Raw genomic sequence first — 56660 nt, forward strand, 5'->3', positions numbered from 1 at the left:
CCCGTTCATTAGTCGCCTCAAAATAGTTTCTTTCATTCATAGCGGGTGGCAGTGCCGCCTGTGCAGTTGCTTCTAAGTAACTCAATGTTCTTTAGACTGTGAAATAGGAGTGCTACCTTATCTAAATCCTTATCTCCAGGTGAACGTTCCACACCACTAGATAAATCAATGCCGCTAGGACTAACCTGATTTAAAGCTTCTACAATATTATCTGCTGTTAATCCTCCAGCTAAAAACCAAGGGCAATTGGGGTAAAATTGCTCTAGCATTCTCCAATCTAAGGTTTTGCCTGTACCACCAAGTTGTTGCGGATGATAAGCGTCAAGTAGTAAAGCATCCACGTATTTTGTGTAAGCGATCGCTGTGTCAAGATGCTCAAAACTACCAATTCTCAGGGCTTTGATAATTTCGATATTGGGTAAAGCTTGATGTAATTGGTAGCAAAAATCTGGTGATTCATCACCGTGCAACTGGACACCAGTCAACCCCGAATCAACAACTATCTGACTGATTTCCGGAATATTAGCGTTGGCAAAAACACCAATTGTGTCAATATTTGCCGGGAGTTCTGCCACTGCTGCCCGAATTTGGGATGTAGTCATATAGCGAGGTGAGGTTGGTACACAAATAAATCCTAGTGCAGTTGCGCCCAGAGAGGTGATCGCTATAGACTGCTGTGGTTGAGTGATGCCGCAAATCTTAACGCGCATGGAAATCTGACACATTTAAAATAATTATTAGAAAAGTCTAAACTATCTCAAAAACTTTTGGGCTTTCTAATTTTATAATCTTGTAGGTCTAGATTAACTTTTCCATTCAGGAGACAAAAACTTGATTTCATCTATTTTGCTAGCAGTACCTGCATCCGTTCCTGCAACCCCTGCGTGGAATCCCACAGTGGCGCTGATCATCAGCCTCAGCAGCTTAGTAGTCGTTTTGCTAAGTACTAGGATTGAAAAACCCCTAGTTGGTCCCAAGTTCCCTATCCTGCCGATCAGTATTCCAACATTCGTCGCGGCGATGGCTTTCGGTCACATTATCGGCGTTGGCATCGTTTTAGGACTGACTAACATTGGTCGTTTGTAGTTTTGCAATGACAAAGGCGTTAGTTGTAATGTCGTAATCAATACAAAACTCCTAAATCTGATTTTTCCCTCTGACTACTCAAGAAGACGCTGGGAAACAGTGACGCGAAAAAATTATCAAATACTTTCTTTGCGTCACTGCGCCCCCTCGTTTGCTTCCCACTCTGGAGAGTTTTGCTCACAGGCATTAATTGTCTATTCTAGAAATAAGAGCATTTTGTGACTCGGTGGTACCGAATTGATGCCCAATATAAATGTGTATAGGATTATGTGTAGTATCTCAGTATAAAAAGTACTGGCGATATCTAGTTTTAGGACAATGTAATGCAAACAAATTGGAAAATTGGGTCTTTATTTGGAATTCCCCTATTTTTAGACCCGTTGTGGTTTGTGATTTTAGGGTTGGCAACTCTCAACTTTGGGGTAGCTTATCAAGAATGGGGGAATGTTATAGCTTGGAGTGCTGGAATAGTTATGGCACTGCTGCTGTTTGGTTCGGTGTTGTTACATGAATTGGGTCATAGCTTGGTAGCCCGATCGCAAGGCATTAGAGTTAATTCAATTACCCTATTTATGTTTGGCGGGATTGCTGCTATTGAAGAAGAATCTAAAACTCCAGCCAAAGCCTTTCAAGTAGCGATCGCTGGGCCTTTGGTGAGTATCATCCTATTTTTTCTGCTCCAACTGGGATCTACTGTGATCCCGGATACGAGTCCAGTCAGTGTTATGGTTGGAGATTTGGCGAGAATTAACTTGGTGGTGGCTCTATTTAACATGATTCCCGGCTTACCTCTAGATGGAGGGCAAGTGTTAAAAGCAGCACTATGGCAAATAACAGGTAATCGCTTTCAAGCTGTACACTGGGCTGCAAAGGCGGGGCAAATTTTGGGTTATGGTGCGATCGCTTCCGGATTTGTTGTAGATTTCTTGACCAGAGAGTTAGTAGTTGGTTTGTGGATGGCGCTGTTAGGTTGGTTTGCTGTCCGCAACGCCAACAGCTATGACAGCATGACTACATTGCAAGAAAGTCTACTCAAGGTAACGGCGGCTGATACAATGACCCGTGACTTTCGGGTAATTGATGCTGACCAGACATTGCGCTCCTTTGCCGATTTCTACCTGTTGGAAACCGCTCCCTCGCAGGTTTATTTTGCTGCTTCTGATGGACGTTATCGGGGTCTAGTTTCCATTGACGATTTTCGTTTAACTCAAAGGAATCAATGGGAAACCGAAACTTTACACAGCATTGTGCATCCCTTGACAGAAATACCTACCGTTACGGAATCAACATTGATCGCTGAGGTAATAAACAAGCTGGAAAATCAGCAGTTACCTCGAATTACCGTACTTTCTCCGGCTGGCGCTGTAGCTGGGATAATTGATCGGGGAGATATTGTGCGATCGTTGGCACAAAAGTTAAATTTGCGAATAACGGATGCTGAAATTAAGCGGATTAAAGAAGAAGCTAGTTATCCGCCTGGGTTGCAACTGGGAGTAATCGCAAAGTCAATTACGAATTAAGGGATTTCCAGCAAATAAATTATCCCATTTTGTGGGGTGGGTATCTTGTCCGCCTTTGGCTACAGGCGGGCGAGATGTCCGCCCCACAAGTAGTAGTTGAGTATTTTTTTATTTGAAAATCCTTAAGTGTCATACACTCGTCATAGTTTTGCAATAGATTTGTCAAAAGCTTGTGCGATATTTAAATTGGTATTTGGTTACAAAATGCTTTTTTTGGGTAAAAGGTAGGATTTCCTACCTTTTTTATTTTTAAAAGTATAGCGAGCGCCTAATTGTCTTTCCCGGTGATCTAGAAGAAAGTTGGGATCTAAATTCCCAAATAATTCAATTACAAATTATCAATTACAAATTATCTTAAGGGTTCTTTGTTGGAGTTTCACCTGGAATTATAGTGCCATACGGTACCTAAAGCTTTTTTCATGATCTTCTTATCAATTAATTAAAAGAACACATTCATTATTGTCCAGTAACATACCACTCGTAATAAGGGTCGCCTAAAGCAGGACTAACTGTGACGCTTGAACTTTTGTCAAGTCTGTTATATACGTAGTTACGAATAGTAGTAGGTAGGTTGGGTGGAGCGGAGCGCAACCCAACTGATTATCAGGATGTTGGGTTACGCAAAGCCTCCAACGCCACTTGCTACAACGCGGGAAACCCGCGCAGCGCAGTGGCTCCCCAACCTACAATTTTTTTGCAACATTCTAGCCTAAAGACTTGTGGCTACGTTTCAAAACTGGGTGTCACCCAACAGCCTGTCGTAGGCATCTTTGCAGATGATTGTGAAATTATTAAAACTTCAAGTTTAAAGTGAGTAAAATGTAAGGACGTGATATACTACACCTCTCACTCACCCTGGTTTTATGGCACTGCCAATTGTTGCAATTATCGGACGCCCAAATGTGGGCAAATCCACCCTGGTTAATCGACTCGCCGGGGAACAAACGGCGATTGTCCATGATGAACCGGGAGTGACACGCGATCGCACTTATCTACCAGCTTTCTGGAATGGTCGGGAATTTTTAGTAGTAGACACTGGTGGTCTAGTCTTTAATGATGATACCGAATTTTTACCACTGATTCGCCAACAGGCAATGACAGCCCTTGCAGAATCCTGTGGCGCTATTTTTGTCGTCGATGGTCAAACAGGCCCCACATCGGCAGATTTAGAAATCGCCGAATGGATGCGCCAACAACCCGTACCTGTGCTACTAGCTGTAAATAAATGTGAATCCCCAGAACAAGGCTTAATCCAAGCTGCGGAATTTTGGGAATTGGGATTGGGCGAACCTTACGCCATTTCCGCAATTCATGGTAGTGGCACAGGAGAGTTACTCGACGAGTTAATTAATCACATACCTGCTGTTGAAGACATTCCAGAAACTAATGAAATCAAAGTAGCAATTGTGGGACGCCCAAATGTCGGCAAATCGAGTTTACTCAATTCTTTTGTCGGGGAAGAGAGGGCAATTGTCAGCCCCATTTCTGGCACAACCCGCGATGCTATTGATACCGTCATTGAACGAGACGGACAAACCTACCGTTTGATTGACACCGCCGGTATTCGCAAAAAGAAACACATCGAATACGGCACAGAATTCTTTAGTATTAACCGTGCTTTCAAAGCGATTCGCCGCGCTGATGTGGTTTTATTAGTAATAGATGCCGTAGATGGAGTTACTGAGCAAGACCAAAAATTAGCTGGGCGGATTATCGAGGAAGGTCGAGCTTGCATCATCGTTGTTAATAAGTGGGATGCTGTCGAAAAAGACTCTTACACAATCTACGACTACGAAAAAACTCTGCAATCACGGTTACATTTTACGGAATGGGCAGAAACAATTTTTGTGAGTGCCTTGTCAGGACAACGAGTAGAAAAGATTCTCGAATTGGTGAAAACGGCGGCGGAATCACACAAACGCCGTGTCAGCACATCAGTAATTAATGAAGTATTAACAGATGCCGTTAGTTGGCATTCACCGCCAGCATCGCGTGGTGGGCGTCAGGGCAAGATTTATTATGGTACACAAGTAAGTAGCCAACCACCAACGATCGCTTTATTTGTGAATGATTCCAAACGCTTCAACGACAACTACCGCCGTTACATTGAACGCCAATTCCGGCAACAGCTAGGATTTAAAGGCACGCCAATGATTTTACTGTGGCGGAGTAAAAAAGTCCGTGATGCCGAAAGTGGTAATGTCAATAGAGCAACTCGCGTCAAAATAAGTTAGAGACGCGATTAATCGCGTCTGTACAGGAGTTATGAGTTAAAGTCAAAACTGCTAACTCCTAACTTATAACTCTAAAATAATGGATTTATTGCGATCGCTGCCACTTGGACTTTATTTAGAACAACCCCAAACTTGGCTGCATAAAATTGATCCGCGAGTCAAGTTCGCCTGGTTAATGAGCTTTTTAACAAGCTATGTTTTGGCCAATAACTTTTGGCGGGTGCTGCTGGTGGTATTATTAATTATTGCCACCTTGATTGCGAGAATTCCTCGAAGAGTATGGCGGCAGCAAATGGGCTGGCTATTAATGCTATCGTTTTTTGTCTTAGCGATCGCAGCTATCAGTCCTGATGGAATGGGTATAGATTATCAGCCACGCCTGCCAGCTAATGAACAAATATTAACTCAGCCATCAAACGCCAATAATCTTGTTCAAGAGCAAGTAGGCGATCAAAAAAAATACAGCTACGTGCTATTTCACAAAGGCCCAGTCAAAGTGACTCGCTACTCCTTAAGTTTAGCAGTACGCCTGAGTACACTTATATTTACTGTGATTTATAGCACAAACCTATATCTGCTCACAACCGCAGCAGAAGAAATCACATCTGGCATAGAAAGCTTAATGCAACCCCTGCGACGCTTCAACTTGCCTGTCACAGAAATTACTTTAACTTTAACCTTATCCTTGCGCTTTATTCCCCTAGTTTTAGAAGAAGTGCAAAATTTATTTCGCTCTGTGATGACAAGGGCAATTAATTGGAAAAAGCTAGGATTAAAAGGAGGATTCAAGGTTTGGATGACAGTCGCAGAGAGATTGTTAGAAAATCTGCTCTTACGAGCTGATCAAATGGCGAATGCAATGATGGTGCGAGGTTTTACCAGTCCCAATGAGCATCAAGTCCAATGGCACGACTTACGATTAAAAGGACGTGACTGGCTAGCGATCGCAGCTTTAATCTTATTCTGGGGAATACGCCTAGCGATGGGAACTCAGGTGTGAATAATCAAATACTCTCTGTGGTCCCTGTGTAAGCGCGTAAAAAATTTCCCACAAATGAAATTAAATTATCCAATCTTGTGGGGTGGGCATCTTGCCCGCCCGTAGCCAAAGGCGGGCAAGATGCCCACTCCACAATAAGTCCTGTGAGTATTTTTTTATTTCAAAGTCCCTAAGAGTGTCCTGTTCATTCCACTACCTCATTCACAGGGAATCGATCAATCAGCTGCATCGCCCGATAAGCATTGCGTTGGAAAGAGTCTGGCAAATGCGGAACGTGGGGTATTTGCGATAATAAATCCAACGTCCGCCGTAAAATTCTCACCACATCGCCTTCATCTAAAGTGGTGTTTTCGCAGAGTTCTGTCCACTCCATTCCTAGCGCCCATTGTTCCACGATCGCAATTAACTCAAACTCCAACCATATAGGCAACGCTACATTATAGCGCCGTTGTAGTTGGAACATTTGGCGGCGAATTCCCTGCAATTTTTTCAAGGCTTCTGCCACTTCATTACTCAGCTCAAAGTTAACCTTGCTATCTGGACGGGGCGTTTCCATCACCAAAGCTGCTGCTGCTGCTGCTAAATGCTGCGGATCTAAGTTGCTCAATTCACCACTAGCGAATACTAAACCTAGCCACAACTCATTTTCACCTCGAATGGCAGCAGCGATTCGCCCTAATACTGTGGGGACTAAGTTATCCAAACCCCCAAAGTGTTGCAGAATTGAGATTAAATTCAGAAACTCTTCCCAATGACGTTGTGAGTGTTGCTCTACTTGCCCTTGTAACTGTTCAAGTTCGGCTTCTAGTTCCACATAGCGGGCGCGGCGCTTAAAAAGCGTTGCCGCATTGCCTGATTCATGTAGGGGATGAGCTTCTAATTGTTCTTGGACGGCGGTAAGCCGACTGAGTTGTTCTGCTACTTCTGGTGCCAGATTCAAAGATTCTACCGGATCAGGAATACGTGCTGCGATCGCAAATGTTTCTTCATTGCCACGGCGGGATTGTCCTGGTTTCAAAGGCATCTCTGGCGGTGGTAGTACATCAGGTGGCACCTCAACTCGCGGCAGTTCGGCATACAAATCGACTACATCCCCTGTGGTTGCTACATACCAGCGATTATCATGTCCCAAGCATACCAAGTAAGGAGCTTGACCAGAACCAGGCGATTTTTCCACTAATACTGCGGTGACGGGTGAAGACACAGTGATATTTTTGCCTTTGAGACTCAACAGAGTTCCTGACACTGCAAAGCCCAACATCATCACCAATTCTTCTTGTCGATCTGAGAGCGCTTGCTCTTGCAGGGTTTTGAATATCTGGCGTTCCACTTTCAGGCGTTGCCGTAATTTCTCATAAACAGCCAGTTCATTTTCATCAACTGCGGCGATTTGCTCCTGAAGTTGAGCTAATTGTGTTTGTAGTTCGGCAATCTCATCGTATTCTGGTCTTAAATGCAAGGTTGCCATGTACTGCCCAAAGCTGCGCTCTATCAGTTCCCTAGTCTGCTCTAGGGTGTGCGTTTGCAGCAAATTGAGTACCATACCATAACTGGGCGTAAACTGGCTTACTAGGGGGTCTGGCTTGGATGTGCCCAAATACGCCGCTTCTTTGGCTCCTTCAAAGGGAGTTTGGACTGTCACCACATGACCTTGTTTATCCATCCCTCGGCGGCCGGCTCGTCCCGCCATTTGCAAAAATTCGGAAGCGTTTAATAGGCGGTGTCCATTGTCAGTCCGTTTGGAAAGGGTGGAAATTACCGTTGTCCGGGCGGGCATATTAATTCCCGCCGCCAGCGTCTCAGTAGCGAATACTACTTTAATCAGCCCTTGCTGAAATAGTTCTTCAACCAGGGCTTTCCAGGCTGGCAAAATCCCGGCGTGGTGGGCTGCAATTCCCCGGTACAGAGGTGCAATTTGTCCAGCACGCCCGGCATCGGGATTGCGGGCTAAAAAGTCATCAATCTGTTCTCGTAAAATTTGGGACTCTTCACTATTTACCAGCCATAAATCACCGACTTCCGCCACCGCTTTATCACATCCCCGGCGGCTGAAGATAAAGTAAATCGCTGGTAACATATCCCGTTGCTCTAACTGGCTCAAAGTAAAAATGATTCCAGGAGCTTCAGGTCTACCACTTCTCCCCCTCTCTCTTTCTGCCCCTCTCGCCTTTTTCTTCTGAAGGCGGGGGTTAATTTTGGTTTTGCTATCATTCAGTAGGGGAAATAACCCTTTGGGATTGCAAAAGTGAAATTCCAAGGGGACTGGACGAAAATCAGAGTAAATCAGGTCAGTTGGCCCGTGAACTCGATTTAGCCAATCGGTGAGTTGATCGCTGTTGGCAACGGTTGCGGAAAGGGCTGCCAGTTGCACTTCACGCGGACAATAGATGATTGATTCTTCCCAAACTGTCCCCCGTTGGCGATCATTCATGTAGTGGCACTCATCAAGGATCACGGCTTCCACGTCTACTAATGATATGCCGATTTGCCCGATGGGTGTGCCATAGAGCATATTTCGGAAAATTTCGGTAGTCATCACCAAAATCGGTGCATCCCGGTGAATGGAAGCATCTCCAGTTAACAGTCCGACTTGATCAAAACCGAATTTTTCTCGAAAGTCACGTAATTTTTGATTTGACAGTGCCTTCAGGGGAGTAGTGTAAAATACACGTTTTCCTCGTGCTAGGGCGCGATAAATGGCGTATTCCCCGACTAATGTTTTGCCCGAACCTGTGGGGGCACATACGACTACAGAGCGTCCGGCGTTTAGGGACGCGATCGCTTCTTTTTGAAACTGATCCAGTTCAAAGGGAAATATAGATTCTAAGTCAAGTTCTGGAGACGGCGCAGGATAATTCACTCAATTACATTTGCAACCAGATTTTTTACTATATTAACGAGTCTTTTGTCAACTTCGTCATTAGTCATTAGTCTTTTGCAAATGACCAATGACTAATGACTAATGACTCTTTATTTATTTTCCCAGCTCTTGCGATCGCTCTGTGGCAGCTTTTACTGCTTCAATTAAAGCTGAACGAAATCCTGCCTGTTCTAGCTTGGCAATCCCCGCAATCGTTGTACCACCGGGACTGGTAACGCGATCTTTAAGTTCTGCTGGGTGCAGTTTCGTTTCCTGCAACAATTTCGCTGTTCCCAATACGGTTTGCAAGGCTAGTTGATTGGCAATTACTCTAGGTAAACCTGCGGCGACTCCGCCATCAGCAAGTGCTTCTACTAACAGCGCCACGTAAGCCGGTCCGCTACCAGATAGCCCTGTGACTGCATCCATCAGCGCTTCTGATACTTCCACAACTTCGCCCACAGCTGAAAAAACTTGCTGTGCTATTTGGTGATGCTTGGGGCTGGTGTAGGCACCTGAACAAATCGCAGTAATTCCGGCTCCCACGGTTGCTGGGGTGTTGGGCATTGCTCTAATAACTGGTAATCGCACAAATGCAGCTTCTAGCTTACTTAAAGGTACACCCGCCAAAATGGAAATGATTAGGGGTGAGTGTTCTGTATTAATAATATCAATATCTGCTAGTTCTTGAGCGATCGCGCTAAACACCTGGGGTTTCACTGCCAAAAATACAACCTCTTTTGCTTGAGTGAAAACCTGGATATTATCTGTCGTCACCGCAACATCGTATTGCTGTTTGAAAAAATCTAGGCGTGAAGATAGCGGTTCGCTAACTATGACTTCTGATGATTGATAAATTCCACGCGCGATTAACCGGGATAAGAGCGCTTCTCCCATTACCCCACCACCAATTAAACCAAATTTTATAGTCATTAGTCATTCGTCATTCGTCATTTGTCCTTTGTCATTATTCTCAAAACCCAGGACAAATGACAAAGGACTAACAACTAATTTAACTTTATATGTAAATTAAAGGCTTTAAAACCCCTTCTCCCAAAGCGAGCCACTGCGTTGGGTTTCCCCCGTTGTCGCAAGTGGCGTGAGATGACTAACGCCACTTGCTACACGTAGCTTTAGTTTCAGACGGGGATTTAAACCCCGACTGAAACTCTTTTCTCTACCAGACGCTGCACTTCGGCAAGGTGACACAGTGAGCCTGTCGAACTGATCAGTGACCACGCGAACAATTTTGAATGCCTGAATTTTGAATTTTGAATTGTTATTGTGCCATTCGGTTAGTTTCGTTGCCCCAGGTTTGATTTGAAGAACCTGTCGGACGAGAGGGACGTGCTGGCGGTTGTGGTACTTCATAAAGAACGCCACCTTGAGTGCTAACTTGCACACAGCTTGGCGTAAACAAAAAGATGCTCTCACCAATGCGCTCTTGATGTCCATCTAGTGCGTAAGTACCACCGGCGACAAAATCTACTGCTCGTTGAGCTTGATCTGGGTCCATGATTGTCAGATTTAATACTACTGACTTACGTTCTCGCAATGCTTGAATTGCCTGAGGCATTTCTTCAAAAGTGCGTGGTTCGAGTACTAAAACTTCCGAAATTCCGTTACTTGCTCCTGGCATACCAATCACATTCCCCATTGGCTTTGAACCTGCTGTTATATCATCTTCCATTGTAGGCACTGGTTCCCGCCAGCGTCGATTTTGAGCGGCTGTGCTTTCTTGTGCTGCTGGTTGGGGATTTTCTTGTTGATACAGATTTTGGTAATTCTTATCTGTTTCTGGTTCTTCTTCGTAATACTCGTATTCCACTTGCTCATTTAGACCCACAAAGTCTCTGAGTTTGGAAAAGATATTGTTCATTGTGTGTGTACTCTCCTGATGCGAATAGCCTGTATTGACTTGGCTTAAGATTGATTGAGTTAGGAGCGATCGCTACATCGGTGGATACTTCAGCAAATCTATTGCTATTTGTAGCCTCTACTACGGGTTTTGGCGATGAACTGACACTTATTAGAAAGGTCTGTGCATCGCCTAAACATCATAAGGGGTCAAAATTATATCCTAAGGTTTGTCCGAAGGAAAGTTGTTTATACCCCATTTTCCCTTGGCGATTACTCTTGTCAATACTATATCCTTTGTTTCCAATTGCACCAGTCTCTGACAAAATTCTTGTGATCAAATTCTCAGCTTCTATTAATACTCACCTGCAAGGTTGATGAATAACACGCTAAGTGCGATCTTTTCAAAGTATTTTTGGTAACATCTAAGCCCAAGGGCTTGCTAATCCACGTTCGCCGTCTAGTCGCTCGGCAGTCATAAATTAGACTTGACAAATATCCTCTAAGGGACTTCTAACAAATAAATTACCCAATCTTGTGGGGTGGGACAGAAAGCCATTGGTGTCAACTTCAGAAAAAATCTGCTTTGAGAAGGCGTTTTGCCCTCATCCCCTAACCCCGAATCCCAAGTTGGGATTCGGGGAACTAAAGAATTTGCTCCCCTCTCCCAAAATTGGGAGAGGGGCTGGGGGTGAGGGTGAAACCTCGAAAGCATGCCTTACCTAACTTCTACGTTAAGTTGACACCAATGCAAAAGCGCCCACCCCACAACCAGTAGTTGAGTATTTTTTGTCAGTCCCTAAGAGCGATCGCCAAACAATATGGTTCCTAATCGTACCATCGTCGCCCCTGCTTGCACTGCCAGTTCGTAGTCGCCTGACATACCCATAGACAGCTGCTGCATTTTAATCTGCGGCCAGTTTTGCTCCTGAATTTCTTTTGCCAGATCACGATTAAGATTAAACACACTTAAAATTTCGGAATCATTTAATCCTGAAGGCGGAATTGTCATCAAACCTTGAATTTGTAAATTTTTGTATTGATTGAGCGTCGGTAAATCAGCCAACAGTTCTGGTACACTCCAACCAGACTTGTGGGGATCGGGGAGAATTTTCACTTGCAGGCAAACCTGGGGACTCACTCCTAGCTGTTGCGCCAATTCATCTAAGCGCTGTGCCAGCTTCAAATTATCCACGGAGTGAATCCAAGGGAATTGTTCGATGGCTTTTTTGGCTTTATTGCTTTGTAAATGTCCAATAAAGTGCCAGGTAATATCCGGTAAGTCTTGCAACTGGGCTTGTTTGCTGGCGGCTTCTTGGATACGACTCTCCCCAAAATCACGAATTCCTGCGGAGTATGCAGACCGAATGGCCTGGGCAGAAACTTGCTTGCTAACAGCAATCAATCGGACTGAAGTTGGCAGTGAGGAGCGAATGGAAACAATACGTTCGGAAATCGAACTGCTCATTGGAAGGTGCGTTGGAAAACACTCTGAAGCTGATCGTACTCCTGAGATTGTCCACTGCGCCGCAGAGTACGTAAGCGATTTTCTAACATCATTCTAGCCTCAGTACGTCCTAGAGACTGGAATTTAACACCTTTAATGTCATTTGCGACCAAAAAAAATAAGCGCTGGGCATAAAGTGTGGTAAACAAATCCTGGTTCTCATCAACCATAGAGATTTTGTAGAGTAAACCCCAAGTTGGATGGTTTATGTAAGTTTCTGGGTTTTCTGAATTCATTTAATAGTCAAGGTGGGAGTATGTATATCTTTTCGCAGTTAATTCTAAACATTCAGACGATAATAACTTTCTTTCGCCAGAATATTTGCTTAAAATTCAAAACTGCGGCTACGAAGACCTTGATCTAGTTCCTAATGGGCAGATAAAGCTAGTGGTAGTGAAGCGAAATGGTACAATAGAAGCCGCCAAGCATAGATTCCGAGAGTAGAGGCTGGTGGATAAACATCACCATCTGCTTTGGTGACTTCAATTTATCAACCTGTAGGGAGAAGCCACAAAATACTTCTGATCCTCTTGTCCAAAGTTCGGCGTGGCCAGGAAAAACACCCTTTGAAGTTCCCAACGGCAACAGCGAACTTTTCAACTTCTTTCCATATTGCCACAAATGTCGCCCAATGGCCCAAAATCGTAACTAGGGAGTGGGGAGTCAGGACAGGAAAGAAAATTATCCTCTATTGATGATTATTTGTTTGCGTCTTTTTCTGTCTGTGCGTCTTCTTCGTCAAGATTAATTTGAGGGGTTTGGAGTAGTGCTACAAACCGCCCCAACAATGAATTTACATTTGCCAAATAATAGTAGTGGTACGTAGTCAAAAATGCTTTTTTGGTATCGTATATCTTCTATACGTGATTAATCATGTGTATCTAACAGAAGTTCTAGTTGCTATCAGCCTTGTTCAATCTTAGTACACTAAGTTTCCAGTACCGCGCAACTGACGCAAAGAATTTATACACAATGGACAGTCACAATTAAATAACTTAATTGCAGCATCGCTTTCCTCCTCAGTAAAATTCAACATGGCAACATTCTGATTTGATACTGATGTAACAATGGTTGAGGAACGTGTAGAAGTATACGGATGTATTCTCTCTGAATCTCGAATGCACACAAAATCTTTTTGCCCATGTGGGTTAGTGATACAGGTACGACCATCTTTTGTGTGCATTAATCGCTGAGTAATGTTAGTACTAGCATGGGCAGGATGAAATACTGCCAGCGTAGACATCATAGACACAAAAATTGAGGAAGTCGAAAGCAAATTCAGGATAATTTTTCTGTTCATAGATTCCTTGAGAAAACTGTCTACTAGCTTAGGGTATTCGATTCACTTTCAAACTTCAAGTGAATTTTTACTGAGAATAGCTAGTTTGACACTTGCTTACCCAAGAAAGTTCCATATCTACACAGTTTGATTGCAAATCTAGGTGGGTATAAATAAACATAATACCCAGAACCGCGACTTTTCCCCATGTCCTGAGCGTTTTAATGTGATCTACTTACCTGGTTAAAGTCTGCGTAGACGCAGCGCTGCACAGAGAAGTTGGAGTGGTAGCTGTAGATAAACATTCTAACTAGGACTCGAAAACAGCCAGCTTGAAATAGTTTGCAATAACAGCCAAGCATTTAAACTGCCGATAACAATTGCTACTAACCAGGATAAAATCTGCAACCACCAAGGATTGACAAATTCACCCATTAAGGATTTATTACTTGTAAACATCACCAACGGGACTACGGCAAATGATAGCTGTAAACTTAAAATAACTTGGCTGAAAATTAGTAAGCCACCTGTACTTTTTTCTCCTAAAAGCGTAATTGAAATTAATGCGGGGATAATCGCAATTAATCTAGTTGATAACCTACGTAACCAAGGTTTCAGACGCAGATTCAAAAAGCCTTCCATGACAATTTGTCCTGCTAAGGTGGCGGTAAGAGTTGAACTTTGCCCGGAAGCAAGTAACGCTAAACCAAAAATTGCGCTGGCGGCATTCACACCCAATAAGGGAGAAAGCAATTTATAAGCATCTTGAATTTCTGCAACATCCTGATAACCAGAAAAATGAAATGTGGCAGCAGCAATAATCAAAATTGCTGAGTTGATAAACAAGGCGAAACATAAAGCAACTGTGGAATCGATTGTACTAAACTTAATAGCTTCCCATTTTTTTTCAGATGTTGATTCCCAATCGCGTGTTTGCACGATTGATGAGTGCAGATATAAGTTGTGCGGCATAACTGTTGCCCCCAAAATGCCAATAGCAATGTAGAGCATTTCTGGGTTCTGCACAATTTCTATTTTGGGAATATATCCTAATAAAACTCCTCCCAAATCAGGATGCGAAAAGATGATTTCTGCTGCAAAACAAATACCTACAGTTGCTACCAACAAGATTACCAAAGCTTCTGTATAGCGAAAGCTTTTGTTTTGTAGCAGTAACAATACAAATACATCTAGGGCTGTTATACACACGCCCCAACTCAAGGGAATGCCAAAAAGTAGTTGCAGCGCGATCGCACTTCCCAAAACTTCCGCTAAGTCACAAGCAGCGATCGCTATCTCACAAAGTACCCATAACCCAATGTTGACACGCGGGCTAAAGTGATCTCGACAAGCCTGTGCTAAATCTCGTCCTGTTCCTACTCCCAACCGCACACACAACGATTGCATTAAAATCGCCATCAAGTTGGAAAGCATAATCACCGTTAGCAACGCATAACCAAATTTAGCCCCGCCAGCTAAGTCAGTCGCCCAGTTACCAGGGTCCATATACCCTACAGATACAAGATATCCTGGCCCTCCATAAGCCAGCATCTTGCGCCAAATGCTTTTAGTGTTAGGAATCCTAATGGTGCGGTGAACTTCAGGTAGGCTGGGCTTCCTGTCTGGGTTTTCTGGAAAGGGCATTTGTTTACACTCTCAATTTTTCATAATTCTGTCATAATTTCTCAAAAAACTGACCAGAATAGCTACCTTTACAAGGTTACAAATCTTAATATTTACTAAATATTAGTAGAAAGATTCAACAATAAACCTAAATTTTGTATTGATATAGATTCTCGTTCTTAAATTCTCAACTTGTAAAAACTCCTTTTTTTCATTACATTTGAGAACAGGCTCATATATCAAATAACTTACTAGCCTTAACAGATAAAATGAAGCAAAAAGTACATTCAGAATCTTCAGGTTGTTCCCACTGTGAACATGATCATCACGAGAATCATAACCATGATCATGATGAGAATCATAACCATGACCACAATCACGAACACGGTGGAGAATTCAACCTGAAAAATGAGATATTGCCCTTGGTAATGATTTTAAGTTTATATGCGCCCGGTGTAATTTTTGAAAATCAATTACACAATACATTTTACTCGATAGGTGAATATTTGCTTTTTATACCTGCCTATTTATTAAGTGGATGGAGTGTTTTAAAAACTGCTGGGCGCAATATACTCAGAGGCAGAGTATTTGATGAAACATTTTTAATGGCAGTAGCGACACTAGGGGCGATCGCAATTCATAAATTACCCGAAGCTGTCGGAGTCATGTTATTTTATAAAATTGGAGAATTGTTCCAAGATATAGCCGTCAGTCGTTCTCGTAGTTCCATCAAAGCCTTATTGGAAGTCCGTCCCGACTATGCGAATATCCAAATAGACGGAGAACTTAAGAAAGTATCGCCAGAAACGGTAAATATTGGGGATATTATTATTGTAAAACCCGGAGAAAAGATTCCCTTAGATGGCGAAATTATAGATGGTAATTCGCAAGTTGATACATCTGCATTAACTGGAGAATCTGTGCCGCGAACTGTGAGGCTGGGAGAGACAGTTTTAGCTGGGATGATTAATAAAATGGGTGTGATCAGCATTAAAGTAACAAAACTTTTTAATGAATCTTCCATTGCTAAGATTTTAGACTTAGTGCAAAATGCCAAAAGTAAAAAAGCAGAAACAGAAAAGTTTATTACTAAATTTGCCGGGTATTACACACCAATTGTAGTTTTTACATCTCTAGCAGTTGCACTATTACCTCCTTTATTCATTTCCGGTGCAACTTCTTCACAATGGGTTTATCGCGCCCTAATTTTGTTAGTTATTTCCTGTCCGTGTGGACTGGTTATCAGTATTCCATTAGGTTACTTTGGAGGTGTGGGAGGTGCAGCTAGACGTGGTATTTTGGTTAAAGGTTCTACTTTTTTAGATACTTTGAATGCAGTCAATACAGTTGTTTTTGATAAAACGGGAACGTTAACGAAAGGGGTATTTAAAGTAGCAACAATAGTACCATTAAATGGCTGGAACGAACAAGAATTGCTACAATTAGCTGCCAAAGTAGAATCGCACTCAAATCATCCGATCGCTCAATCTATCTGCAAGGCTTATAGGGGAAGAATCGATGAATTTGAAGTGAGAGATTATCAAGAGATCGCAGGCTATGGAATTAAAGCCAAGGTTGAAAATAGAGTAGTGATAGCGGGAAGCGATCGCTTATTACATAGAGAGAAAATTCCTCATGATAATTGCCAGTTAGAGGGAACAGTTATTCATCTAGCAGTGGATAATATTTATGCTGGGTATATTGTCATTGCTGATGAACTCAAAGAAGATGCAAGACTTGCTATTCAAGCACTTAAGCGAATGGGTGTAGAGAGAACAGTAATGTTGACAGGAGATAATCAAGCGATCGCTTCCCAGATTGCTCACCAGCTTGGCATAGATAGCTATGAAGCAGAGTTATTACCTGAAGAAAAAGTTCATGCCATTGAGAAATTACTCAGCACCGCCGGCAAGCATGGTAAAGTTGTCTTTGTTGGCGATGGCATTAATGATGCGCCAGTGATTGCTAGAGCAGATGTTGGTATGGCGATGGGCGGGTTAGGCTCAGATGCAGCGATAGAAACTGCCGATATTGTGATCATGACAGATGCACCATCAAAAGTGGCAGAAGCAATCCAAATCGCCAGAAAAACCCGCCAAATTGTTTGGCAAAATATTGGGTTTGCTTTAGCAATTAAAGGTGTATTTATTGGGTTGGGTATTTTCGGTATAGCGACAATGTGGGAAGCTGTATTTGCTGATGTTGGAGTAGCTTTACTGGCAATTCTAAACGCAACTAGAGCGATGAGATAAATCAGAAGCGGAGCAAGGGAAAAGCTCCGCCGAGGCATCAGAATACAGAATACACAATTGGTGAATACTCTACCATCAATGGATAGTGCTACGATGCAATCATGAGTTAATGAAACTTCTATGAGCTTGGTTATTCCAGACGAACTTCTCAAAATCAGTGGTCTTTCAGAAGAGGAATTATGGCAGGAAATCGTAATTTTGCTTTTTCAGCAAGATAAAATTAGCATCGGTAAAGCCAGCAAATTAGTTGGAATGAATCAACTAAAATTTCAAAAATTACTAGCTAATCGCGGTATTTGCATACACTATGATGTGGCTGAATTTGAAGAAGACCTCCAGCACTTACGTGAAAAAGGCTGGCTATGAGGGAGGGGATGGAGTTTCCCCCCGCTTTCAATGAACTGGATAAAATTGAGTCTGCATTGGAATCATGAGACTTATGTAAATATACAGTTATTTGGCGGATGTAAATCAGGGTTTTCTCACCCAGGCAACTAGTAAAACAGAGATATCCAGTTAATTGGTATTTGTTTATACTATTTCAATTTTTTGTAGTCGTTATACTCATGACTTAGGTTCTACCTGGGAATTAGGAAGTGGCAAAGCCACTTCTTTTTATTGATATGGTAGCCCAGTAAAAAATAAATTAAAAGTTAAAAGTAATTTGGTTGAACTTTTAACTTTTATTAATTGTTATACTATTTCACAAAATACCTGCTAAACATACATTTGTAGGGGCGTACACCTGTACGACCCTACAGGCGATTCATTTCTTGCAAAAATTGTTGACAATGGTATGATTTCGTGTGCGTTTAATTGACCAAGTAATCTGACGGAATTCTGGTCATATAGACATGATACTAATCATTACTCATTGTATCTTGCCATCTCTCACGTTTGGGCTTGCTCTCCACATCGCGCGATCGCGCTTCTTGCCAAGTCCCCCACATTAGGGATTGCTGTTTTTCAACATGGTTAATAAACTGCATGATTGGCTGATCTACTTTGATGGGAGTTTTCAAATCAAACTGAATTGTTTGGAGAACCTTGATGTCACCCATGAAAAAGAACTTACCTGCAATTTTGGTTAGCCATAATACAGTTCGATTGCATAACCAACCAAAAATTCCTTTACGTTTCTTAGTGATCAACAAGATTTGACCTTCAGCTTTTCCCCCTTCGTGGAGGCGAACTGCTAACATCGTGTGGACATGGAAGAAATCGGGGCCAAGTGTGGCAATGCTAATGCTACCGTACCAATAGCAAATACTGTAAGTTATGGCATTTTTGTAGAAAAGACGGATGAGCTTAATGAAAGAGGAATTGTCTTTGATGGGTGTAGTGTTAGTGAAAATAATCGCATTCTCGTTCAATTCCTGTCTTTCAAAAATAATTTCTATTGGCAGTTGGTGAACTGTATTGAGGTGTTGAGCATCGATGGGGTTAATCATCACCACATTGGGGTGACAGTTCATCACGAAGTGAGAATGGATGGCGACATCACACTCTTTTTGTTCCAACTCTGGAACAAAAGGTAGAGGTTGTTGTGGTATTTCTCCAGTCCAAACCCAAATCATCCCGTACTTTTCAGCAGTAGGCCAAGTTTGTAACTTTAGGGAAAGTGGCACATCTAAACATGGGATATCAATACACATCCCTTCAGCATCAAACTTCCAGTGGTGGAAAAAACAACGTAGTGCATTACCCTCAACTTTGCCTTCAGCAAGGTGAGCGCCCATGTGGGGACAGTAGGCATCGAAGGTAACTACTCTTTTATCTTTACCACGGTAAATCACTAATTCTCTACCCAAAATCGTGACAGGTTTTACTTCACCCACCCGCAGATTTTGAGAGGGTATTACCCAATACCATCCCTCAATAAAACGCTCTGGATTATTAAAATTTTTAGGCTTACGGGTTGAGCTAAAAGTCTGCGAGTTGAGATTCATTTTTATGGTTTCACTTGAAGTGAAGCAGTTGATCTACAAGTAACATGGGAACTTCAAAAAAACAGTTACTTTCAGTACCATGAGAAAGAGTTACCCAATAAATGGATAAATTACAAAGGTAAATTGTTGGAAAAATATCTTTAGAAATGTTAAAGTTATGACATTTAAATATCAGCTAAAATAAGCTGATATCCATTTATAATAGATATTTGAAAAATGAAAACTTAGTAAAATCTCTAATTAGATAAAAACTTCAAGTACTTATGCCAATATTTTGCTAAACTCTCAAAGGACTTAATGATTAATAAAATATGTCATAATAATTACAAGAGTTAGGAAAATCTACCGTGTTAACTCCAGATAAAAAATTGCTTTTAATTGGTCAGGTAAGAGATTTAAGCGGAATCCCCATCAGGACAATTCGTTATTACGAAAGTTTAGGCTTAATCAATTCATCAAGACGAACAGAGGGAGGCTTTCGCCAGTTTTCATTGGATGTGCTAACTCGTCTAGCATTCATTAAAAGGGCACAAAATCTTGGTCTTAGCCTAGAAGAGATTGGAAATATTCTTCAGGTTTATGACCAAGGACAAGCTCCCTGTGGTGAAATCAAAGACAAGCTCAAAGATAAGGTTTTGCAAATTGATCAACAAATTGATCAGTTGTTAACTTTACGTTCGGAAATAGAGGGATTACTTTCAGGCTGGAAGAATATCAGCGATCACCATGAGGATACAATTTGTCCGATCATTCAAAATAAGACTTACAGTAAAAGTTAAAAGTAAAATAGGCTGGTGGTGAATTGAGGATTGAAATTTAAACGCATAGGCGCTTCTCTACGAGACGCTACGCGAACGCCTTCCCGCAGGGTAGGGGCGCGGAGGGAAGCGCAGAGGAACGCAGAGAATTTGTTAGGAATTTTCGTTCTTTATTTAGGATTCGGAACTTTTATAGAGAAGAAACCACCACAACTCTAGTCCAATTAAGGTTAAACCACCGATCGCAACACCAACTTTTAAGCCCAAAGGTTGCTCAATATGATTAAATTGGCTGGTTTGCTCTGACGAGTGGGCTGGCATTTCTGCTAATGTTACGTCTGATGTTACAGTGAGAAGCACTAAAGCTGTAAGGCTTCCCCAAAGCATTTTTTTACTGAACATTTCCTAAATTAACCTGCAATTATGAGATAGCTTTTGGTTGAAAGTTACGCAATCTTAGAGCGTTGCTAACAACAGAGAGCGAAGAAAGAGCCATCGCAGCCCCGGCGATAATCGGATTAAGTAACCAACCAAAGATGGGGAACAGAATTCCAGCCGCAATGGGAATACCAATGACGTTGTAAATAAAGGCAAAAAAGAGATTTTGCCTAATATTATTGATGGTGGCGCGACTAAGTTGAATTGCTGTGACAATTCCTTGCAAATCTCCAGAAATTAGGGTGATATCGCTAGCTGCGATCGCTACATCTGTTCCCGTACCAATAGCAATTCCCACATCCGCCTGTGCTAGGGCTGGCGCATCATTTATGCCATCACCTACCATTGCTACAATATTAGATTTTGGACTTTCCTGCGGAACGCTACGCGAACGACTTCTCTCCGAGACGCTACGCGAACGCTCAGTCGAACGATTTGGGATTTGGGATTTGGGAAATTTTTCTATCTCCCCTTGCAATGATTGGATAATCGCCGCTTTCTGATCTGGCCGGACTTCGGCAAATACTCGCTTGATGCCAACTTGTAGAGCGATCGCTTCGGCAGTTTTACGATTATCTCCGGTCAACATTACTACTTCTAAACCTAACTTCTGTAGTGCTTTCACCACTGCTGTTGATGAAGGTTTGAGGGCATCGGCAATACTCATTATTCCTTGGAGTTCGCCATCTACAGCAATCAAAATAACTGTTTTACCAGCAGTTTCCCAGGCATCTTTATACTGCTGAAGACTCATGGTGTTAATTCCAAGTTCTGTTAACCAGCGTTGTGTACCAACTTGCACTAGCTGATTTAAAACAACTGCTTGCACACCACTACCTGCATTAGCCACGAAGTTCTTTGCATCTATTAAACTCACCTGTTGAGACTGGGCGTATTTCACCACAGCTGACGCTAAAGGATGCTCAGAATTTCGTTCTACCGTTGCTGCTAACTGTAAAAGCTTGATTTCATTACCATTAGCTGTGCCGTTGATAGTCACAAAGTCTATAACTGTCGGTTTCCCCTGCGTCAAAGTGCCAGTTTTATCTAAAACGATGGTTTTAATTTTGTGTGCTAGTTCTAAGCTGTCAGCACCCTTAATCAAAATGCCATTTTCTGCACCTTTACCAGTCCCCACCATTACAGAAGTGGGGGTAGCTAAACCTAAAGCACAAGGACAAGCGATAATCAGTACACCTACCATTGTCGTTGTTGCTAGGGTGAGGTTGCCCGTGAAGTTAAACCAAATGACGAAAGTGGCGATCGCGATCGCAATCACAGCTGGTACAAACCATCCTGTAACCTGATCTGCCAAGCGCTGAATTGGTGCTTTAGAACCTTGGGCTTGTTGTACTAATTTGACGATTTGAGCCAAAAACGTATCATTTCCGACTCGTGTCACCCGAAACTGAAATGCACCTGCACCGTTAATCGTCGCCCCAATTACTTCATCTCCGGGCTGCTTTTTGACTGGCAAACTTTCACCTGTCACCATCGCTTCATCTACCGTTGAAGCACCTGTAATCACTTCTCCATCTAGGGGAATCTTCTCACCAGGACGCACCAAAATCACATCGTTAATTCTGACTTCGGCGATCGGAAGATCAATTTCCTTACCATCACGGATTACCCTGGCATCTCTAGCTTGCATTCCAATGAGTTTGCGGATAGCTTCAGAAGTTTGTCCCCTAGCGCGATTTTCTAACAACCGCCCCAGCAAAATTAAGGTAATAACAATCGCGGCAACTTCATAATAAACATGAGGAATCAAGCCCTGAGCAATAAAAAAGTTCGGGAAAACCGTGACAAACAAAGAATATAGATACGCTGCACTTGTGCCCAAAGCAATCAGCGTGTCCATTGTCGCCGTATGGCGCTTGAGGGATTTCCAGCCATTCCGGTAAAAAGATCCACCACACCAAAATACGACGGGAGTTGTCAGCACTAACTGTACCCAAGGATTTTGCAGGAAACTTGGAATCAAGGGTAAATTTAGCCCAGTCATCATGGGCAACGATCCCAAAAATAGGAAAATGCTAATTACACCTCCCACCAATACTTTGAGAGAGAGTTTGCGTTGTAATGCTCGCCTACTCGCAATCTCTGCATCATCTTCTTCGGAGAGTATTTCTTTTTGGAGTGAGTCCGAAGAGTATCCCGCAGATGCGATCGCAGTTTGGATTTTCTCTAAATTGGTTAGAGAGCGATCGTACTTGATGGTAGCTTGTTCTACTCCAAAGTTAACGTTGCAGTCAATTACCCCAGGAACAGAGCGAATTGCCTTTTCGATGTTAGTGGCGCAAGCGGCACAACTCATGCCTCGAAGTTTGAGTGTGAGAGTATCCATAACTAGATGAATCCCTGTAATTGGTGTGGCAGGATCATTAAAGGTTAAGCAACTGGATAGCCAGCAGCAGCTAACGCTTCCTTAATTGCTGTTTCTGATGCTTGAGTTTCTACACTGACAAGCTTGGTTGTGGGATCAGCCTGAATGCTAGCATTGGCATCGACTGCCTGAAGTGCTTTGGTGATGGTGCTTGCACAAACAGAACAAGCCATGTTGGGAACTGTGAGTTGGAGGGTCATAGATTTACGGGATAAAGTGGATAAAGCTAGCCAAACCAAACTGGATGACTCAAGAAATTTCTGGTTGAGAGTCGCCTTAAATTCATCCTAGACTCTCTAGCCGGCTGGAGAGTCTAGAGATTTTTAAAAGTTTTTGGCTAAACTTCAAATTTATTTACAACCTTGGTCTAACTGAGCAAGCGTTGCTAATGTAAATACAACGTACTACAAAACACTTGTCATCCGATGAAAGTGTGTGTTTTGAACCTTACAGTTCTGGGAGTCAGGGTTTCCAGCGAGGTAATGTTTGACAACAATAGCAATCCTGAATCATTCGTGAAAAACGAGATACCCGACTTCTCAAAGAAGTCGGGTATCTGTGGCTTACAAGTCTCACAATTGAACCTTGCATGATTAAAAGTCACGTGATGGAAAGCTTCAACGATCTCCGCCTGAATTGCTCCAGGTCTTATAAGTTCTCCACAGGTATTTTAAGCCTCCGGCGCACCGACGGCGGCTATTTAATTATCGCTAATAAGTTGATATGCATAAATAAACAACACTTTATAGTAAACACTGAAAATCTTTACCCTGACTACTTATGAAGCAGAAAAAATTAAGTGTTTTTAGGTAGTTGCACAGTGAATAGACTACCTTTACCTACTTCCGAAGCAACCTGGATAGTTCCGGCGTGCCCTTCTACAATCCGGTGGGATAGATGTAGTCCTAACCCACTACCTGAGCGTTTATTTCTACCTTGGCGAAATCGCTCGAAAATTGTTGCCTGATCTTCTGGCGCAATCCCATATCCTGTATCTTGGATCTCAATTATTACCGAATCTGGATTTCCTGGATGAGATGATCTTTCCAAAATGCGGACTGTTATGCCACCTGTATCTGTAAATTTGATGGCATTTGCGATCAAGTTGTTTAGCACTCGCCGTAGTTCCAAGCGATCGCCCATAATAATCCCAGCATTTTTACCTAGTGGTTCTAATTCACTGGTATCTATTTCTAGAGTCAACCCTTTTTCATTAGTTAGAGGACTCAGTTCGCTGACTACTTCTTCAGATATCTCACGTAAATCGCATACTTCCCAATTCAACGTTTTTTTACCTGCCTCGAAGCGATAGACTTCTAGGAGGGTGTTTACCATATCCATCAAATTTTGGTTACTGCGAATCATGACTGCGATCGCCTGTTTCATTTCTGGCGAAATTTTGCAGAATGTTTCCATCTCAAACAAATTCAACATGCGATCGGAGGCTACTAAGGGAGTTCGCAAATCATGAGTCAGACGAGAAACAAAGTCTTCGCGTTGGCGAGCCATTTTTTGTTGTTCGTCTAGACTGTGCTTGAGACGCAACAGCGATCGCACTCTTGCCAGTAGTTCATCAGTATCAAATGGTTTACGAATAAAATCGTCAGCCCCAGCATCCAAACCTTCGACAACGCTGGATTCATGAAAGGCAGTAATCAGCAGAATTGGAATATAAGAGATTGCAGGGTTCTTCCGAATCCGCCGGGTGACTTCATAACCATCTATTCCCGGCATCATCACATCTAACAGAATCAGATCCGGTGGAGATTGTTCAATTTTCTGCAAAGCTTTTATTCCATCTGAAGCCAAATCAATTTTATACCCCTCACTTTCTAAAATTGCTTCAACCAAAATGAGATTATCTTGAATATCATCAACTGCCAGGATACGAAAAATTTTATTATCTTCAACTACAGACATGATTTATCAACTTTTATCAGTTTTTTTTTGGAACTAATTTATAGTTTAAATTTAGGATATCCTATTGATGCTTTACTGGCTTGAGAACATGACTGATGCGAATTTTTAGCAGAGCAAAAAACCTCCTCCCCATCTAACTCTAAACCTGGAACCTGGGCTGCTCCAGTCGATGATGTGATTTGACGTGGCAATTCAATTTTAAACATTGAACCGAACCCCAATTTACTCTCCAGAAATATTTTGCCGCCCATCATTCGTACCAGCGAATCTATAATTGCCAAACCCAGACCTGTACCTGGATATTTGCGAGTGATACTTTGATCGACTTGCCGAAATGCTTCAAAAATACATTTAAAATCTCTCGATGCTATGCCAATACCTGTATCCTGAACAATAATTGCCACTCGATTTTCAGGTAGTTCCTTAACCTCAACCCAAATTTTACCAGACTCGGTGAACTTAATGGCGTTGGAGAGCAGGTTAATTAAAATCTGTTTGACACGAGCGGGATCATTAAATATCAAAGTATTTTGCAAATCAGTTTGCATTAACAATGAGATATTTTTGGCATCAGCTAGGGAATGCATTTCATCTATAGCGAGATTTATTACCTTTGATACATCAAATATTTCCGCCTTGAAGTTTAATCGCCCTGCTTCCAGCCTGGAAAAGTCGAGAACTTCATTGAGTAGCATCAGCAAATGCTTCCCATTATTCAAAATGCGCTCAAGCATATCTGCTTGTTGGTGCGTTAGTTGACCTAACTTAGGACGCAACAGGATTTGCGAAAAACCAATAATCGCATTCATCGGCGTTCTGAGTTCATGAGTTATACTTGCCAAAAAATCTGATTTTAGCTGTGATGCCTCCAATAGCTTGAAGTTTTGCATTTGAATCTCTTGCTGTTGTCTCTCCAATTCTTGGTTTTTACGAATTAGTTGTTCATGACTTTCTCTAAGCTGCTGATTTGCCAAAGCTGCCTGCATTTCAGCCCGATAAAGCCGGATCGCACTCCGCAAAACCTGGGATAATGTTTCTGGGGATATCTTAGACTTAGAGAGATAGTCTGTAGCACCAGCTTTGATTAATTGGACAGCAATTTGTTCATCTCCTTGACCAGTTAGAACTACTAAAGGAACTTTAATTTCTGAAAAACGTAGTTGTTGAATCAAGGTTAATCCATCCTCGTCTACTAAGCGATAGTTGAGGAAAACACAATCATAGGCAGTAGCGCTTAAGGCAGAAAACGCATCAATACTATCGCCTACTTCAGACAGTTCCATTTGAACACCTGCTTTAGTCAGGGCACAACGGACTGCCATCCGGTCTACTTTGTCATCTCCTACAACTAAAATTTTCAGCGTCTCTTGCATCGGTTTTTATTTTCGCCACCAAACATAGGTTGATGTATAACATTTCTCTTTTGAGATTATCTAATTAAATAATATAAGATTTTCGGACATCTAAAATCTGTAACTTGATTGACTAAGGCATTTTGCACAATATCCAATACTTGTTGAGCGTCGCCATCATTTCCAGAAAGTTAGGGAAGGTCAAAGGCAAATTCAGTCTGTTGTATCCTCAATCTGGTTAATTTACCAGACTATTGAAATTCAACCTCTAGCAAATGACCAATGACTTTCAAAAAATTAGCAATTAACAAACCGAAAACTATTCATCTGAAGACAGCAAACAAAGCTGATATAAGGTAAAATAAAATACTTTACTAAGCTTAAAATCTAATTCTAAATGAGTTAGCAAGCGACCGTCGTCAGTCATTGGTGAGAGTTACATACCATTATCGTGTACCATATTGAGCAGTTTTACCCATCAGATTGGTTAGACCAAGCAAATAACAAAGTATTGCCTATACCTAATTTGTGAATTTGAAGTAATCTTACCTCCTGAAATGTTGACGATTTTCCTAACGATTGCTAGACCTGTGTTAGTATTTCTCTGATGATCCTTATTGTGAATTTTAGAAATAATACCAACTGCTTCCAACTTTCTGGAATTTGAGCAAGCTTCCTTACAAGGATTGAGCGAAAATTCCCAGCCTCTCCCCTAAAAGGAGAAAAGTTTCCACGTTCAGTGAAGAGTCAGACCAACAACCTTCCCACAAATGACAGCGAATTACTTTGCTGCTGCCGATTTCAGCAAATTCTAACGCCGCCTGATTCCCTTCCATGAAGATTCCTATTGGCTCCATCAATCCGATGAATCCCAAGGTTTGGTTAAAAATCCCTCGAAACCATTCTTCACTTTCTGGTAAAACAACTTTGACTTTTTGTAATTTGTCCATTTTTATCAGCTTTATACAAGAATCAACTAATGGAACATCCCAACTCAAAACTGAATTCTAAGCAAGGGGGAACAATTTGGCATTCGTTTCAATATTTCATAGTTTTTGTGCAAGTATCCATATATCTCCAGCTAGATTTATCCTCTATCAAAATATAAAAAATCGGGTATTTATTATTTCTCTCGGTGGATGCAGACTTTTTTGAAGATCATCTATCTTTAGTATGGGAAAATAATAAATAGCACTTACAGAAGGTAATACATTGAAAGACGCAAACAGCGTAAAAGTGAGTGTAGCGATGAATGAAATTAGCATTATTTTAATTGAAGATCATGACTTAACGCGAATGGGGCTACGAGCAGCATTACAGTCTCACAGCGCATTGAAAGTAATTGGCGAAGCCTCAAATGCTACCCAAGGATTAAAACTTTTAGAAACGGCAAAGCCAGATGTAGCTGTTGTAGATATCGGCTTGCCTGACATGGATGGTATCGAACTGACCCGTAAATTCAAACGCTACCAAGCTGAAAATGGGCAATCGACTACAAAGATTCTGATCCTGACAATGGATCACACAGAGGATGCTGTACTTGCAGCCTTCGCGGCGGGTGCTGATTCTTATTATATGAAAGAAACAAGTATCAGTAAATTAACAGAGGCGATCCAAGCAACTCACGCCGGTAACTCTTGGATTGATCCGGCAATTGCCAACGTGGTATTGCGGAAGATGCGCCAAGGTATTCCTGGAGAAAGTCAAAGTTCTGACAAGCCGAAGACTGTAAAAATTGAGGCGCTGGCGACAGAATACGAGCAAGTTTTGGAAACATACCCCCTGACTCAACGGGAACTAGAAATCCTAGAGCTGATTGTAGCTGGGTGTAGCAATGGGCAAATTGCCGAGAAACTCTACATTACAGTTGGTACTGTGAAGACTCATGTTCGCAATATTCTAAATAAACTCTGTGCCGATGACCGTACTCAAGCTGCTGTGAGGGCGCTACGTTCTGGGTTGGTGGCGTGAGGGAGATGAGGGAGATGAGGGGGACAAGGGGGACAAGGGAGATAAGCATGCCCAATGCCTGTTCAAAATCGTTCTTGTAAACATTCGGCAATGCGTAGTGCGGCTCCCGATTTACCCATGCGTCGCAGACCATTTTCGGCAATAATTTGCAAAATATCAGGATTTTTGAAGAGGGATTGGACGATATTGGCAACTTCTGCTGGCTGCTTGACTAAAATCAAAGATGAGCCTAAATGACGACTTTGAGCTTCAGCAAAGGTAGGGTTATATTGAGGTCCATTGCCAGGAATCGCGATCGCAGGTTTCCCTAAACCGATAAACTGTTCTGTGGCTGTACCTGCCATTGCGATCGCAAAATCTCCCAAATGCAAGCAATCATTATAGGCTTGTTGTGTCAGCAGTAGATAAGCATTCCTTTGTTTAAATGTCAACATATTTGGATCGTGAAGTTGGATAGGAGATGCTGATTCAATGCGCCAGCCTTCGGATTGCACACTTTGGGATAAAATATTAGAGTCTAAACTAGGAGCGATCGCGCCTAAAAATACGACTGTGCCAGAAGTGTAAAACACCGAATCTCGCTGCTGGAAACTTGCCATCAAAGCAGATACGGCAATCATAATTGTTTCCCAGTTGGTGTATGCCTCTGGTGGACGGGAACCAGGAAGAAGAGTCACCATTAAAGGTCGAACTGTTTCTTGCTGTTGGCTATCCTGACTATAAAATTGTTGGCGTGAAAAGGTCGGTTCTAGACCATCCATCATGGGATTACCCAAATTAAAAGCTGGAATTGGCCATTGTTTTAATGTTTCTGTCGTCAGTGCGTCTCTCGGAAACACCGCCTTACAACGGTGACGACTCATTAACCAACGTTCCCAAGGATGGTAAACTGAACCAGAAAAGTTTTCCCAACGCGCACCTTGAGATTTTCGGGGTAACAATCCAGCTTCATCCTGCACATAATATTCTGATTTTGCCGTACCCACAAAAGCATAATTGGCGCCACTAAAAGTTGCAAACAACAGGGGGAGAATATCTCCCACTGCTAAAATCGCTCTTTTATTACCTAATTTTTTTTGGGAACTCACCCAACGGCGGACAGCTTTAATCTGGCTGAGGGTAAGTTGCAATAAACCACCGCGTACATCCCGGGCTAATTGGCGGCTATCCATATAAATAAAGCCGCCAGAAGGCATAGTGCGGACTGAACCGATGAGGGGGATATCCAACTGTTGATAAGCACGTCCTTCACCCACCAGAGGCAAAGCAAATATCTCTGGTGAATTTGATTGTCGTTGGAGTTCTTGCAAAATCCGAACTGCAATTACATCTTCCCCATGACCATTACTTAATACAAGTAACCGCAAACGAGAAGTTGCAGCTTGCGATTTAGAAGCTAGGGATAATCGAGATACATTACTCATAAAAAACAAAATATCAAAATTAATTGTTTGGGTAAGAGGTATAACCTAGCATAACTTTAACTTCCTTCCTCTCTACTCAAAGATGAAAACTTGTAAACAGCAATTGTGGTAATGATATCTATTATTTCACTTTTTGGCAGTGCCTGCGTTGACGCTAATTGTACCCGCTTAATTAATAGATGAGCTTGCTGTGCGATCGCTTTCTCTGAGGCGATTGTCAACTGCATTAAAGAGTATTGGGAGTGCCTAACTCATCCAAATAAATTCGCTGCACTTGGTCGCTGTTCAAAAATACTCGATGAGTTCTTGTATCGCTTGGTTCTAAACTGCGATTCTGGAAGATTACCACACAATACCAGTCATCGTATTGAGACTGATTCAGATTCAAATACATCATCGACTCAGTAAAGAAGTGATGTTGACATACTCACCGACCTTGAAGGTCGGTGATTCTTGACAGTTCACAGTAACTTGCTGCCGAAACAGTCTTACAGTCATTCCCTGTCCGTTTAAGGTCGTGGCGATGCCCCATCCCGACCATTTCTATGTTTTTAGAAGCGTTTTCATCTCTTTCTTGCTCAGTGCCACAACTTAAACAGAGTATTGAGCGAACAGAGAGATCAATTTTTCCCCACCGAAAGCCACAACATAAACATATTTGACTTGTGGGTTGCCATCTGTCTATGACTCGAAAATCACGATTGAATTTTTCTGACTTAGCTTTACAAAGGTTTCTAAATTTTCGCCATCCTTGCAAACTAATTACTCTAGATAGTCTACGGTTTTTAACTATACCCGATACGTTTAAATCTTCCAAAACAATTACTTGGTTATCGTTAATTATCTTGGTTGATAGTTTGTGCGAGAAATCTTTGCGAGTCTCGGCAATTCGATTGTGTAATTTAGCAATTCTTAGACGAGTTTTATTTCTTCTTTTTGAGTCTTTCTGTTGACGCGCTAGTTTTCGCTGTAATTTACGAATTTTGCGGCCAGGTTTTGAGTAGTTAGGGCTTAGAGCTTTTTCTCCATTACTCATTACAGCAAAAGTATTAAACTCAAGTCAATACCGATACTTTGGTTTTTAGCAACAGTAAAACTAGGTTGAGCTTCTACTACAAAACTCAAAAAATAGCGATTAGCACAATCTTTAATTACTGTGACTGAGCTAGGTTCAGACGGTAATTTTCTTGACCAAATTGGTTTAATTGTCCCGATTTTAGCTAGGTAAACTGTATTGTCTTTTACGGAAAAAGCTGCCTTGGTAAACTCGGCAGATTGTGAGTTAGTTTTCTTTTTAAATCTAGGTGCGCCAACTTTACCACCCTTTCTTTTTCCGTTACGAGAATTGAAAAAGTTTTTGTAAGAAACATCTAAGTATCTAAGAGATTGTTGTAATGGCACTGAAGAAACATCAGATAGCCATTTTCTATCATCACTCTTTCACATATATATCAAATCTTCACAAGAGGTTTTCTAAATTAAAATATTACTTAATCATTCATTATTAGGTTATTATGTGATCCAATTAGTCGTTGATTTTAAAGATTACTGAATTGATATTTTAAAGTCGAGTCACGGAATTGCCCTTTGGCGTTGTAGCAAGTAGCATGTCTAGTCCTGCTTCCTCCATGAAATCACGGACGTAAAGACAGCATTATCCTGTTTCCTACTCCAGGATTTCTTGACTCCCGCGTTATCCTATGAAAAAGATAAAACTTTTGTGAGCATGCCATGCGTAGGTCTTTCTCACTTGGAGAGTTCTAACAACCAAATTATCCCGTAGGATAAACAGGTATGAACTCTGCGCGATAAAAATATGGGAAAATTTTTGGAAATCTCTTAAAGACTCAAAACTCGCTAGTTATCTGCTCATTCAAGACTCAGGACTCTCTATGTTAGCAGGCACAATTTTGCAAGATGGAAAATATACCCTAATCCAAGAAATAGGGCGGGGTGGCTTTGGCATTACATTTAAAGCTACCCATCACTACTTGGGTCAGGAGGTGGTGATGAAAACCATCAATGAACGGCTGCGACAACATCCTGATTTTGCAAAATTCGAGCGTCAATTCCAAGATGAAGCCAGAAGATTAGCTACGTGTATCCACCCAAATATAGTCCGAGTTAGTGACTTTTTTGTGGAAGCTGGACTGCCTTACATGGTGATGGAATACATTCGTGGCGAAACCTTGGGAGACGCATTTGTATTACCAGGAATACCAATGCCAGAAGCCACAGCAATTCATTACATCCGGCAAATTGGGGCAGCCTTGCAGGTAGTACATAATAATGGTTTGCTGCACCGGGATGTCAAACCAGATAATATTATCCAACGCCAAGGAACGCAGGAAGTAGTATTGATTGATTTTGGCATTGCCAGGGAATTTAATGGCGGTGTCAGGCAGACTCACACAGGTCTGGTTTCGGAGGGCTATTCTCCAATTGAGCAGTATCTGACGCAAGCGCCGCGCACACCCGCCACGGATGTTTATGGTTTAGCAGCAACCTTATATTCACTGTTGACTGCCCAAGTTCCTATACCAGCATTATTGCGCGATCGCGAGCAAATGTCTTCCCCCCGCGAACTACAACCACACTTGAGTGCTGCTGTCAACCAGGCGGTAATGCGCGGGATGGCGGTGGAATCTCGTTTTCGCCCAGCCACAGTTGCTGAGTGGTTAGAACTACTACCTGGAAATACGGGGAATGTGACACCGCAAGCTTTAGCCACTTACGCAGTGCCAACTGTTAATGTATCTGCCCAGCAAGCAGTAACTTTAATTGGGAAAACTGCCCAAAATCCTATTCATAGACCAGCTGCGTTGGCGCAGCCCCCCGCACGCATCGCCAAGGAAACTGTACTCCCTAAAAAGCTGGGGTCATCTAAGGTATTTATTGGTATAGGTGTAGCCCTAGTTGCTGCTACAGCAGGTTTTGGAATCACGAGTATGTTACCCAAATCTCAGCCGCAACCAAATGCAAAGCCGCTTTTTGAACAGCCGACTCCAGAACCACCCGCGAAAGTGCCTAGCTTCGATAAGACATCTTCACCTCCGGGTGAAGAAACTAACACCACTTCCAGAACCGAATCAGCACCTGTCTATAATTCCAAGCAACGCAGGCGCAATCGTCGTTCTTCCCCAGAAGAATCTTCCACCCGCAGCCCTAGAGGAGAATTGCAACGCGGCGATTCCGAACAATCCACACCTTCATCTAGCGTTTCCCCCACACCCTCGCTAGTGGAAAAATTACGGGCAATCCGGTCATCTCGTAAAGCCTCCCCCGCACCATTGCCCCAAAATAACTTACCCGCTTCTAGTCAAGATTCTACCTCCCCCCAACCTGTAAAGCCGTCAAATTCTGTGGTCATACCAGCAGTACCACCAACGGAATCCAAACGGTCAGATCCTTCTCCTGTAGTAGTACCAACACTGGAAAAGCAAAATTCACTGCCTAATAGTCAACCGCAAAATGATCAGCAATCCAAGGAAAATCCCCAGGATGACAATAATTAGTCAATTTAAGATTTTGGTTGACATTCGGAAATATTTTTGAACGGAGAGGGGGGGATTCGAACCCCCGTTGAGTTTCCCCAAAACGCATTTCGAGTGCGTCACCATCAACCACTCGGACACCTCTCCAGCTATTTACTCAGACATTTGACTATATATTCTAGATTCAAATGCCGTGAAGTAAGGAAAATCTTAGCATATTCCCTATACTACTATAACATTATCGCTTTATCTGCGTAACGGAATACTTCGGGAACGCCAACGCCCAACCCAAGATATTTCAGATCATCGTGGTTACTGTAATTACCTAGTTTGTGACAGAACTAAAAATTACTCCGCCCGATTGTTACGAACAAGTTTGCAAAGGTTGGGAATAATTTCAACCAAGTATAATACCCTAAAACTTACTTTATTGATCAATGCTTAAATCAAAATCAATCAACATTCCCAAACCAACTCGCTACCAAAATGCGGCGATAGATTATTACATGGGAATGACAAATTCCCCCTATCTTCATTATGGGTATTGGGAGCCAGTGCCGACTCCCGGTGAGGAATTGACCATAACTGGGATGCGTGCGGCGCAAGTTGCTTATGCAGTCAAGCTTTTCAGTTTCATTCCAGAGGGTACAAAAACTGTGCTTGACGTCGGCTGTGGGATTGGTGGTAACGCCGCATATTTGTGCGATCGCGGTTTTGGCGTTGAGGGATTAGCACCCGATGCAATCCAACAAGAGAAGTTTATCAAGAATACCAACTCTCAAGTACCTTTCTACTTAACCAGATTTGAAGATTTTCACACCTCACACTCCTATGATCTAGTTCTGTTCAGTGAAAGCAGCCAATATATTGCTGCTAACGATTTGGCTCAGGGTGCAGCTCGGGTATTAAATAGTGGTGGCTATCTATTGCTTGCGGATATGATGCGCTCTGATGCTGGATATCGAGAGGGCATTTTTTCTAATTGTCATGTCGCTAGCGAGCTTCAGGAAGCCTTGGAGCAGGCTGGATTTAAGTTAATTAAGAGTGAGGACATCTCGAGCCAAATTGCGCCAACGATTGACTTGTGTCTTGAGAACTTTCGTACTTTTGGACTGACTACGATGAAATATATCGCTGATGTTGTAGCGATCGCAGTCCCACCAATACACGCACTCGGTCGTTTAGCCTTCAAACGCTGGCTGGAAAAGCCGATTGTCGAGGGTTTAGCAGCACGCAGCATTTTTGATCGCCATCTCTGTTATCAAATCCAACTCTGGCAGTTATCAATTCATGACTGAATAATTCATAATTCATAATTCAGGTATTGAGAAACACTCCATAGATGGATAGCTTTGGGGAAGAATTAGCTTACTGTTTCTAGCCCTAAGACTGACAATGTTCAAAGGTGTGTCACCGAACAGATCGCTGTAGACATCGCTTCTCTAACTGCTGAGATATTATGTAGTCGAACATTGTGCAGCATACAGTTTGAGGTTTTGCATGAAAGTAGCAGTCTTCAGTACAAAAGCCTATGATCGGCAGTTTTTGTCAGCTATAAATTCTCCCACCCAACACGAGTTAGTGTTTTTTGAACCCCGTTTAAATCGGGATACAGCTATCCTCGCCGCCGGATTTCCGGCGGTTTGCGTATTTGTACATGATCAGGTTGATGCCCTAACTTTAGAGCTTCTGGCCTCACGGGGAACTCGGCTGGTTGTCCTTCGCTGTGCAGGGTTTAACAATGTAGACTTACAAGCCGCAGCAGACTTAGGAATTACGGTTGTTCGCGTTCCCGCCTATTCACCCTATGGGGTAGCAGAACATGCCGTGGGATTGATTTTAAGCTTGAATCGCAAAATTCATCGTGCCTATAACCGTGTCCGAGAAGGCAATTTTTCCATAGATGGACTATTGGGATTTAATTTGCATGAGCGCACAGTCGGAATTATCGGCACCGGCAAAATCGGTCTGATTTTAGGACAGATTATGAAAGGGTTTGGCTGTCACCTACTCGCCTATGACGTTTATCGTAATCCAGAATTGGAGGCGCTAGGTGGAAAGTATGTAGAACTACCTGAGCTATTTGCCAACTCTGATATTATCTCCCTACATTGTCCCCTGACTACCGAAACGCATCACTTGATCAACACTGAGACTATAAAACAGATCAAGGCAGGCGTAATGCTAATTAACACTAGTCGGGGAGCGCTGATTGATACTCAAGCAGTGATTGAGGGATTGAAATCTGGTAAAATTGGCTATCTTGGTGTGGATGTCTACGAACAAGAATCGGAATTGTTCTTTGAGGATTTGTCTGGCGAAATTATTCAGGATGATATTTTTCAGCGTCTGACAACGTTCCCCAATGTACTCATTACTGGACATCAAGCCTTTTTTACAGCAGAAGCTCTGCACAATATTGCAGAAACAACTTTTGCTAATATTGCTGATATTGAAAAGGGTCGTTCTTGTCCAAATGAAATTCGCGCTCAACTGCCAGTTTAAGTAATGGTTGGCGATCGCTATACCAACGCCAATCTGCAAATTCATGTACGCAAAATCACCAGTCAATCCTAATCATCAGGCAAATTTTCCATTTCCTCAGTAATTAGCATCTGAAAATCTTCGTCACAATGATTATGTAGATGAACCGCAGCAGCTAGGAGTTCTGCGAGAATTTCAGCTTGTTGGTTTGCAGTTAAACTAGGTAACTGTAACTGGTTAACTAAGGCTTGTACTTTCAGGCATTCTGTACCTAATTCAGCAATCAAGGTACTGAGCGTTGAATTCGTGATTGCAAGATGGCGATCGCGCATATTCATTTTGAACGATAGGCAACGCGGAGACTTTGGACTAAAATCACCAGAGATGCGATCGCCATTAACCCGCCCCAAAACCAGTAAGGTAAAAGCAAATACCGTTGCATTTGCGCTGTATCAGAAAGTCCAAGGGAACCAGCAGACTGACTAAATAGATAATCAAGTTGATGGTACGTACTTACACAAGCTTGTACACCCAAAAATTGAATCACAAACCCTTGTGCCCAACGAGGTGCTTTCAGGGCGATACCCAAGATGATTAAACCTAGCAAGGGAATTTCCAGCAATCCAAACCAGGAACGTACCCAAATTAATGTCGAAAATAGCAAAAAACTCCCTAATATTTTTAAACAGAGGGTTGCTGCTCTAAAACTCCGGGAAGCCAGAATTAAAGCTGCACCAGCAATAGGTGGGCCCATTGGTCCTGCTGCGGCGATGATTGCCGGTACAATTGGTCCCAATGACGACTGGATGCCATAAGTTGCGACACCGGAACCATTGCTAAAAATCTCTAATTTCTCAAACTGTCCCCCTAATAGGAGTGCCATTAAGCCGTGACCCATTTCATGAAACCAGGTTGCCAGGATCGTAAATGGGTATAAGATATAATCTCCTCCTGGTAGTTGCCACAGTAAAGCAGTTGCGATCGCGGCTGCAATTAGCCAGGTTAGCCCCATGCGTTCAACAACTAGCGGGGCTTCTCTGGTAAGCAAGGGTTGAAAATTTTTGCTTGGTTCCCTCATCGGTCACTCTATTTTCGCTTTTAGACTTCGGATTTTAGATTTTAGATTATCCCCACGAATTAATCGGGGTACATTCAATTTTGGATTTTAGATTTTAGATTATCCTTTCAATCGAAAATTAAAAATCTAAAATTGGCAGTGTATTTTCATATATCCTAATGTAATTATTAAGGTAGTGGAGTTGCTGAATGCAACAATTCACACCTCAAAGCGACGGCTTTAAACTATGGGGCTATCAAGAAGAACATAGTTATCCGTCGCTTGTCTGATGCGGTTAATTTGTTGATCCTCCAAAATGGATGCTGGAGGATGAGCAATGCTTAAACTGATGAGAATCACAATTGATCGAGAATCAGTTAAGCAAGTTGAAACAGGAATGTCATCAAATCTCCTTTACCCAAGCTAATGCGATCGCCTGGACGCAAGCGGTGACGATTCCCCGGTAATAGCGGCGAATTATTAATGTAAGTGCCATTAGAACTTCCCACATCCTCTACATAGTAAGCGTCTCCCTCGACACGAATATCTGCATGAATCCGCGAAACAATTTCTGAATTGGAAAATCCTGAAACATCTATATCTGGGGGAATCCGATCATTGGGCTTGCCGATATGAATCACAGAGACATTTTGCGGCAATTCAATTAACTGATCGCTTTGAACATGGATTAACCGCGCTGTAACCTGCTGTAATTGCGTTCTGGCAGCAGTTGGTGCTGGTGCTGGCTCTTTTACTTCGGCTTCAGAGGCTGGCGCTGATTCCAAAGGTGGTGGAGTAGGAATACTTTTTTCAAAGACTATCGGTTGAGCGGGGACGGTTGGCGCTGGTTCTGGGGGGCTGCTTTCTATAACAGATACCTGTGGTGGAGCGGCTGGGGCAACTGCCATCTCTGTTGGTGGTAAAGATGAACTGGGAGGATGTGAGTTAGTAGATTCGCTCATTCCCAAGGCATCTGGTTGTAAAAGTTCTAACAATGGATCGGGTGAAACTAACGGCGGTACTTCCACAGGAATATCAGGAGTAACTGTTGCAGCTACCGCAGTAGGAACGTGTGGAACTCCTGCGGAGTGTAGGTTATAGCCACACTGACCGCAGAATGCAGCATCTGCCTGCACAGTTGCCCCACAACTGGGACAGTTAGTAGTCGCGGGTAACGGTGTATAGCAAGCTTCACACTGGACAGCGCCATCAGGGTTGGGATGATTGCAATTAGGGCAGACGATCATCGATATTTAGCCTTTATTCAAGATCATCATAAATATAGGTAGGACTGGCAAGCAGAGGGCGGCCTTAGCTTTAAATTCTAGCAATTACTGGTGATGGAACGATGAATTGGACACTCTTACGTGGGGAAAGAGAGTAGGGAAGTAAGAATTTTATATTTTAGATTTTGGATTTTAGATTGAAATTTACAATACTTACGCAAACAATAGCCCAAAAGAATGATTTTTAGGTAGGAGCAATACCCTGCGGTCAGCTAAAGCTACATGAATTGCCCCTACCGCGTGTAGTTTTGCGTAAGTCTTAATTTAATCCAAAATTGTCAATCCAAAATCTAAAATTGAATTGCCCCATACTCAAGTTCAATGTTGAAGTTCCAAACCTGCTGCTGCATCCAGTAACCACCAAAGTTCTCCTTGGGGCTGAATTAAGCGGGATGGGTAAGTGAAGTCATCGGCTACAGGTGCAAAGACTTGCGCCAAAGCTGGGCGTTTATTAGCACCAGCAACCACAAAAATCACGCTGCGAGCAGAGTTGATGAAGGGGTAGGTGAAAGTTATCCGGGGGTTTGCGTCTTTGTTACCCACAGTAACCAGGCGATCGCTTACTTTCAGAGCCTCTGTGTGGGGAAACAAAGATGCGGTATGTGCATCATCACCCATTCCTAGTAATACTACATCTAACGAAGGAAACTCGACCCCAGAAGAATTGAAAAATTCTTTGAGTTGTTGTTCATACTTGGCAGCAGCCAGTTCGGGATTAGCTTCTAAAGTTGGTACGGGGTGAATATTAGCTGCGGGGATGTCAACACGATCTAGCCACGCACGCCGCGCCATCAGTTCATTGCTATCGGGATGATCTGCTGGTACGTAACGCTCATCCCCCCAGAATATATGAATTTTATCCCAAGGTAGTTTTTGATTAGCTCCGGCGTAGCCCGCCGTTGGCATCGCTTCGTATAACGGTTTAGGTGTACTGCCGCCAGATAAGGCGATCGTAAACCGCCCACGCTGCTCAATGGCAGTTTCTAACTTGGACAGAATTAATTCTAGCGCTCGTGCAATCAGTGCTGGCTGATCCGGTAAAACTTCAACGGTTTTGTTCATGGCTTCATCATATTGCTGGCTTCAAGCAATACAATACCGAACTTATTGCAATCCCCCTTTTTAACTTTTGAAACATTTAACATCATGGATTCGGTAGGCTGCAAAAACGTAGACGACGCCTGATCACCTTCTACGGTAAGTTTTCAGTAGTCAGTCGTACTAAGTACTCTCGTGATTATTTTTATTTACACCCAGTTACTTGATACTTCGTTGATTAACGCCACATCGGATACATTTATTAATTCTTATTAAAAATTAATAAAACTAATTAATTACAAATAACGCTTCCCAGTCAGCGATCGCTTGACGTTGGGCAATTAACAATTCCTGAATTCCTTTTTGGGCGACATCTAGCAGCTGATCCAACTGAGTGCGGCTAAAGCTGCCTTCTTCGGCTGTTCCTTGGACTTCAATGATTCCCAGGTGTTGATTCATTACCACATTAAAGTCTACTGTTGCAGCCAAATCTTCGAGATAATTAAGATCCAAAAATGGCTCTCCCTCCAGTAATCCTACGGAAACTGCTGCTACCTGTCCACACAGAGGCGATCGCTCCAACACGCCCTCGTGCAACAATTTAGAAATCGCATGAGCCAATGCCACAAACGAGCCTGTAATCGCTGTTGTCCGAGTTCCAGCGTCTGCTTGCAATACATCGGCATCCACAGTCAGCGTGCGTTCTCCCAGTGCCTCAAAATCCACTGCTGCACGTAAGCTGCGTCCAATTAGACGTTGGATTTCTTGCGTCCGTCCAGATAATTTTAATAATTCCCTTTCTTGGCGTTTTTGAGTAGCAGATGGTAACATCCGGTACTCAGCAGTTAACCATCCTTTACCAGTTCCTTCAAGAAATTTCGGAACTCCTTTATTAACGCTAACGGTACAAAGTACCTGAGTATCACCGCATTTTGCGAGAACAGAACCGGGGGCAAAGCTGGTGAAACTGGGGTAAAAGCTGATCGGACGTAGTTCGTCAGGAAGACGGCCGTCAGGACGCTGCCAAGCCATTGGAGTTGCCTCAAGTTTTACAATACTGCCTTAAGATTACCTTAGTGTTGCAAATCATCATTTTAGGGGCATTGGGCATTGGGAAAGAGGAGGCAGAAATTCTTTGATTTTGAATTTTAAATTTTGAATTTTGAATTGATTTATCTGCCCTGCTTCTTTTTTAAGGAAGTGAAAGCAGAGTTAAAATATTTTGCTGCACCATTTCTGGTGACTGATCCCCGTTGATTGTTAATAGGCAGCGACGACGGTCGTAATATTCAAGTATTGGAATGGTGCGATCGTAGAATAATTCTACACGGCGTTGGACAATTTCGGGTTGGTCATCTGGTAGCGATCGCCCCAAGGATCGGTTAACCATGACAGCTTCTGGGACTTGGAGATAAATTGCCCAATCTAGCTTTTGCCCGAAATCATCCAAGAAAAAATCTAATTCTTCAGACTGAAAGGCAGTACGGGGATAGCCTTCTAACACCCAATCGCAGTTAATATCTGCTTGTCTGAGGCGAATTCGGATCAATTCAATGATCATTTCGTCTGGAACTAACTCCCCTTTTTGGATGTAGGGACGTGCGTGGTAGCCTAGTTCACTCAGGCTAGCGTAAACCGGAAGAGAAGTCCGGGGATCGACTTCTGACCATCGAAATTCCGGCAGGGGCTGATCGCCAGATATTGCTGACCGTAAAATCTCACCTGTAGAAATCAAAGGAATATCAAAGTATCTGCAAAGCTTTTGTGCTTGAGTGCTTTTCCCCGATCCTGAACCTCCCAGAATCACCAATCTCACAAGAATTAACTCCTCATCGTGTCAAATTCACTACTTGCTAAGTCTGTTTTACCCAAACAACTGGGAAATCTCACATTTAGCGATTTTCAGCCGTTATACCCAGCTTTTTTGAATAATTGGAACTCTAACTCTTATGTTTTCATTTTTACAACTCCTTTCACAGAAAAGACGAAAATAACTCTTGACTTTAGCACAAACGTAGTGTTTGACTAAGAATGCAATTTGCCAAATCTACCAAACCTGTGAAAAACAGATTGATTATACAGGCAAATTTCTAATAAGTACCGCCAGCAGAAACCCTTAATTTATTGTAACTTTTTGAACTTTACCCTATGGTTAGCCAGCTAGAAAGCCCAAGTATCAATTCAACCCTTACCTTACCATATCCAGTTGAGGGACTAGTGCAAGTTTTCACTAGCTCCCATCGCAACTTTTTTACGAGCGTTATAGCTCAATCACTGAGAATAGCTGGACAAGGAACGCCAGTATTAATAGTGCAGTTCCTCAAAGGGGGTATTCGTCAAGGACAGGAAAGACCCATACAATTAGGACAAAATTTAGATTGGATTCGCTGTGATTTGCCTCGTTGTATCGATACACCCCAGTTAGAAGATACGGAGAATCAAGCTTTACAAAAACTGTGGCAGTATACACAACAAGTAGTGTGTGAGAGTAAGTATTCTCTCGTTGTCTTAGATGAGTTAAGTTTAGCGATTAACTTTGGTTTAATTCCTGAAACGGAAGTTTTAGAGTTTCTGGCAAAACGCCCTCCCCACGTCGATATCATTTTCACAGGGCCAGAGATGCCAAAATCTCTCTTGGGTGTGGCAGATCAAATTACAGAAATCCGGCGGAGTCATCGACCTTAAACAAAATACTCAATTCAGGATATCCTAGTAATTCGATTTGAATTAGCTGTGAAATTGTGATTAAAAACGATATCTGGATTACTGAAATGGCTCAACAGGGTTTGATTTCGCCCTTTGAGTCAAGTTTAATCCGAAAAGTGCAAAAAGATGAGTCTGTAGCGGTTCAACCCGTAATCAGCTACGGTCTGTCTTCTTATGGCTACGATATACGCCTTTCTTCGGCTGAGTTCCGTATTTTTCGCCACATTCCCGGAACTGTAGTTGATCCCAAAAACTTTAATCCCCAAAATCTGGAGCCAACAGCACTGCACACAGATGCCAATGGCAGTTACTTTATTTTACCTGCTCACTCCTATGGGCTTGGGGTTGCTCTAGAAAAACTGGAGGTTCCTGAAAATATTACAGTGATTTGCATCGGTAAAAGTACTTATGCACGTTGTGGGATAATAGCAAATTTAACGCCTGCTGAGGCTGCGTGGCGGGGTCATTTAACTTTAGAGTTTTCTAATTCTTCCAGCGCTGATTGTCGCATCTACGCTAATGAAGGTGTAGTGCAATTACTATTTTTAGAAGGCGAACCATGCGCTATTAGTTACGAAGCACGTCAGGGTAAATATCAGGATCAGCTAGAGATTGTAACTCTGGCTCGTATTTAGTATAATTTTATACTAAATTATAATTTTGGAGTAATTCCGGTTGAGCCAAAACCACTCGTGCCTCTAGATGCATGAGTGAGGCTATCAACTTCTTCAACTTCAACCGAATCATTTGAATATTCATATTTAGGAATAATCGCTAGTTTATTCAGTTTTATAATTTTTACCTTCATCACTCTTAAATTTATCTCCTAGCCTTTAACAATGTATGCTTTTACAGATTTTTTACTAAAGAGGTAAGTATGTCATTGCTAACAGATACTGATTTGGAAATAATGAAATGCTACACTCCGCAAGAGTGGCAGAATCAAAGCGATGTCCAACCCAAGATTTATATTAATCCATTTTCCCCAGATAGTTTAACACCTATAGGATATGACTTAAGAGTAGGTGATAGTTATGCTTCTGCATCGAAAGGAGAAGAAATGATTGTGAATATAGATTCTCCAGTTATTATTGAAACTGGAGATACATCTCTAATTACTACTTTTGAAGAAATTAGAATGCCAAAAAACCATAAATTTTCAGGAATAATATTATCTAAAGTATCTCAAGTTTCAAAAGGTTTATCTCCTATATCTACAACCATCGACCCTGATTGGTCTGGTCAGCTTTTAATAGCTGTACATAATCACTCTAGAGAAAGTATAACGATAAATTTTAAAGAGCGATTTTGTACAGTTCTATTTTTTGAAAATAGATCAGCTTCTACACAAGAATCTGGACATAAATCTGGAAGAAAAGATATTTTACTTAAAAAATTTTCGGCCGGTGCTAGAAAATCACAATTGGAAAGAGACAAAGAAAAAAGTATCGAAAGGGATAAAAAGAAGCAAAAAAAGAAAACAGAAAACTTTTTTCAACTCCTTGCCTCTTTAGGTATTATCCTAAGTTCTTTGATTATAGGTTACTTATTTTTTAAGAAAAAACCTGAGTTATTTATAACTACAATAGGAGTTGGTGTTGCCATCTCGCAAACAGCTTTAGTAATTATTACAAATATTTTTAATAGCGAAGATTAATGTACATAATTACCTTGAATAAAGGTAGTTAAAGTCTACTTTGGAATCAAATGGGTTTTTAACGGCTTGTCTTGTTCATAGACTAAACCTTGGCTCATTGACAAAACAACTTCCGCTTTCTGTAACTCTGTCCCCAAATACATTGCATGTTCAACTTGCAAACCCGGACAATCCGCTGCTATTTGACGAGAAAGTAGACTTGCAGATTTACCTGAGTAACAATTAACTACTTCTCCAGATCCAGGCGTTGTGTGTTCTATCAGAATTGTGCCATCCTGTATACTGATCAGAAAGTTTCCTGAAGGATCAGCGTAATCTTTTTGCTGAAAAATTTTGGAGTACTGATGTTGAATCAGCTTGTCAGCGTTTTCAAAACAATCATCATAAATATGGGCACTTTGGCTAATAGTAATTAATGGTCCCATTTTTAGTTGATGCGTTGATTGTTTAGTAACTGCTTCCCAAATATATTTTTGCAAAGCTCTTAGCCCCATAGCATTAGCTGGCCACGCTGAAAACATATCATTACTGCGGAAAGTTGCTGTTAAAGATAGTTCCTGATCAACAACTCGTATCCAAATGTGATTAAGGCAAGGTGGACTATCGTTTCCCTGAAGGTCATTACGCACATCCCACAGAGACATCACTATCCTAGCTGAATCAATGTTATCCGAAAGTTTTTTGATTACTTCTTTAATTTGGTCAATTTTAGAAAACCATGACCGCAGACGTTGACCATATGTATACTTGACTCCTTCTTCACTCTGAGAAACATCATCTAATATTTCCGAGGTATAAGGCTTAATAAAAGCGCGATCAAATGGCAAGTAATTTGGTTCTGGAAAATAGAAATCGTCAGGCTCGTCTGTAACAATTGCCATCAAGTTAATTAGTTCTTGCCATTGTCCATCATGAAGCGTAGGACGAATTGTGCCAGTCGTCCTAATGCGATGGATAATTTTTACCCAAGTTTCGGCTATAGTCTTGCCTTCAATTCGGTGTCCGTAGCGTGGCCCAGGTAAAACAGTTGATTCGACAGTTGACATATCAAACTTTAACCGTGTACCCCAAGGCTCAATTACTTCCCGTTCGGCATAGGATTTAACTTGATCGACTGCATCAGTAATTAATTTGACTTCTTCATACTCTATAGAGTCTCGCAATTTTTCTAGAGTGTTCTTATCGATTTCAATATCAATGTAACTAACAATATTAGAGTCAGAGCGAATTTTCCAACAGCGCCGTCCAGTATCGCTTTTATCTTCTTTAAATCCATTGCGGAAAAAGTCCAGTAAACACTGACATGCACCTGCGTTCTTGTCTTCTTTAGTAGCGTTTAGAACTACTAAATATCTAACATGGGGATTATACAGTAAATTGCGAATTAATAAATTTATTCCCCTTGTAGGCGAGTATAACTGCCCAATTACAGCATACTCATGCGGTTGCAGGTGTTTAGCGATCGCCTGCTTTACCGTCCACCCTGTAATCACTGCTGTTTGACCATTTCCATAAATCAACTGGTTGGGCTTGTGCAGTGCTGTGTACTCAAATTGGGTTGTCTGACCCGTTTTTGTCATGCTAAAAGTAGAAAAATTTACGATCTATAATCATATCAGTAAATCTAAATTGGTAATCGTTTGATCGAAGGCAGACTTTGGAAGCTTACTTAACACACAGCCAATACGTCATAAATCAACGCATTTGCTTTACAAATATTAATAACTTTGTTACACTTATTTACATAACAGAGAAGACAGGGAAAAATCCATGCGTACAAACACTGCTATAATTGATGACCAAGGGAAGCTGAACAACTTTGCGATCGAGCCAAAGGTTTATATAGATGAGCAAGGCGATCGCACAGGCTTCACTCCTTACGCAGAACTGCTCAACGGTCGTTTAGCAATGATTGGTTTTGTCTCTCTGATAGCTTTAGAAGTACTGACAGGACACGGTATAGTTGGTGTTTTGACAAGTCTGTAAAAACTGACTCCCATAACGTAACTCTCAACAAATGGTAAGAGACGGTAAATTTACCGTCTCTTAATTTATGGAAAACATTAGTGCTAGAGTAAAAATATACTGATAGCAAAAGCCGTTATCAGCGTAAAAATATAGGGTGAACTATGGCTTTAACTGCTTCAACTATGTTGCCGCTAGGCACAAAAGCACCAGATTTTCATCTACCGGAAGTGGTATCTGGAAAGGCAACTTCACTTTCTACCTTTGCAGAGAAAAAAGCGCTGTTGGTAATGTTTATTTGTCGGCATTGCCCATTTGTAAAGCACGTCCAACAAGAATTAGTGCAGTTAGGAAAAGATTATTTTACAAGTGATTTAGCGATCGTTGCCATTAGTGCTAATGATGCAAAAAATTACCCAGATGATGCGCCAGAGTCGTTACAAGCATTTGCCACAGAACTAGGGTTTAATTTTACTTTATGTTACGACGAGAGTCAGGAAACAGCAAAAGCTTACACAGCAGCTTGCACACCAGATTTTTTTGTATTTGATGACCAACGCCAACTTGTTTATCGGGGACAATTAGATGACAGCCGCCCCAGTAATGGTAAACCCGTAACGGGCGCAGATTTACGCGCAGCCATTGAAGCAGTGCTGGCGGGTAAACCTGTTACAAGCGACCAAAAGCCGAGTGTTGGTTGCAATATTAAATGGAAACCTGGAAACCAACCCAGTTATTTTGGTTGAAAGAGATTGGGCATTGGGCATGGGGCATGGGGCATTGGACATTACATTAGTTATTCTTTCTCCCCCTGCTTCCCCTGCTCCCTCATCTCCCCACAGTTATCAGTGTTTAATTTCCAAATTCAGTATGTAGCATCCTAGTTGGACTTTTTCTGCCCACAATTCATATTCCAGTCGCAAATGTTCTGGCAAGGGATGTCCGTTGAGAGTTAGGCTATTAGTAAAATTTCGTAAACGAATAGGATTGTTAGGTTGCAACGACTCAGTTGGCAACCAATAGCGACTAATCCCATAAACGCCCTGTTCCCAAAAGTGACGGTAACTCACTTGAGCGTTACCTTGCATAGTCATAATTACCCGGTAAGGGGAAATCTCCAGCCACAAAATCCTGGGACTGTTAGGAACGTAAGCTTTGCTCTTACTTTGGGGAAGTGTGTCCTGTGGACTTAGGACACTTTCTACTTCGCAGCTAATTAAGGGCGGTGCAGTTAACAGCAAATGGAACCGGTCAGTGTCTTTTTGATACAGTGTCCCGGCAGTTTCAACAACAGACCAGATTGGTAGGTCAGTGGAAATAAGTGATAAGCACACGGGCTTGCGGTGATGGGTCAGCATGGGAGCGATAAGGGCTAATAGCTATTGAACAAAGTGAAATCAACACTCTAGCTGTCTAATAGGTCAGGGTAAGAAACTAAATAGTAAAACAGGCTTAATATTAATGAATCCGTTGATTTGTTAAGCTACACAAATCCGCATATAACAGGTAGAATGTCAGCTTAGACAGCAAAAACGGTACTTTCTCTAGAGAGAGGTAATTCGTAAGTAAAGCTTGTAAATATTCTAAGGCTATAGCCTCAAAACAGTGGGAGTCTTTTTAGATGCTAAGAAACCTTCTTGAGGGGGACTTGCCGTAGATTGGAGTAAGTTTCATACAGCAAAAAGCGATAGGATACTAGGCAGGAAGTCACCAGCAGCGATTTTGTTTGTTGCTGGTGACTTCCGGTCTATTCAAAAGCCAGTGTATCCTAATGTCGGCTTCTGTTATAACCGTAGAAACTCACGAAGACCTTTCTCACAAGTTAATTATTCAACGGCCCCCTTTTGGGCTATCTTTATCGGGTCGCATCCGGGTGGCTGGGGACTTTGACTTTCTTCACCATCCTCTAATGTTGGGCGCTCTAGCCGAAGGTGAAACTGAAATTTAGTAACTTCTCTTTAGAAAAAACCCCGCAGCACTGCTAAATAAGTGGGCAAAAATAAATCAAACTATGTTACGCAATGTAACATTAATTAAATTGGCTTTACTACAAACCTTTAATTATTCATGCCCACTTAGTTATGTGTTAGTTATATTTGTAATTAAAAAATATTCAATTTAGTAGAATGCGTTAAGTCGAACACTTTAACGCAGCACTTATTATACAAATAGATTAACGTACATATTTGTCGTTACTCAATAGCTTTCGACTATTCAGCATTGAGGATTTTTGGGACTTTGAAAAATTCGCCTTCCTGTTCAGGCGCACTGTTGAGAATACTTTCCCGGTCTGGATAGGGTTGCAATTCATCTTTTCGTGTGATATTGCTGACATCAATTGCCCGTGTTGTTGGGGGCACATTACTAACATCAAGTTCATTCAACTGTTCAATATAATCCAGAATATTTCCCAACTGGGTAGTGAATTGCTCCTCTTCTTCTGGAGTCAATTCTAAACGAGCAAGATTAGCTACTTTGTGAACTTGTTCTTGGTCAATCATATTTTTTAGAGACGCGATTAATCGCGTCTGTACAGGAGTTAGAGACGCGATTAATCGCGTCTGTACAGGAGTTAGGAGTGAATGATTCATAATTCCTAACTCATCACTTTTAGAAGAATACGTCAATTTGCGATCGCCCGGTGGTTTTCAGCCAGTTTTGGGCTTCGATGTAGTTATTGGGAGCCATGCGAATAGCTCGAATCCAATAGTCTGCTGCTTGGTCAAACAGTGCTTCGCCAGCCTCGTTATCTCCAGCTTCTTTCTCCTTTTCGCCTTGGTAGTGATAAATCACGGCGATGTTGTTCAAGGCTTGCGGCATACGTGGGTTTAACTCAATTGCCTGATGATATAGTTCTAAAGCCTTTTTGTGGTCGCCATTGCTGGCATAGATTAGCCCCATATTGTAATGAATATAGCCGCGATCGTTGGTATCTTCCTCTAGTGTTAGAGCTTCTTCATAGTATTCCAATGCTTCAGCATATTCCCCTTCTGCTTGGGCTGACATACCATCTCGATAATAAACAAACGCTTCTTTAGCTTTTTTGTTGGTTGGCAGAATCTTCAAGATGATATCCGCCATCACTGTAAAGGATTTGTCAATAAAATTATCGTTTTTTTGCGTTCTTGGCATATTTGTCTCTGGGTATTGCGTATTGGGGCATTGGGCATTGGACATTGGGCATTGGGCATTGGGCATTGGACATTGGTTACACGCATCTCCCTCATCTCCCCCCCAATCCCCTAGCACACTCAATAGCTAATTTAACTGATTTGCGGGTGCATTATTCTCACTGAGGGGTATGATGCATTGCGGATTATTATGCCGAGAGTTATTTACCAAGATGCTAACTGGATATGCAATCATTGCTGGCGCTGGATAGGGACGCAATAGCTGCTGGAGGATTTCGGGCGTTTGCATTTGGGAATCTAGCCATAAATCGTAATCTTGTGGCTCTAGAATCACTGGCATCCGCTCGTGGATAGGTTGGAGTAATTCGTTAGCTGCCGTTGTCAAAATTGTACAAGAGATTATTTCTTCGTTAGCAGGCGATCGCCATTTCTCCCACAAACCTGCAAAGCCGAAGGGTTGCCCATCTTGAAGGCGAAAATAAAACGGCTGCTTTTTGCCTTGTTGTCGTTGCCACTCATAAAAGCCATCAGCTAGCACTAAACAGCGTCTGTGCTTAAAAGCCGAACGAAAAGCGGGTTTTTCGGCAACAGTTTCTGCCCTAGCATTAATCAGCTTTGCCCCCATTCCTCTATCTTTCGCCCATGACGGAATTAAGCCCCAATACAACTGCTGAAATTCACGCTTTTGGCTTTCGGTATTTTGTAACACTGTAGCCACCATTTGCGTAGGTGCAATGTTATATTCGGCTGCTAAATCTGGAACTGGCTCAACATGGAAAAGTTGAGCTAAACTTGCTGCCGACTGGTTTAGAGTAAATCTTCCACACATATTTTTATTCTCAACCACTGACTAAGTTAAACATCTCAATCTAGAAATAAATAATGCTTTTTTGATTTTCTGGAATGATTTGATCTAGTACTCACAAGCCAAATATAAAAATAGTTATCCGGTTTTAGGAAAATCTTTTGGTAAAATATTGTATTTTGAACCTTCAATTATCTATGAACATATTCTTAACTGTATTTTAGCATGGAACTACTGCGTTTGTACGATTTTTTACCTTCTGGCAATGGTTATAAGATACGTCTTTTATTGACACAACTAGGTATACCTTTTGAGAGGGTAGAGCTTAACATCTTGAAAGGCGAGACTCGAACACCAGAATTTTTAAGTAAAAATCCTAACGGTAAGATACCCGTTCTGGAAATTAAGCCAGGTAAATTCTTGGCAGAATCAAATGCCATATTAATGTATCTGAGTGAATGCACAGAATTTTTACCCTATGACCGATTTTTAAGAGCGCAGGTGCTGCAATGGTTATGTTTTGAACAGTATAGCCATGAACCTTTTATTGCTACATTAAGATTTTGGATTTCTATTTTAGATAAAACTGAAGAATATAGTGAAGCTATCAACCAAAAACGTGAACTAGGTTATGCAGCACTTAACTTGATGGAAAAACATTTAAGTTCGCACACTTTTTTTGTGGGAGAGCGTTACACGATCGCTGATATCGCCTTGTTCGCTTATACTCATGTAGCTGATGAAGGTGGGTTCGATTTAACACAATTTCCTGCTATCCAAGCTTGGATAAGAAAAGTCAAAGCTCAACCCAGATATATCAGTATTACACAAGCTTAAACAATTCAAAACTCAAAATTTAAAATGAATACGGCGTTAGTATTTCATTGATTTTAAATGGATGGTTTATTTACGCCGCCTTGTACTAGATATTTGTATCAATTTCGATTAGCTTTTGCCGGGAGGATAAACCTAACTTAATTCTAATATGAGATTTGGTTACATCAAATTTCTCTGCTAGTAGTTTAATTAACTCTTCATTCGCCTTACCATCAACTGGGGGTGATTTTAAATACACAGTTAGACTGCCATCGGGTTGTTCTTCAATCTTTTGCTGTTTTGAATTGGGTTTAACCTTGACTTTTTTTTGCATCACCTATTCACTCTAAAAATGATCAGAATCCGAAGTTGACAATTACTCCGCTAAAGAATAAGAATTAAATAACATATAATTTATGTCCCTGGCTTACCTCACCCTCACTCCCTCTCCGATATATTGGAGAGGGAAGCTAGAAACAGAATGAAGTTTTGCATTTTATTTAATCCACGTTCCTAAGTAGTAATTTTCTGGGGTTTATCCTCATAATTTTGGACTTATTTTTAGATACCAAAATGTAGGATACTACGTTTTTAAGTGCAAAGATTAGCGGGGATGAAATTCGACCTCTTTCTCTAGAATTTTAATATCATAGTTGCCAAAGAAATCATGGCCCAGTAAGCCGATACTTGCTTTTGGTGCGATCGCCACCTGAAGATTATTGGCTATAACTCCACCTACTGCAATAGATTTTACCTTACTGGTTGGGAATTCTACTTGGCTACCATCGGCAATTTGGGCTTGCATTGTACCTGTAGTCTGGAGTTTAAGTGTATTCGCCATACTTTGAGTGATAATGGTTCCACTAGCACCTGTATCTACAATCATTTCAAAGGTTTTTTTGTCGTTGAACGTGACATCAATCACAGGAGTTCCACCAAAGCGGCGTTTGACTGGGACTCGAAAAACTTTATTGTCTGAAGGTGGGGCTATATTACCACAAAGCCTTGTCAATCTAATGGTTTGACCAGAAGAAGTTACCATGTAACATACTCCTGGATCGTCAGCTGTTGCCCGATGAGAGAATGCTAAAAATACCAGCGTCGGCATTAGTGCCGTAGCTACGCCCGTCGTAGACATTGCAACTAGATTAACGGTCGCAATCCAACGCCTCCAGGCATTCTTCATGTTATATTGCTCTCCAATTTTACTGAGATTTTTTAATAAGTAAATTATTCATAATCAATAGCTAAATTGGTGCTAAAAGCCCGAATTCCTAAAATAAAAACGCCATGTTTGTTAACCTGTATTACAATAAATATTCAAATACATTGCATTTTGAAGGTGATAATTTTTATCTATCTCTTACATCTAAGTCATTTACACAATTTTTATCTTTTAAACTTAGTTAGTGAGTTGTTATTTAGGTGTCTTCATAAAATAAAATCGGATCTGAATCAATACATCTTACCTAGAATTACTAATTGATAAATTAAAGATTAGGTAAAGAGATGATAAAACTACTTAGATCAGATTAAATCTGGCATCCTCAGAAGTTAAATAAGAGAAACTTGTGAGCTTATTCAAGGGTTGCTGCTGCATATACAACAGTTGCGATCGCATTTTTAACAGCAATATCTCTTTGTTCAAATATGACATTTTCACCATTAGTACACCCAGCAACTACACCGCAAATAGCTGCTGCAAAATTATCCACTCCTGCCATTTTAAATAGTGTGCTGCATTCTGTCTCAGCGTTTACGTATCATAAAGTTGAGATTAGCGATCGCCCCAGCATTATAATACGTTAGGACGTTTTTTAAACTTTACCCAAATCTCCTCCTTCCCATATCTGAAGTTGTCTTTCGGCTGCAACTATGCAATTGAGATGCTTGGGTGGGTAAAGAAAATGATCATAGGCTAATGCCATCTGTCTAGCAGCTTCAGTCTATGGCACTCGTCCTATTCCTGTACCCAATCCAGGACAGGCAATAGTATTAATTTTTTGCTCGGCGTGTTGGTTATGGTGGCGAACTGCCAGCAGCATCGCCCACATCGCTACATAAGGAATATCTGTTCCAGCAATAATCATCGGAACTCGCATAGTAGGTGTATGAGCCAAAAAAGGATGCTTGTGATGACCTGTTTCCACAATCATTGATGTTCCCACAAGCTGTTCACCCAAATAATCTTCAAGAATGCGCCCCTGGACTCTTGCCATTAAGGAACAACCGAAAAAACGGATAATTGCCGCATCTATGCCACCATCCATCATCCCGAAAGAGTTAGCAGGGCTGACCATACAATCAAAATCTGGCAACCACTCGAAATAGTTATTCACTATTTCTACATTTGGTAAGTAGTTAAAATGCTGTTGAAAGGCTGCACATAACAAAGAGTCGGGAGCTACCAATATCAATTTCAAGCTTTTATTTCCTCCGCTTGAATACCTATTTTAGGTGTCAGCTAGGGCAAACATCAACTGTTTCTGCTATATCTTCAGCCTGTAACTTCTTTATACTACGGTAATACTACAAAATATTACTCTTTAGGCGGTGGCTGTTTGTCGCTTAAACAAAAGGAAATTTACAGATGTGAGGACAAACACAAACAAGCAGTTTGCGTCCAGCTTGCCGTCGCGTAATTGAAGCACGTCAACCTACGGCTATGCATTGGGTTTTGGTAGCAGGAGAAACTCTAGTTTCCTACTCTGCCTTTAATGCCAGCCTGCCTGATATTGTGCAAATTGGTGGAGTATGGACACCGCCAGCGCTACTGGGTAAAGGCTATGCCAAAAGTGTGGTAGCAGGCTCGTTGTTAGATGCGCGATCGCTCTTAGTAAAACGTGCCATCCTGTTTACAGGTGATAATAACCAAGCAGCACAAGCAGTTTATCGAGGAATTGGCTTTTTGCCTACTGGCCAGAAGTATGGCTTACTCTTATTTGAAGAGACTCAGGCTTGAGAAATATTGGGTTAAAGACAGATTTATGAAACTTGTATATCTTGCAGCTTTGCCACCATTTCCGCACGCGCCGACACCTTCAACTTCCGAAACATCCTTTTCAAAGCTTGTTTGACGGAATTTTGTGTAATCCAAAGTTTTTCTCCAATTTCTGCGTTCGTTAAGCCCTGCGCTACCAAGTCGGCAATTTCTAACTCACGCGCTGTTAGAGGGCATACTAAAAGGGAATTGGATGTTTTTGGTTTTGTCCGTAGAGTCGCCATCTTTGCTGACAAATGAATACATAAGGCGCTCAAGTCAGCTAAATCGTTGCCATTAAAAGCCGGATTTCCCTTGTCGCGGGCTAAGTTAAACGTTCCCACAAGACGACCATTACAAACAATTGGCCCAGTCATTACGTGTTCGTGATCTGAACGTGAGCAAAAATGCTTCCAGTCTCCTGGTGATAATAATAACTGCTCATGGGCGGGAGCATGACGCTCAACCACGTAACGCCCGACTGGATTGCTTTCTAAGCATACTGCCGGAATACTCTGAAGATCAATCTCAGTGCTTGGCTGCTCATCTAAGAAATAAATACCCCAATTTTGCACGCCAAAATGCTCACCAATTTTATCCGCGAGAGCTAGTCTTAATTCTTGCTCATTTTGGACATTAGCGATCGCATCAAATACGGTGTGGAGAGAATTAGCCATAAGTGTACCCAGTTGGGGACTATCCTAGCCTCAACAATTACTTCTATGCTAATACCAAGGAAACTAAAACGCTAATTACAGTAGCGACTAGGAGAAGCACATGACAGTTACACAACTTTCTGCTCAGGAACTTTTCCGGGCTGCTTATGAGAATCGCTATACTTGGGAGAAGAATTTCCCCGGTTATACCGCAAATATTACCTTTAAGCATGATGATCAAGTGTTTACAGGCAAAGTTATCATCAATGCCAATCTCAAAGCGGAAGTTTTGGATGTAGATGACGAGTCAGCCAAGCAAGCAATTCATGGTCAAGCATGGGAGATAGCAATTCATCGTATCCGCCGCAGCTTTGAAGACACCCACAGCGCCAATACGTTTAGCTATGGTAAAACTGACGAAACTGGTGCAGTTGAGCTTTTAATGGGTGGTAAGGCTGAGGGCGATAAATACAAAGTCCGCAATAATGAAGTCTGCCATGTTCACCGTCTAATCCACGGTACTTTTGTGACAATTGACACCTTTAGCAGTCACGACACTGGCGAAGGTTACTTGTCCCATACCTATGACTCTGTGTACCATGACCCCAAAACTGGGGAACAAAAGGGCGGTAGAAGCGAATTTATCGATGAATATGAAAAAGTTGGTGACTATTTCATCCTAAATCGTCGGGAGATTCGCACCGAGACAGCAGGACAAGTATCTATTCAGGAATTTGTCTTCTCTGACATCAAACTGTTGGAACCTGTTGCTGCTTAAGCTGTATTCTGGATTATAAATAAAAGCGATCGCTCTTTAGTTGAAGGGAGCGATCGCTTTTATTTTTTGACGTTTGGAGTTTTGAACACCAACTTCCGAGTTCTGAACACCAACTTCCGAGTTCCGAACACCAACTTCCGAGTTCTGAACACCAACTTCCGAGTTCTGAACACCAACTTCCGAGTTCCGAACACCAACTTCCGAGTTCCGAACACCAACTTCCGAGAAAAAAGCTCGGCGTTTCCAGTTCTGAGGTAGAATAATGAGCTTCAAAAGGCGAGAATCAAAAATCACACTACTGCAACTGAGTGTAAAGGTGACTAACAAAGGCGATCGCTTCAGATATAATCAACATATAAAAAGTAAACCCCTACTATTTAGCAGATAGTAAACAAAATGACACAACTATCTTCTAATCACACACCGCGTCGAGGAAGAGTATTTCCAGAACGTCAATTATCACCTGAAGAAAAAGCACGACGCAAAGCTGAGGATGAGTTATTTTATCAGCGTTGTCGAGTAGTATTTAACAGAGTTCAACCAGAGTTCATCAAAGAACACTACGACTGGTTTATAGTTATTGAGCCTGATAGTGGAGAGTATTTTATAGATGCAAATGAGGATGTTGCTAGACAAAAGGCTCGTGAAAAATTTGGTGATACTTTGCGTCTCATGATGCGAATCAATGAGACTGGAGCCTGCGGCAAAATATGATTTTCGGAGAGTTTAACAGTAAAGGCGAGTTAATTTTTGAAATTGGTTTGATAGCTGCTGATGGTGAGATTATCCCAGTACAGGCGCTACTAGATACAGGATTTACTGGCACTCTAGCAATTGATAATCAAGATGCTCTCTCGTTGGGATGGTTACGGGAAAGTCAGAGAGAAGATATGCGGACGGCGCAGGGAGAAGCACAATTTAACTTGTATCAGGGAGCTATACTTTTAGATGAAGAAGAGTTCATGATTTCAGCGTTGGGTGGAGATGAACTGCAAGACATTCTTTTGGGTGTGCGTTGGTTACAGACAAAACGACTAGTGGCAGATTTTACCGCAGGAGTGTTGACCTTTGGGTAAAGGCGATCGCTTCAGATATAATCAACATATAAAAAGTAAACTCCTACTATTTAGCAGATAGTAAACTAACGCCTGTAGAGTTGCAAAAAAATTGTCGGTTGGGGAGCCACTGCGTTGCGCGGGTTTCCCGCGTTGTAGCAAGTGGCGTTGGAGGCTTTGCGTAACCCAACATCCTGATAATCAGTTGGGTTGCGCTCCGCTCCACCCAACCTACGTCTAATGCACTATTTTAGCCTAGGAGTCCACTACCCACTACGTGCATTTCAAAAATCAAATACTAGTCCTATATTTAGCAGATAGTAAACTAACGCCTATAGAGTTACGGGTAAAAAAACTGATATTTTCGGTTTGAAAACTGCGGTGTCTGTTACTACTATAAATAAACTCTAAAATGAGATTACAAATGATTGTTGGCAGCGATAATCATTTCCCTATCGCTGCAATTTTGATTCAGTTTATCTAAGATTTAAACTTGTATCTTTTGCTTTGGCTCTGCCAATTTTTTCTTAAGTGCTAAACCCATAGCCGCAGTTAGTAATAGTCCGCAAACATAGTTGGGTTCGGGTACTGATTTGGTGGGGCTAGTAAATCCATACTTATGCAAAATTTCCTGTCCTTTGTCTGACAAAATATAATCTGCTAGTTTCTGTGCATTCGGGTCAGCATTTTTGATAACTGTTAAATCAAATGGCGCTGCAACAGACAAATAATCTGGTAGCCGGACTACTTGCAGACTCGGATCAATTTTTTGCGATGCGATCGCGCCAGTATAGTAAGTTAAGAAAACATCAGCTTGCTGAGTCTTGTCTAGAAAATACACTAAGCTATCCTGTCCTGATGGGACTATTGGGGAATTCGTTCCACCTGTTAATCGCAAAGCTTTATTATTGAGGGTATCAAAACTACCAGGGGTTTTGGAATTAGCTTGAGTAAATATCTGTTGAGTGTAGTCTCCAAGAGGATCTGATATAGGTGTTGAAGTTCCTAACTTGACCTTGGGATTTAGTAAGTAATCTAACACCTGACTTGGTGTAATTTTTGCCTGGGAATACTTTGAGGAAAACACCGCTACAACCTGGTTTTGAGTAAATTCCACTGGCTGACTGCTCAACCCCTTAATGTATAGTTTTTGGGGATTTCCAATATCTGCACTAGCAAAGACATCAGCAGTCGGCTGTCCAAGTTGGAGTTCTGTTTCTATTGCTTGCTCTCTAATCCCTGATGGCCCAAATACTGTATTTGTTCCTATTCCTGTTTCTTGGGTGAAGTCTTGGCTTACTTCCGTTAGTGCATTTCTTAAACTACCTGCTCCATA

At 41.8% G+C, this 56660-nt stretch carries 59 protein-coding genes, 1 tRNA gene and 1 pseudogene (1 of these 61 running past the window's edge); 22 read left to right on the forward strand and 39 right to left on the reverse strand.

What is annotated here, in order from left to right; translation table 11 throughout:
- Nucleotides 1–32 precede the first annotated feature (32 nt).
- Complete coding sequence (locus tag HWQ38_RS07135; RefSeq protein WP_292791664.1) at nt 33–710, reverse strand: phosphoribosylanthranilate isomerase; 678 nt, start codon at nt 708–710, stop codon at nt 33–35.
- A 121-nt stretch (nt 711–831) separates the two neighbouring features.
- On the opposite strand from HWQ38_RS07135, the gene psaK reads away from it, so the two are divergent.
- The 4 genes from psaK (at nt 832) to HWQ38_RS07155 (ending at nt 5840) form a co-directional block, all read left to right on the forward strand.
- Nucleotides 832–1086, forward strand: coding sequence for a photosystem I reaction center subunit PsaK (psaK, locus tag HWQ38_RS07140; protein ID WP_292791667.1), 255 nt, complete (start codon nt 832–834; stop codon nt 1084–1086).
- Nucleotides 1087–1409: 323 nt separating this feature from the next.
- Complete coding sequence (locus HWQ38_RS07145) at nt 1410–2606, forward strand: site-2 protease family protein (protein ID WP_292791670.1); 1197 nt, start codon at nt 1410–1412, stop codon at nt 2604–2606.
- A gap of 863 nt (nt 2607–3469) precedes the next feature.
- Nucleotides 3470–4840: a ribosome biogenesis GTPase Der gene (der, locus tag HWQ38_RS07150; protein ID WP_292791673.1), complete on the forward strand. Its 1371-nt coding sequence runs from the start codon at nt 3470–3472 to the stop codon at nt 4838–4840.
- A gap of 79 nt (nt 4841–4919) precedes the next feature.
- The gene (locus tag HWQ38_RS07155) at nt 4920–5840 is read left to right on the forward strand and encodes an energy-coupling factor transporter transmembrane protein EcfT (RefSeq protein ID WP_292791676.1); all 921 of its coding nucleotides are present in this window, start codon (nt 4920–4922) and stop codon (nt 5838–5840) included.
- A 184-nt stretch (nt 5841–6024) separates the two neighbouring features.
- Here HWQ38_RS07155 and HWQ38_RS07160 read toward each other — a convergent pair whose 3' ends face one another.
- From HWQ38_RS07160 to HWQ38_RS07190, 7 genes are all read right to left on the reverse strand, one after another.
- Complete coding sequence (locus HWQ38_RS07160; RefSeq protein ID WP_292791678.1) at nt 6025–8700, reverse strand: RNA helicase; 2676 nt, start codon at nt 8698–8700, stop codon at nt 6025–6027.
- 114 nt (nt 8701–8814) lie between these two features.
- A complete protein-coding gene (gene proC, locus HWQ38_RS07165) occupies nt 8815–9633 on the reverse strand; it encodes a pyrroline-5-carboxylate reductase (RefSeq protein WP_292791681.1) in 819 nt (272 codons plus the stop codon).
- Between the two features lie 346 nt (nt 9634–9979).
- Nucleotides 9980–10579 carry a cell division protein SepF gene (locus HWQ38_RS07170; protein ID WP_292791684.1) on the reverse strand — a complete coding sequence of 200 codons (600 nt, stop codon included), beginning with the start codon at nt 10577–10579 and terminating at the stop codon, nt 9980–9982.
- Nucleotides 10580–11356: 777 nt separating this feature from the next.
- On the reverse strand, nt 11357–12025 hold the full coding sequence (locus tag HWQ38_RS07175) for a YggS family pyridoxal phosphate-dependent enzyme (RefSeq protein WP_292791687.1): 669 nt from the start codon (nt 12023–12025) through the stop codon (nt 11357–11359).
- Nucleotides 12022–12300, reverse strand: coding sequence for a transcriptional coactivator PipX (gene pipX / locus HWQ38_RS07180; RefSeq protein ID WP_292791690.1), 279 nt, complete (start codon nt 12298–12300; stop codon nt 12022–12024). Before pipX ends, HWQ38_RS07175 begins: the two co-directional genes overlap by 4 nt.
- Nucleotides 12301–12983: 683 nt before the next feature.
- Complete coding sequence (locus HWQ38_RS07185) at nt 12984–13364, reverse strand: hypothetical protein (RefSeq protein ID WP_292791693.1); 381 nt, start codon at nt 13362–13364, stop codon at nt 12984–12986.
- A gap of 285 nt (nt 13365–13649) precedes the next feature.
- The gene (locus HWQ38_RS07190) at nt 13650–14987 is read right to left on the reverse strand and encodes an Nramp family divalent metal transporter (protein ID WP_292791696.1); all 1338 of its coding nucleotides are present in this window, start codon (nt 14985–14987) and stop codon (nt 13650–13652) included.
- Between the two features lie 248 nt (nt 14988–15235).
- Between HWQ38_RS07190 and HWQ38_RS07195 the strand changes: the two genes are divergently transcribed.
- Both HWQ38_RS07195 and HWQ38_RS07200 read left to right on the forward strand, forming a co-directional pair.
- A complete protein-coding gene (locus HWQ38_RS07195; protein ID WP_292791699.1) occupies nt 15236–17218 on the forward strand; it encodes a heavy metal translocating P-type ATPase in 1983 nt (660 codons plus the stop codon).
- A gap of 120 nt (nt 17219–17338) precedes the next feature.
- Nucleotides 17339–17584 (forward strand): UPF0175 family protein, encoded by a 246-nt coding sequence (locus HWQ38_RS07200; RefSeq protein WP_292791702.1) that lies wholly within the window; start codon nt 17339–17341, stop codon nt 17582–17584.
- Between the two features lie 494 nt (nt 17585–18078).
- On the opposite strand, the gene HWQ38_RS07205 is transcribed toward HWQ38_RS07200, so the two are convergent.
- Entirely contained in the window at nt 18079–19167 is a 1089-nt protein-coding gene (locus tag HWQ38_RS07205; RefSeq protein ID WP_292791705.1) for an aromatic ring-hydroxylating dioxygenase subunit alpha, read from the reverse strand.
- A gap of 347 nt (nt 19168–19514) precedes the next feature.
- Here HWQ38_RS07205 and HWQ38_RS07210 point away from each other — a divergent pair, with 347 nt between their 5' ends.
- Nucleotides 19515–19946, forward strand: a complete 432-nt coding sequence (locus HWQ38_RS07210; RefSeq protein ID WP_292791707.1) for a heavy metal-responsive transcriptional regulator — start codon at nt 19515–19517, stop codon at nt 19944–19946.
- 153 nt (nt 19947–20099) lie between these two features.
- Here the strand turns inward: HWQ38_RS07210 and HWQ38_RS07215 are convergent, their stop codons facing one another.
- The 6 genes from HWQ38_RS07215 to HWQ38_RS07240 form a co-directional block, all read right to left on the reverse strand.
- A complete protein-coding gene (locus HWQ38_RS07215; RefSeq protein WP_292791709.1) occupies nt 20100–20327 on the reverse strand; it encodes a hypothetical protein in 228 nt (75 codons plus the stop codon).
- A gap of 19 nt (nt 20328–20346) precedes the next feature.
- The gene (locus HWQ38_RS07220; RefSeq protein ID WP_292791711.1) at nt 20347–22710 is read right to left on the reverse strand and encodes a heavy metal translocating P-type ATPase; all 2364 of its coding nucleotides are present in this window, start codon (nt 22708–22710) and stop codon (nt 20347–20349) included.
- A 44-nt stretch (nt 22711–22754) separates the two neighbouring features.
- On the reverse strand, nt 22755–22949 hold the full coding sequence (locus HWQ38_RS07225; RefSeq protein WP_292791713.1) for a heavy-metal-associated domain-containing protein: 195 nt from the start codon (nt 22947–22949) through the stop codon (nt 22755–22757).
- A gap of 595 nt (nt 22950–23544) precedes the next feature.
- Nucleotides 23545–24669: a hybrid sensor histidine kinase/response regulator gene (locus HWQ38_RS07230; protein ID WP_292791716.1), complete on the reverse strand. Its 1125-nt coding sequence runs from the start codon at nt 24667–24669 to the stop codon at nt 23545–23547.
- Between the two features lie 38 nt (nt 24670–24707).
- Nucleotides 24708–26042 carry a hybrid sensor histidine kinase/response regulator gene (locus tag HWQ38_RS07235; RefSeq protein WP_292791719.1) on the reverse strand — a complete coding sequence of 445 codons (1335 nt, stop codon included), beginning with the start codon at nt 26040–26042 and terminating at the stop codon, nt 24708–24710.
- Nucleotides 26043–26698: 656 nt separating this feature from the next.
- Complete coding sequence (locus tag HWQ38_RS07240) at nt 26699–26971, reverse strand: hypothetical protein (RefSeq protein ID WP_292791722.1); 273 nt, start codon at nt 26969–26971, stop codon at nt 26699–26701.
- A 298-nt stretch (nt 26972–27269) separates the two neighbouring features.
- Here HWQ38_RS07240 and HWQ38_RS07245 point away from each other — a divergent pair, with 298 nt between their 5' ends.
- Nucleotides 27270–27992 (forward strand): response regulator transcription factor, encoded by a 723-nt coding sequence (locus HWQ38_RS07245; RefSeq protein WP_292791725.1) that lies wholly within the window; start codon nt 27270–27272, stop codon nt 27990–27992.
- 62 nt (nt 27993–28054) lie between these two features.
- Here the strand turns inward: HWQ38_RS07245 and HWQ38_RS07250 are convergent, their stop codons facing one another.
- From HWQ38_RS07250 to HWQ38_RS07265, 4 genes and pseudogenes are all read right to left on the reverse strand, one after another.
- Complete coding sequence (locus HWQ38_RS07250) at nt 28055–29416, reverse strand: lipid-A-disaccharide synthase-related protein (RefSeq protein WP_292791728.1); 1362 nt, start codon at nt 29414–29416, stop codon at nt 28055–28057.
- A gap of 65 nt (nt 29417–29481) precedes the next feature.
- Nucleotides 29482–29828 (reverse strand): annotated as a pseudogene (locus HWQ38_RS07255) (DUF2887 domain-containing protein); the annotation flags it as partial.
- A gap of 15 nt (nt 29829–29843) precedes the next feature.
- Entirely contained in the window at nt 29844–30452 is a 609-nt protein-coding gene (locus tag HWQ38_RS07260) for a transposase (protein WP_292791731.1), read from the reverse strand.
- Nucleotides 30452–30817 (reverse strand): hypothetical protein, encoded by a 366-nt coding sequence (locus tag HWQ38_RS07265; RefSeq protein ID WP_292791734.1) that lies wholly within the window; start codon nt 30815–30817, stop codon nt 30452–30454. The genes HWQ38_RS07260 and HWQ38_RS07265 overlap by 1 nt, the downstream gene beginning before the upstream one ends.
- Nucleotides 30818–31308: 491 nt before the next feature.
- Here HWQ38_RS07265 and HWQ38_RS07270 point away from each other — a divergent pair, with 491 nt between their 5' ends.
- Nucleotides 31309–32931: a serine/threonine protein kinase gene (locus tag HWQ38_RS07270; RefSeq protein ID WP_292791737.1), complete on the forward strand. Its 1623-nt coding sequence runs from the start codon at nt 31309–31311 to the stop codon at nt 32929–32931.
- Between the two features lie 41 nt (nt 32932–32972).
- Here the strand turns inward: HWQ38_RS07270 and HWQ38_RS07275 are convergent.
- Nucleotides 32973–33057, reverse strand: a tRNA-Ser gene (locus tag HWQ38_RS07275).
- 290 nt (nt 33058–33347) lie between these two features.
- On the opposite strand from HWQ38_RS07275, the gene HWQ38_RS07280 reads away from it, so the two are divergent.
- Nucleotides 33348–34208, forward strand: a complete 861-nt coding sequence (locus HWQ38_RS07280) for a class I SAM-dependent methyltransferase (RefSeq protein ID WP_292791740.1) — start codon at nt 33348–33350, stop codon at nt 34206–34208.
- 202 nt (nt 34209–34410) lie between these two features.
- Complete coding sequence (locus HWQ38_RS07285; RefSeq protein ID WP_292791743.1) at nt 34411–35415, forward strand: 2-hydroxyacid dehydrogenase; 1005 nt, start codon at nt 34411–34413, stop codon at nt 35413–35415.
- Nucleotides 35416–35483: 68 nt separating this feature from the next.
- Here HWQ38_RS07285 and HWQ38_RS07290 read toward each other — a convergent pair whose 3' ends face one another.
- From HWQ38_RS07290 to HWQ38_RS07315, 6 genes are all read right to left on the reverse strand, one after another.
- On the reverse strand, nt 35484–35732 hold the full coding sequence (locus HWQ38_RS07290) for a hypothetical protein (RefSeq protein ID WP_292791746.1): 249 nt from the start codon (nt 35730–35732) through the stop codon (nt 35484–35486).
- Entirely contained in the window at nt 35729–36472 is a 744-nt protein-coding gene (locus HWQ38_RS07295; protein WP_292791749.1) for a M50 family metallopeptidase, read from the reverse strand. The genes HWQ38_RS07290 and HWQ38_RS07295 overlap by 4 nt, the downstream gene beginning before the upstream one ends.
- A gap of 356 nt (nt 36473–36828) precedes the next feature.
- On the reverse strand, nt 36829–37698 hold the full coding sequence (locus tag HWQ38_RS07300; protein WP_292791752.1) for an FHA domain-containing protein: 870 nt from the start codon (nt 37696–37698) through the stop codon (nt 36829–36831).
- A gap of 357 nt (nt 37699–38055) precedes the next feature.
- Nucleotides 38056–38799: a 6-phosphogluconolactonase gene (gene pgl / locus HWQ38_RS07305; RefSeq protein WP_292791755.1), complete on the reverse strand. Its 744-nt coding sequence runs from the start codon at nt 38797–38799 to the stop codon at nt 38056–38058.
- Nucleotides 38800–39063: 264 nt separating this feature from the next.
- Entirely contained in the window at nt 39064–39807 is a 744-nt protein-coding gene (rph, locus tag HWQ38_RS07310) for a ribonuclease PH (RefSeq protein ID WP_292791758.1), read from the reverse strand.
- Between the two features lie 160 nt (nt 39808–39967).
- Nucleotides 39968–40591 carry a nucleoside monophosphate kinase gene (locus tag HWQ38_RS07315; RefSeq protein WP_292791761.1) on the reverse strand — a complete coding sequence of 208 codons (624 nt, stop codon included), beginning with the start codon at nt 40589–40591 and terminating at the stop codon, nt 39968–39970.
- A gap of 332 nt (nt 40592–40923) precedes the next feature.
- Between HWQ38_RS07315 and HWQ38_RS07320 the strand changes: the two genes are divergently transcribed.
- Both HWQ38_RS07320 and dcd read left to right on the forward strand, forming a co-directional pair.
- Nucleotides 40924–41460: a P-loop NTPase family protein gene (locus HWQ38_RS07320; protein WP_292791764.1), complete on the forward strand. Its 537-nt coding sequence runs from the start codon at nt 40924–40926 to the stop codon at nt 41458–41460.
- Between the two features lie 86 nt (nt 41461–41546).
- Entirely contained in the window at nt 41547–42116 is a 570-nt protein-coding gene (gene dcd / locus HWQ38_RS07325) for a dCTP deaminase (protein ID WP_292791860.1), read from the forward strand.
- Nucleotides 42117–42133: 17 nt separating this feature from the next.
- On the opposite strand, the gene HWQ38_RS07330 is transcribed toward dcd, so the two are convergent.
- Nucleotides 42134–42289, reverse strand: coding sequence for a hypothetical protein (locus tag HWQ38_RS07330; protein WP_292791766.1), 156 nt, complete (start codon nt 42287–42289; stop codon nt 42134–42136).
- 69 nt (nt 42290–42358) lie between these two features.
- Between HWQ38_RS07330 and HWQ38_RS07335 the strand changes: the two genes are divergently transcribed.
- On the forward strand, nt 42359–43138 hold the full coding sequence (locus tag HWQ38_RS07335) for a hypothetical protein (RefSeq protein ID WP_292791769.1): 780 nt from the start codon (nt 42359–42361) through the stop codon (nt 43136–43138).
- A 35-nt stretch (nt 43139–43173) separates the two neighbouring features.
- Here HWQ38_RS07335 and HWQ38_RS07340 read toward each other — a convergent pair whose 3' ends face one another.
- Nucleotides 43174–44718: a thymidylate synthase gene (locus HWQ38_RS07340; RefSeq protein ID WP_292791772.1), complete on the reverse strand. Its 1545-nt coding sequence runs from the start codon at nt 44716–44718 to the stop codon at nt 43174–43176.
- Nucleotides 44719–44908: 190 nt separating this feature from the next.
- Between HWQ38_RS07340 and HWQ38_RS07345 the strand changes: the two genes are divergently transcribed.
- A complete protein-coding gene (locus HWQ38_RS07345; protein WP_292791775.1) occupies nt 44909–45124 on the forward strand; it encodes a chlorophyll a/b-binding protein in 216 nt (71 codons plus the stop codon).
- A gap of 143 nt (nt 45125–45267) precedes the next feature.
- Entirely contained in the window at nt 45268–45849 is a 582-nt protein-coding gene (locus tag HWQ38_RS07350; protein ID WP_292791778.1) for a thioredoxin family protein, read from the forward strand.
- Between the two features lie 99 nt (nt 45850–45948).
- Here the strand turns inward: HWQ38_RS07350 and HWQ38_RS07355 are convergent, their stop codons facing one another.
- A complete protein-coding gene (locus HWQ38_RS07355; protein WP_292791780.1) occupies nt 45949–46461 on the reverse strand; it encodes a hypothetical protein in 513 nt (170 codons plus the stop codon).
- A gap of 413 nt (nt 46462–46874) precedes the next feature.
- Between HWQ38_RS07355 and HWQ38_RS07360 the strand changes: the two genes are divergently transcribed.
- On the forward strand, nt 46875–47051 hold the full coding sequence (locus HWQ38_RS07360; protein ID WP_292791783.1) for a hypothetical protein: 177 nt from the start codon (nt 46875–46877) through the stop codon (nt 47049–47051).
- A gap of 262 nt (nt 47052–47313) precedes the next feature.
- On the opposite strand, the gene gatC is transcribed toward HWQ38_RS07360, so the two are convergent.
- The 3 genes from gatC to HWQ38_RS07375 all read right to left on the reverse strand — a co-directional run bounded on the left by gatC (nt 47314) and on the right by HWQ38_RS07375 (nt 49063).
- Nucleotides 47314–47604, reverse strand: a complete 291-nt coding sequence (gene gatC, locus HWQ38_RS07365; protein ID WP_292791863.1) for an Asp-tRNA(Asn)/Glu-tRNA(Gln) amidotransferase subunit GatC — start codon at nt 47602–47604, stop codon at nt 47314–47316.
- Between the two features lie 109 nt (nt 47605–47713).
- Nucleotides 47714–48235 (reverse strand): photosystem I assembly protein Ycf3, encoded by a 522-nt coding sequence (locus HWQ38_RS07370; protein WP_292791866.1) that lies wholly within the window; start codon nt 48233–48235, stop codon nt 47714–47716.
- Nucleotides 48236–48361: 126 nt separating this feature from the next.
- A complete protein-coding gene (locus HWQ38_RS07375) occupies nt 48362–49063 on the reverse strand; it encodes an SOS response-associated peptidase (RefSeq protein ID WP_292791785.1) in 702 nt (233 codons plus the stop codon).
- A 201-nt stretch (nt 49064–49264) separates the two neighbouring features.
- On the opposite strand from HWQ38_RS07375, the gene HWQ38_RS07380 reads away from it, so the two are divergent.
- Nucleotides 49265–49876 (forward strand): glutathione S-transferase family protein, encoded by a 612-nt coding sequence (locus tag HWQ38_RS07380; RefSeq protein ID WP_292791788.1) that lies wholly within the window; start codon nt 49265–49267, stop codon nt 49874–49876.
- 85 nt (nt 49877–49961) lie between these two features.
- Here the strand turns inward: HWQ38_RS07380 and HWQ38_RS07385 are convergent, their stop codons facing one another.
- The 4 genes from HWQ38_RS07385 to HWQ38_RS07400 all read right to left on the reverse strand — a co-directional run bounded on the left by HWQ38_RS07385 (nt 49962) and on the right by HWQ38_RS07400 (nt 52278).
- On the reverse strand, nt 49962–50189 hold the full coding sequence (locus HWQ38_RS07385; protein WP_292791791.1) for a DUF167 domain-containing protein: 228 nt from the start codon (nt 50187–50189) through the stop codon (nt 49962–49964).
- Between the two features lie 270 nt (nt 50190–50459).
- The gene (locus HWQ38_RS07390) at nt 50460–51041 is read right to left on the reverse strand and encodes a retropepsin-like aspartic protease (protein WP_292791794.1); all 582 of its coding nucleotides are present in this window, start codon (nt 51039–51041) and stop codon (nt 50460–50462) included.
- A 391-nt stretch (nt 51042–51432) separates the two neighbouring features.
- Complete coding sequence (locus tag HWQ38_RS07395) at nt 51433–51579, reverse strand: hypothetical protein (RefSeq protein ID WP_292791797.1); 147 nt, start codon at nt 51577–51579, stop codon at nt 51433–51435.
- Nucleotides 51580–51801: 222 nt separating this feature from the next.
- Nucleotides 51802–52278: a macro domain-containing protein gene (locus HWQ38_RS07400; RefSeq protein ID WP_292791800.1), complete on the reverse strand. Its 477-nt coding sequence runs from the start codon at nt 52276–52278 to the stop codon at nt 51802–51804.
- 194 nt (nt 52279–52472) lie between these two features.
- Between HWQ38_RS07400 and HWQ38_RS07405 the strand changes: the two genes are divergently transcribed.
- Nucleotides 52473–52817 carry a GNAT family N-acetyltransferase gene (locus tag HWQ38_RS07405; protein ID WP_292791803.1) on the forward strand — a complete coding sequence of 115 codons (345 nt, stop codon included), beginning with the start codon at nt 52473–52475 and terminating at the stop codon, nt 52815–52817.
- A 23-nt stretch (nt 52818–52840) separates the two neighbouring features.
- Here the strand turns inward: HWQ38_RS07405 and HWQ38_RS07410 are convergent, their stop codons facing one another.
- The gene (locus HWQ38_RS07410) at nt 52841–53512 is read right to left on the reverse strand and encodes a LuxR C-terminal-related transcriptional regulator (RefSeq protein WP_292791806.1); all 672 of its coding nucleotides are present in this window, start codon (nt 53510–53512) and stop codon (nt 52841–52843) included.
- A 100-nt stretch (nt 53513–53612) separates the two neighbouring features.
- Here HWQ38_RS07410 and HWQ38_RS07415 point away from each other — a divergent pair, with 100 nt between their 5' ends.
- Nucleotides 53613–54269, forward strand: coding sequence for a DUF3386 domain-containing protein (locus tag HWQ38_RS07415; protein WP_292791809.1), 657 nt, complete (start codon nt 53613–53615; stop codon nt 54267–54269).
- A 36-nt stretch (nt 54270–54305) separates the two neighbouring features.
- Here HWQ38_RS07415 and HWQ38_RS07420 read toward each other — a convergent pair whose 3' ends face one another.
- Complete coding sequence (locus HWQ38_RS07420) at nt 54306–54542, reverse strand: hypothetical protein (protein WP_292791812.1); 237 nt, start codon at nt 54540–54542, stop codon at nt 54306–54308.
- 123 nt (nt 54543–54665) lie between these two features.
- Here HWQ38_RS07420 and HWQ38_RS07425 point away from each other — a divergent pair, with 123 nt between their 5' ends.
- Together HWQ38_RS07425 and HWQ38_RS07430 are read left to right on the forward strand one after the other, a co-directional pair.
- The gene (locus HWQ38_RS07425; protein ID WP_292791815.1) at nt 54666–54983 is read left to right on the forward strand and encodes a hypothetical protein; all 318 of its coding nucleotides are present in this window, start codon (nt 54666–54668) and stop codon (nt 54981–54983) included.
- Entirely contained in the window at nt 54980–55345 is a 366-nt protein-coding gene (locus HWQ38_RS07430) for an aspartyl protease (RefSeq protein ID WP_292791817.1), read from the forward strand. Before HWQ38_RS07425 ends, HWQ38_RS07430 begins: the two co-directional genes overlap by 4 nt.
- 466 nt (nt 55346–55811) lie before the next feature.
- Here the strand turns inward: HWQ38_RS07430 and HWQ38_RS07435 are convergent, their stop codons facing one another.
- Nucleotides 55812–56660 carry the 3' portion of an extracellular solute-binding protein gene (locus HWQ38_RS07435; RefSeq protein ID WP_292791820.1) on the reverse strand. It continues 90 nt past the right edge of the window, so the window shows 849 of its 939 coding nt (coding positions 91–939); its start codon lies beyond the right edge, outside the window; the stop codon is at nt 55812–55814.

The sequence above is a fragment of the Nostoc sp. NMS7 genome, from assembly GCF_017115085.1.
In the GTDB taxonomy this organism is placed as follows: domain Bacteria; phylum Cyanobacteriota; class Cyanobacteriia; order Cyanobacteriales; family Nostocaceae; genus Nostoc.

Coding starts and splice junctions, on each gene's coding strand:
- HWQ38_RS07415 (WP_292791809.1), top strand. CDS start 53,613: ATGACAGTTACACAACTTTCTGCTCAGGAACTTTTCCGGGCTGCTTAT.
- HWQ38_RS07135 (WP_292791664.1), bottom strand. CDS start 710: ATGCGCGTTAAGATTTGCGGCATCACTCAACCACAGCAGTCTATAGCG.
- HWQ38_RS07225 (WP_292791713.1), bottom strand. CDS start 22,949: ATGACCCTCCAACTCACAGTTCCCAACATGGCTTGTTCTGTTTGTGCA.
- HWQ38_RS07145 (WP_292791670.1), top strand. CDS start 1,410: ATGCAAACAAATTGGAAAATTGGGTCTTTATTTGGAATTCCCCTATTT.
- HWQ38_RS07385 (WP_292791791.1), bottom strand. CDS start 50,189: ATGCAAAAAAAAGTCAAGGTTAAACCCAATTCAAAACAGCAAAAGATT.
- HWQ38_RS07190 (WP_292791696.1), bottom strand. CDS start 14,987: ATGCCCTTTCCAGAAAACCCAGACAGGAAGCCCAGCCTACCTGAAGTT.
- HWQ38_RS07175 (WP_292791687.1), bottom strand. CDS start 12,025: ATGAGCAGTTCGATTTCCGAACGTATTGTTTCCATTCGCTCCTCACTG.
- dcd (WP_292791860.1), top strand. CDS start 41,547: ATGGCTCAACAGGGTTTGATTTCGCCCTTTGAGTCAAGTTTAATCCGA.
- HWQ38_RS07330 (WP_292791766.1), bottom strand. CDS start 42,289: ATGAAGGTAAAAATTATAAAACTGAATAAACTAGCGATTATTCCTAAA.
- HWQ38_RS07155 (WP_292791676.1), top strand. CDS start 4,920: ATGGATTTATTGCGATCGCTGCCACTTGGACTTTATTTAGAACAACCC.
- gatC (WP_292791863.1), bottom strand. CDS start 47,604: ATGATTGACCAAGAACAAGTTCACAAAGTAGCTAATCTTGCTCGTTTA.
- HWQ38_RS07200 (WP_292791702.1), top strand. CDS start 17,339: ATGAGCTTGGTTATTCCAGACGAACTTCTCAAAATCAGTGGTCTTTCA.
- HWQ38_RS07410 (WP_292791806.1), bottom strand. CDS start 53,512: ATGGCTAATTCTCTCCACACCGTATTTGATGCGATCGCTAATGTCCAA.
- HWQ38_RS07335 (WP_292791769.1), top strand. CDS start 42,359: ATGTCATTGCTAACAGATACTGATTTGGAAATAATGAAATGCTACACT.
- HWQ38_RS07235 (WP_292791719.1), bottom strand. CDS start 26,042: ATGCAAGAGACGCTGAAAATTTTAGTTGTAGGAGATGACAAAGTAGAC.
- HWQ38_RS07345 (WP_292791775.1), top strand. CDS start 44,909: ATGCGTACAAACACTGCTATAATTGATGACCAAGGGAAGCTGAACAAC.
- HWQ38_RS07380 (WP_292791788.1), top strand. CDS start 49,265: ATGGAACTACTGCGTTTGTACGATTTTTTACCTTCTGGCAATGGTTAT.
- HWQ38_RS07245 (WP_292791725.1), top strand. CDS start 27,270: ATGAATGAAATTAGCATTATTTTAATTGAAGATCATGACTTAACGCGA.
- HWQ38_RS07220 (WP_292791711.1), bottom strand. CDS start 22,710: ATGGATACTCTCACACTCAAACTTCGAGGCATGAGTTGTGCCGCTTGC.
- HWQ38_RS07370 (WP_292791866.1), bottom strand. CDS start 48,235: ATGCCAAGAACGCAAAAAAACGATAATTTTATTGACAAATCCTTTACA.
- HWQ38_RS07285 (WP_292791743.1), top strand. CDS start 34,411: ATGAAAGTAGCAGTCTTCAGTACAAAAGCCTATGATCGGCAGTTTTTG.
- proC (WP_292791681.1), bottom strand. CDS start 9,633: ATGACTATAAAATTTGGTTTAATTGGTGGTGGGGTAATGGGAGAAGCG.
- HWQ38_RS07425 (WP_292791815.1), top strand. CDS start 54,666: ATGACACAACTATCTTCTAATCACACACCGCGTCGAGGAAGAGTATTT.
- HWQ38_RS07295 (WP_292791749.1), bottom strand. CDS start 36,472: ATGAGGGAACCAAGCAAAAATTTTCAACCCTTGCTTACCAGAGAAGCC.
- HWQ38_RS07350 (WP_292791778.1), top strand. CDS start 45,268: ATGGCTTTAACTGCTTCAACTATGTTGCCGCTAGGCACAAAAGCACCA.
- der (WP_292791673.1), top strand. CDS start 3,470: ATGGCACTGCCAATTGTTGCAATTATCGGACGCCCAAATGTGGGCAAA.
- pgl (WP_292791755.1), bottom strand. CDS start 38,799: ATGAACAAAACCGTTGAAGTTTTACCGGATCAGCCAGCACTGATTGCA.
- HWQ38_RS07185 (WP_292791693.1), bottom strand. CDS start 13,364: ATGAACAGAAAAATTATCCTGAATTTGCTTTCGACTTCCTCAATTTTT.
- HWQ38_RS07280 (WP_292791740.1), top strand. CDS start 33,348: ATGCTTAAATCAAAATCAATCAACATTCCCAAACCAACTCGCTACCAA.
- HWQ38_RS07215 (WP_292791709.1), bottom strand. CDS start 20,327: ATGTTCAGTAAAAAAATGCTTTGGGGAAGCCTTACAGCTTTAGTGCTT.
- HWQ38_RS07205 (WP_292791705.1), bottom strand. CDS start 19,167: ATGAATCTCAACTCGCAGACTTTTAGCTCAACCCGTAAGCCTAAAAAT.
- HWQ38_RS07195 (WP_292791699.1), top strand. CDS start 15,236: ATGAAGCAAAAAGTACATTCAGAATCTTCAGGTTGTTCCCACTGTGAA.
- HWQ38_RS07230 (WP_292791716.1), bottom strand. CDS start 24,669: ATGTCTGTAGTTGAAGATAATAAAATTTTTCGTATCCTGGCAGTTGAT.
- HWQ38_RS07320 (WP_292791764.1), top strand. CDS start 40,924: ATGGTTAGCCAGCTAGAAAGCCCAAGTATCAATTCAACCCTTACCTTA.
- HWQ38_RS07340 (WP_292791772.1), bottom strand. CDS start 44,718: ATGACAAAAACGGGTCAGACAACCCAATTTGAGTACACAGCACTGCAC.
- HWQ38_RS07290 (WP_292791746.1), bottom strand. CDS start 35,732: ATGAATATGCGCGATCGCCATCTTGCAATCACGAATTCAACGCTCAGT.
- HWQ38_RS07390 (WP_292791794.1), bottom strand. CDS start 51,041: ATGAAGAATGCCTGGAGGCGTTGGATTGCGACCGTTAATCTAGTTGCA.
- HWQ38_RS07260 (WP_292791731.1), bottom strand. CDS start 30,452: ATGAGTAATGGAGAAAAAGCTCTAAGCCCTAACTACTCAAAACCTGGC.
- HWQ38_RS07360 (WP_292791783.1), top strand. CDS start 46,875: ATGTCGGCTTCTGTTATAACCGTAGAAACTCACGAAGACCTTTCTCAC.
- HWQ38_RS07250 (WP_292791728.1), bottom strand. CDS start 29,416: ATGAGTAATGTATCTCGATTATCCCTAGCTTCTAAATCGCAAGCTGCA.
- HWQ38_RS07395 (WP_292791797.1), bottom strand. CDS start 51,579: ATGGCAGGAGTGGATAATTTTGCAGCAGCTATTTGCGGTGTAGTTGCT.
- rph (WP_292791758.1), bottom strand. CDS start 39,807: ATGGCTTGGCAGCGTCCTGACGGCCGTCTTCCTGACGAACTACGTCCG.
- HWQ38_RS07300 (WP_292791752.1), bottom strand. CDS start 37,698: ATGATCGTCTGCCCTAATTGCAATCATCCCAACCCTGATGGCGCTGTC.
- HWQ38_RS07375 (WP_292791785.1), bottom strand. CDS start 49,063: ATGTGTGGAAGATTTACTCTAAACCAGTCGGCAGCAAGTTTAGCTCAA.
- HWQ38_RS07170 (WP_292791684.1), bottom strand. CDS start 10,579: ATGAACAATATCTTTTCCAAACTCAGAGACTTTGTGGGTCTAAATGAG.
- HWQ38_RS07240 (WP_292791722.1), bottom strand. CDS start 26,971: ATGGACAAATTACAAAAAGTCAAAGTTGTTTTACCAGAAAGTGAAGAA.
- pipX (WP_292791690.1), bottom strand. CDS start 12,300: ATGAATTCAGAAAACCCAGAAACTTACATAAACCATCCAACTTGGGGT.
- HWQ38_RS07430 (WP_292791817.1), top strand. CDS start 54,980: ATGATTTTCGGAGAGTTTAACAGTAAAGGCGAGTTAATTTTTGAAATT.
- HWQ38_RS07270 (WP_292791737.1), top strand. CDS start 31,309: ATGTTAGCAGGCACAATTTTGCAAGATGGAAAATATACCCTAATCCAA.
- HWQ38_RS07355 (WP_292791780.1), bottom strand. CDS start 46,461: ATGCTGACCCATCACCGCAAGCCCGTGTGCTTATCACTTATTTCCACT.